The sequence below is a fragment of the Zoogloea dura genome (assembly GCF_012927165.1).
GTDB classification, from domain to species: Bacteria; Pseudomonadota; Gammaproteobacteria; order Burkholderiales; family Rhodocyclaceae; genus Zoogloea; species Zoogloea dura.
Map to the genome: position 1 here is coordinate 114,242 of NZ_JABBGA010000006.1, position 55,696 is coordinate 169,937.

The 55,696-nt window shown below is 65.2% G+C and carries 52 protein-coding genes and 1 other RNA gene (2 of these 53 cut by a window edge); 16 read left to right on the forward strand and 37 right to left on the reverse strand.

The genetic code is table 11. From position 1 onward, the window contains the following. Positions 1-1,213 carry the final stretch of a CHAT domain-containing protein gene (locus HHL15_RS09725; RefSeq protein WP_169145569.1) on the forward strand. Its footprint begins 1,736 nt before the window's first position, so the window shows 1,213 of its 2,949 coding nt (coding positions 1,737-2,949); the start codon falls outside the window, past its left edge; the stop codon is at positions 1,211-1,213. Here HHL15_RS09725 and HHL15_RS09730 read toward each other — a convergent pair. The 18 genes from HHL15_RS09730 to HHL15_RS09815 form a co-directional block, all read right to left on the reverse strand. After that, positions 1,198-2,079 (reverse strand): alpha/beta fold hydrolase, encoded by an 882-nt coding sequence (locus tag HHL15_RS09730; protein ID WP_169145570.1) that lies wholly within the window; start codon positions 2,077-2,079, stop codon positions 1,198-1,200. The two genes, HHL15_RS09725 and HHL15_RS09730, sit on opposite strands and share 16 nt — an antisense overlap. Before the next feature lie 9 nt (positions 2,080-2,088). Continuing rightward, positions 2,089-2,763, reverse strand: a complete 675-nt coding sequence (locus HHL15_RS09735) for a dienelactone hydrolase family protein (protein ID WP_169145571.1) — start codon at positions 2,761-2,763, stop codon at positions 2,089-2,091. 132 nt (positions 2,764-2,895) lie between these two features. Continuing rightward, positions 2,896-3,333 (reverse strand): PaaI family thioesterase, encoded by a 438-nt coding sequence (locus HHL15_RS09740; RefSeq protein ID WP_169145572.1) that lies wholly within the window; start codon positions 3,331-3,333, stop codon positions 2,896-2,898. Positions 3,334-3,366: 33 nt separating this feature from the next. Continuing rightward, complete coding sequence (locus HHL15_RS09745; protein ID WP_169145573.1) at positions 3,367-3,786, reverse strand: PaaI family thioesterase; 420 nt, start codon at positions 3,784-3,786, stop codon at positions 3,367-3,369. Further along, the gene (locus tag HHL15_RS09750) at positions 3,786-4,532 is read right to left on the reverse strand and encodes an ABC transporter ATP-binding protein (RefSeq protein WP_169145574.1); all 747 of its coding nucleotides are present in this window, start codon (positions 4,530-4,532) and stop codon (positions 3,786-3,788) included. The genes HHL15_RS09745 and HHL15_RS09750 overlap by 1 nt, the downstream gene beginning before the upstream one ends. Beyond that, positions 4,529-6,322 (reverse strand): branched-chain amino acid ABC transporter ATP-binding protein/permease, encoded by a 1,794-nt coding sequence (locus HHL15_RS09755; RefSeq protein ID WP_169145575.1) that lies wholly within the window; start codon positions 6,320-6,322, stop codon positions 4,529-4,531. Before HHL15_RS09755 ends, HHL15_RS09750 begins: the two co-directional genes overlap by 4 nt. Then, positions 6,319-7,368, reverse strand: coding sequence for a branched-chain amino acid ABC transporter permease (locus HHL15_RS09760; RefSeq protein ID WP_169145576.1), 1,050 nt, complete (start codon positions 7,366-7,368; stop codon positions 6,319-6,321). The genes HHL15_RS09755 and HHL15_RS09760 overlap by 4 nt, the downstream gene beginning before the upstream one ends. Before the next feature lie 22 nt (positions 7,369-7,390). Then, positions 7,391-8,392 carry an FAD-binding oxidoreductase gene (locus tag HHL15_RS09765; RefSeq protein WP_169145577.1) on the reverse strand — a complete coding sequence of 334 codons (1,002 nt, stop codon included), beginning with the start codon at positions 8,390-8,392 and terminating at the stop codon, positions 7,391-7,393. A gap of 158 nt (positions 8,393-8,550) precedes the next feature. Beyond that, entirely contained in the window at positions 8,551-10,353 is a 1,803-nt protein-coding gene (locus HHL15_RS09770) for a feruloyl-CoA synthase (protein WP_169145578.1), read from the reverse strand. 11 nt (positions 10,354-10,364) lie between these two features. Beyond that, the gene (locus tag HHL15_RS09775) at positions 10,365-11,510 is read right to left on the reverse strand and encodes an ABC transporter substrate-binding protein (protein WP_169145579.1); all 1,146 of its coding nucleotides are present in this window, start codon (positions 11,508-11,510) and stop codon (positions 10,365-10,367) included. Positions 11,511-11,645: 135 nt separating this feature from the next. Further along, positions 11,646-12,650 (reverse strand): NAD(P)H-dependent flavin oxidoreductase, encoded by a 1,005-nt coding sequence (locus tag HHL15_RS09780; protein WP_169145580.1) that lies wholly within the window; start codon positions 12,648-12,650, stop codon positions 11,646-11,648. Between the two features lie 76 nt (positions 12,651-12,726). Then, positions 12,727-13,521 carry a 3-(cis-5,6-dihydroxycyclohexa-1,3-dien-1-yl)propanoate dehydrogenase gene (hcaB, locus tag HHL15_RS09785; protein ID WP_169145581.1) on the reverse strand — a complete coding sequence of 265 codons (795 nt, stop codon included), beginning with the start codon at positions 13,519-13,521 and terminating at the stop codon, positions 12,727-12,729. Between the two features lie 9 nt (positions 13,522-13,530). Beyond that, on the reverse strand, positions 13,531-14,067 hold the full coding sequence (locus HHL15_RS09790; RefSeq protein ID WP_169145582.1) for a 3-phenylpropionate/cinnamic acid dioxygenase subunit beta: 537 nt from the start codon (positions 14,065-14,067) through the stop codon (positions 13,531-13,533). Beyond that, positions 14,064-15,437 (reverse strand): SRPBCC family protein, encoded by a 1,374-nt coding sequence (locus HHL15_RS09795; RefSeq protein ID WP_169145583.1) that lies wholly within the window; start codon positions 15,435-15,437, stop codon positions 14,064-14,066. The genes HHL15_RS09790 and HHL15_RS09795 overlap by 4 nt, the downstream gene beginning before the upstream one ends. Positions 15,438-15,463: 26 nt before the next feature. Continuing rightward, the gene (locus HHL15_RS09800; RefSeq protein WP_169145584.1) at positions 15,464-15,808 is read right to left on the reverse strand and encodes a non-heme iron oxygenase ferredoxin subunit; all 345 of its coding nucleotides are present in this window, start codon (positions 15,806-15,808) and stop codon (positions 15,464-15,466) included. Positions 15,809-15,817: 9 nt separating this feature from the next. After that, on the reverse strand, positions 15,818-16,654 hold the full coding sequence (locus HHL15_RS09805) for a DODA-type extradiol aromatic ring-opening family dioxygenase (protein ID WP_169145585.1): 837 nt from the start codon (positions 16,652-16,654) through the stop codon (positions 15,818-15,820). Positions 16,655-16,671: 17 nt separating this feature from the next. After that, positions 16,672-16,971: a hypothetical protein gene (locus HHL15_RS09810; RefSeq protein ID WP_206198696.1), complete on the reverse strand. Its 300-nt coding sequence runs from the start codon at positions 16,969-16,971 to the stop codon at positions 16,672-16,674. Between the two features lie 13 nt (positions 16,972-16,984). Next, positions 16,985-17,806, reverse strand: coding sequence for an alpha/beta fold hydrolase (locus HHL15_RS09815; RefSeq protein WP_169145586.1), 822 nt, complete (start codon positions 17,804-17,806; stop codon positions 16,985-16,987). 314 nt (positions 17,807-18,120) lie between these two features. Here HHL15_RS09815 and HHL15_RS09820 point away from each other — a divergent pair, with 314 nt between their 5' ends. Together HHL15_RS09820 and HHL15_RS09825 are read left to right on the forward strand one after the other, a co-directional pair. Beyond that, positions 18,121-18,726, forward strand: coding sequence for a TetR/AcrR family transcriptional regulator (locus HHL15_RS09820; RefSeq protein WP_169145587.1), 606 nt, complete (start codon positions 18,121-18,123; stop codon positions 18,724-18,726). 113 nt (positions 18,727-18,839) lie between these two features. Further along, positions 18,840-21,134: an ATP-binding protein gene (locus HHL15_RS09825; RefSeq protein ID WP_169145588.1), complete on the forward strand. Its 2,295-nt coding sequence runs from the start codon at positions 18,840-18,842 to the stop codon at positions 21,132-21,134. Between the two features lie 100 nt (positions 21,135-21,234). On the opposite strand, the gene HHL15_RS09830 is transcribed toward HHL15_RS09825, so the two are convergent. After that, positions 21,235-22,437 (reverse strand): ammonium transporter, encoded by a 1,203-nt coding sequence (locus HHL15_RS09830; RefSeq protein ID WP_169145589.1) that lies wholly within the window; start codon positions 22,435-22,437, stop codon positions 21,235-21,237. Between the two features lie 461 nt (positions 22,438-22,898). Here HHL15_RS09830 and HHL15_RS09835 point away from each other — a divergent pair, with 461 nt between their 5' ends. The 3 genes from HHL15_RS09835 to HHL15_RS09845 all read left to right on the forward strand — a co-directional run bounded on the left by HHL15_RS09835 (position 22,899) and on the right by HHL15_RS09845 (position 25,699). After that, positions 22,899-23,306 (forward strand): pilin, encoded by a 408-nt coding sequence (locus tag HHL15_RS09835; RefSeq protein ID WP_169145590.1) that lies wholly within the window; start codon positions 22,899-22,901, stop codon positions 23,304-23,306. Between the two features lie 107 nt (positions 23,307-23,413). Further along, positions 23,414-24,034, forward strand: a complete 621-nt coding sequence (gene ampD / locus HHL15_RS09840; RefSeq protein WP_169145693.1) for a 1,6-anhydro-N-acetylmuramyl-L-alanine amidase AmpD — start codon at positions 23,414-23,416, stop codon at positions 24,032-24,034. Between the two features lie 27 nt (positions 24,035-24,061). Further along, complete coding sequence (locus tag HHL15_RS09845; protein WP_169145591.1) at positions 24,062-25,699, forward strand: sulfatase-like hydrolase/transferase; 1,638 nt, start codon at positions 24,062-24,064, stop codon at positions 25,697-25,699. Here the strand turns inward: HHL15_RS09845 and HHL15_RS09850 are convergent. After that, positions 25,630-26,271, reverse strand: coding sequence for a class I SAM-dependent methyltransferase (locus HHL15_RS09850; RefSeq protein WP_169145592.1), 642 nt, complete (start codon positions 26,269-26,271; stop codon positions 25,630-25,632). The genes HHL15_RS09845 and HHL15_RS09850 overlap by 70 nt on opposite strands. A gap of 675 nt (positions 26,272-26,946) precedes the next feature. On the opposite strand from HHL15_RS09850, the gene HHL15_RS09855 reads away from it, so the two are divergent. Further along, positions 26,947-27,654 (forward strand): lytic transglycosylase domain-containing protein, encoded by a 708-nt coding sequence (locus tag HHL15_RS09855; RefSeq protein WP_169145593.1) that lies wholly within the window; start codon positions 26,947-26,949, stop codon positions 27,652-27,654. 70 nt (positions 27,655-27,724) lie between these two features. On the opposite strand, the gene HHL15_RS09860 is transcribed toward HHL15_RS09855, so the two are convergent. Both HHL15_RS09860 and HHL15_RS09865 read right to left on the reverse strand, forming a co-directional pair. Further along, a complete protein-coding gene (locus HHL15_RS09860) occupies positions 27,725-28,888 on the reverse strand; it encodes a pyridoxal phosphate-dependent aminotransferase (protein WP_169145594.1) in 1,164 nt (387 codons plus the stop codon). A 97-nt stretch (positions 28,889-28,985) separates the two neighbouring features. Then, the gene (locus HHL15_RS09865) at positions 28,986-30,842 is read right to left on the reverse strand and encodes a phosphoenolpyruvate carboxykinase (GTP) (protein WP_169145595.1); all 1,857 of its coding nucleotides are present in this window, start codon (positions 30,840-30,842) and stop codon (positions 28,986-28,988) included. Between the two features lie 285 nt (positions 30,843-31,127). Between HHL15_RS09865 and HHL15_RS09870 the strand changes: the two genes are divergently transcribed. The 3 genes from HHL15_RS09870 to pbpG all read left to right on the forward strand — a co-directional run bounded on the left by HHL15_RS09870 (position 31,128) and on the right by pbpG (position 35,949). Further along, positions 31,128-33,395, forward strand: a complete 2,268-nt coding sequence (locus HHL15_RS09870; RefSeq protein ID WP_169145596.1) for an NADP-dependent malic enzyme — start codon at positions 31,128-31,130, stop codon at positions 33,393-33,395. A gap of 65 nt (positions 33,396-33,460) precedes the next feature. Further along, positions 33,461-34,612: a patatin-like phospholipase family protein gene (locus tag HHL15_RS09875; protein ID WP_169145597.1), complete on the forward strand. Its 1,152-nt coding sequence runs from the start codon at positions 33,461-33,463 to the stop codon at positions 34,610-34,612. A 239-nt stretch (positions 34,613-34,851) separates the two neighbouring features. Beyond that, the gene (pbpG, locus tag HHL15_RS09880; protein ID WP_169145598.1) at positions 34,852-35,949 is read left to right on the forward strand and encodes a D-alanyl-D-alanine endopeptidase; all 1,098 of its coding nucleotides are present in this window, start codon (positions 34,852-34,854) and stop codon (positions 35,947-35,949) included. Positions 35,950-36,018: 69 nt separating this feature from the next. Here the strand turns inward: pbpG and HHL15_RS09885 are convergent, their stop codons facing one another. From HHL15_RS09885 to pmbA, 7 genes are all read right to left on the reverse strand, one after another. Further along, positions 36,019-36,744 carry an IclR family transcriptional regulator gene (locus HHL15_RS09885; RefSeq protein WP_169145599.1) on the reverse strand — a complete coding sequence of 242 codons (726 nt, stop codon included), beginning with the start codon at positions 36,742-36,744 and terminating at the stop codon, positions 36,019-36,021. A gap of 181 nt (positions 36,745-36,925) precedes the next feature. Next, positions 36,926-37,867, reverse strand: coding sequence for a nucleoside recognition family protein (locus tag HHL15_RS09890; protein ID WP_169145600.1), 942 nt, complete (start codon positions 37,865-37,867; stop codon positions 36,926-36,928). Between the two features lie 91 nt (positions 37,868-37,958). Continuing rightward, positions 37,959-38,696: an LrgB family protein gene (locus HHL15_RS09895; RefSeq protein ID WP_169145601.1), complete on the reverse strand. Its 738-nt coding sequence runs from the start codon at positions 38,694-38,696 to the stop codon at positions 37,959-37,961. Continuing rightward, positions 38,693-39,046, reverse strand: coding sequence for a CidA/LrgA family protein (locus tag HHL15_RS09900; protein WP_169145602.1), 354 nt, complete (start codon positions 39,044-39,046; stop codon positions 38,693-38,695). Before HHL15_RS09900 ends, HHL15_RS09895 begins: the two co-directional genes overlap by 4 nt. Before the next feature lie 116 nt (positions 39,047-39,162). Next, entirely contained in the window at positions 39,163-40,266 is a 1,104-nt protein-coding gene (locus HHL15_RS09905) for a TRAP transporter substrate-binding protein (protein WP_169145603.1), read from the reverse strand. Between the two features lie 108 nt (positions 40,267-40,374). Next, positions 40,375-41,472, reverse strand: coding sequence for a TRAP transporter substrate-binding protein (locus HHL15_RS09910; protein WP_169145604.1), 1,098 nt, complete (start codon positions 41,470-41,472; stop codon positions 40,375-40,377). 71 nt (positions 41,473-41,543) lie between these two features. Then, complete coding sequence (pmbA, locus tag HHL15_RS09915; protein WP_169145605.1) at positions 41,544-42,884, reverse strand: metalloprotease PmbA; 1,341 nt, start codon at positions 42,882-42,884, stop codon at positions 41,544-41,546. Between the two features lie 68 nt (positions 42,885-42,952). On the opposite strand from pmbA, the gene yjgA reads away from it, so the two are divergent. After that, positions 42,953-43,510 (forward strand): ribosome biogenesis factor YjgA, encoded by a 558-nt coding sequence (gene yjgA, locus HHL15_RS09920; RefSeq protein WP_169145606.1) that lies wholly within the window; start codon positions 42,953-42,955, stop codon positions 43,508-43,510. Beyond that, complete coding sequence (gene mog, locus HHL15_RS09925; protein ID WP_169145607.1) at positions 43,507-44,097, forward strand: molybdopterin adenylyltransferase; 591 nt, start codon at positions 43,507-43,509, stop codon at positions 44,095-44,097. The genes yjgA and mog overlap by 4 nt, the downstream gene beginning before the upstream one ends. A gap of 63 nt (positions 44,098-44,160) precedes the next feature. On the opposite strand, the gene HHL15_RS26460 is transcribed toward mog, so the two are convergent. From HHL15_RS26460 to HHL15_RS09960, 8 genes are all read right to left on the reverse strand, one after another. Beyond that, the gene (locus tag HHL15_RS26460) at positions 44,161-44,781 is read right to left on the reverse strand and encodes an MFS transporter (RefSeq protein WP_328825016.1); all 621 of its coding nucleotides are present in this window, start codon (positions 44,779-44,781) and stop codon (positions 44,161-44,163) included. A gap of 330 nt (positions 44,782-45,111) precedes the next feature. Then, a complete protein-coding gene (locus HHL15_RS26465) occupies positions 45,112-45,270 on the reverse strand; it encodes a hypothetical protein (RefSeq protein ID WP_235943325.1) in 159 nt (52 codons plus the stop codon). A gap of 145 nt (positions 45,271-45,415) precedes the next feature. Continuing rightward, positions 45,416-45,779: a transfer-messenger RNA gene (gene ssrA, locus HHL15_RS09935) on the reverse strand. A gap of 61 nt (positions 45,780-45,840) precedes the next feature. Beyond that, the gene (locus tag HHL15_RS09940) at positions 45,841-46,497 is read right to left on the reverse strand and encodes an HAD-IA family hydrolase (protein ID WP_169145608.1); all 657 of its coding nucleotides are present in this window, start codon (positions 46,495-46,497) and stop codon (positions 45,841-45,843) included. Next, positions 46,490-47,212: a bifunctional 2-polyprenyl-6-hydroxyphenol methylase/3-demethylubiquinol 3-O-methyltransferase UbiG gene (ubiG, locus tag HHL15_RS09945; RefSeq protein WP_169145609.1), complete on the reverse strand. Its 723-nt coding sequence runs from the start codon at positions 47,210-47,212 to the stop codon at positions 46,490-46,492. Before ubiG ends, HHL15_RS09940 begins: the two co-directional genes overlap by 8 nt. Before the next feature lie 112 nt (positions 47,213-47,324). Continuing rightward, positions 47,325-48,059, reverse strand: coding sequence for an OmpA family protein (locus HHL15_RS09950; protein ID WP_169145610.1), 735 nt, complete (start codon positions 48,057-48,059; stop codon positions 47,325-47,327). Between the two features lie 89 nt (positions 48,060-48,148). Next, positions 48,149-49,468: a TRZ/ATZ family hydrolase gene (locus HHL15_RS09955; RefSeq protein WP_169145611.1), complete on the reverse strand. Its 1,320-nt coding sequence runs from the start codon at positions 49,466-49,468 to the stop codon at positions 48,149-48,151. An 83-nt stretch (positions 49,469-49,551) separates the two neighbouring features. Then, entirely contained in the window at positions 49,552-50,280 is a 729-nt protein-coding gene (locus HHL15_RS09960) for an OmpA family protein (RefSeq protein WP_169145612.1), read from the reverse strand. Between the two features lie 215 nt (positions 50,281-50,495). Between HHL15_RS09960 and gyrA the strand changes: the two genes are divergently transcribed. The 4 genes in view from gyrA to hisC are tightly spaced (at most 41 nt apart) and all read left to right on the forward strand, a layout consistent with a single transcriptional unit that may run on beyond the window. Next, the gene (gene gyrA, locus HHL15_RS09965; RefSeq protein WP_169145613.1) at positions 50,496-53,087 is read left to right on the forward strand and encodes a DNA gyrase subunit A; all 2,592 of its coding nucleotides are present in this window, start codon (positions 50,496-50,498) and stop codon (positions 53,085-53,087) included. A gap of 27 nt (positions 53,088-53,114) precedes the next feature. Beyond that, the gene (gene serC / locus HHL15_RS09970; RefSeq protein WP_169145614.1) at positions 53,115-54,197 is read left to right on the forward strand and encodes a 3-phosphoserine/phosphohydroxythreonine transaminase; all 1,083 of its coding nucleotides are present in this window, start codon (positions 53,115-53,117) and stop codon (positions 54,195-54,197) included. 41 nt (positions 54,198-54,238) lie between these two features. After that, positions 54,239-55,318, forward strand: coding sequence for a prephenate dehydratase (gene pheA / locus HHL15_RS09975; protein WP_169145694.1), 1,080 nt, complete (start codon positions 54,239-54,241; stop codon positions 55,316-55,318). 14 nt (positions 55,319-55,332) lie between these two features. Further along, positions 55,333-55,696 carry the 5' end (the start) of a histidinol-phosphate transaminase gene (hisC, locus tag HHL15_RS09980; RefSeq protein WP_169145615.1) on the forward strand. The gene runs 734 nt beyond the window's last position, so only the first 364 of its 1,098 coding nucleotides appear in the window; the start codon lies at positions 55,333-55,335; its stop codon lies off the right edge, out of view.

Sequence of the window (55,696 nt, forward strand, 5' to 3'; positions counted from 1 at the left end):
CCCGCTGGAAGAGGCCGGGGCCACCCTCGAGGGCCTGGGCCAGCTCGACCCGGCTGATCTGAACACTTTGTACCGCATCGTTTTCGAGCCCGTGGAAAGCCTGCTTCCGGCCGGCCGGCGCCTGCTGGTGGTGGGCGACGGCCCCCTCCACATCCTGCCCCTGGAAATGCTGGTGAGCCGCTGGGGGCCGGACGAGCAGCGCGCCTTCGCGGCGGCCCGGGCGACGCGCGGGGCGGGGGCGCCGTGGCTGGGCGAGTACGCCGGCCTGCCCTACCTGGGCCAGCGTCATGCCTTCGCCTACCTGCCCAGCCTGTCCTCGCTGGTGTCGGTGCGCCTCTACCGCAAGCCGGATGTCCGCTACGACCGCGAGCTGGTGTCCTTCGCCGACCCGGTCTTCGAGCGCGGCACTGTGGAGGCCGCCGGCGGAGGCCCGCTCCAGTCCCGGGCAGCGGCTGGCGGCACGGTGCTGGACATCCCCAGGTTGCCCGAGACTGCCGACGAGGCGCGCGAGATCGCCGCCATCCTGGGCGGGCGCAGCGATCTCTACCTGCGGGAGAAGGCCCAGGAGCGGACGGCCAAGACATTGGCGCTGGGGAACACCCGTTACCTGCACTTCGCCACCCATGGGCTGCTGGGCGGAGAATTTGCCCTGGTCAGCCAGGCGCTGTCACGGGAGACGGCCGCCGGCACCGTGCGCAACCTGCAGATCGTCGCCGCGCCCCCTCGCCCGGCCCAGGAAGACAAGCCGGCCCCCGATGCCGATCCGGATCTGCCACTGGCAGGAGGCGCCAGCGAGGGGCAACCCGCCCTGGTGCTGTCCCTGACCGGCGATCTGCGCGGTGAGGATGGCCTGCTGACCATGGGAGAGGTGGTCGAAAGCATGGACCTGAATGCCCAGCTGGTGGTGCTGTCCGCCTGCAACACCGCGGGCGGCAATGGTGGGGCGGCCTCCGGCGAGGGCTTCGCAGGCCTGACGCGGGCCTTCATGTATGCGGGCGCGCGGGGGCTGCTGGTGAGCCACTGGAGCGTGGAGAGCCGGTCGACCCAGCAACTGGTGACCGATCTGTTCCGCCGCAGCCGGGCCGGTGCCGACAGCCTGACGGCCCTCGGCGGTGCCCGGGACAGCCTGTTGCGCAGCCGCTTCGAGGCGGGCAGGACGATTTCCCGGGCTCACCCCTACTTCTGGGCGCCCTTCGTTTACGTGGGGGACTGATCCAGCAGGAAGGCTTCCAGCAGGGCGGCCAGCCGTTCGGGGCAGTCGTGCTGGAGGTTGTGCCCGGCGTCCTCCAGGGTGTGCACCCGGGCCGTGCGGAAGCTGGCCAGGCGGCGCTGGTATTCGGCCTGGTCGTCGTGGAAACGCTCATGGATGAAGCCGTCGTCGGCGGCGACGATCAGCACCGGGGCGACGATCCGGTTCCACATGGCCATCACGTCCTCGATCCGGTAAAGATGGGGAGAGGCCTGACGGTGCCAGGGATCGAAGGCCATCTTCACGCCGCCGTCCGGGGTGGGCTGGCTGAGGGCGCGGGCCAGGAACGCGGCCTTGTCGGCGGGCAGGCGCGGGTTGCCGGCCTGCAGGCGACGGGCCAGGGCGTCGTGGTCCGGGTAGCTGCGCAGGTGCGGCGGATGGTCGATGCCGTCCATCCACTTGGCGAGCTGGGCAGGTGCATCCACGGCCGGGTCCTGCACCAGGCCGAGGAAGTCCAGGATGGCCAGGCGCTCCACCCGCTCGGGGCGGATCGCTGCATACACCGAGGCAATGTTGCCGCCCATGCTGTGGCCCACCAGGCGGGCCGGGGCATCGGGCGAATAGTGGCGCACCAGCGCGTCCAGATCCGCGTAATAGTCGGGGAACCAGTAGGGGCGGTTGAGCCATTCGCTGCCACCGTAGCCGCGCCAGTCGGGGGCGACGATGTGCCAGGGGTGCTGCAGGGCTTCCACCATGAACTGGAAGGTGGGCGAGGCGTCCATCCAGCCATGCAGGCAGAACACCAGGGGGGCATCCCGCGGGCCCCAGTGACGGACGTGGTAGTCGAGGCCGCGGATTTTCAGGGTTTCTGAGGTGCCGGTATCGCGCATGCGGGGCTCTTACAGGTGGCGTTCCAGGAAGGCCAGTGTCCGGCTCCAGGACTGTTCGGCCAGGGTGGCGTCGTAAACCTGCGGCCGGGTGGCGTTGAAGAAGCCGTGATCGGCCACGTAGTGGTGGATCTCCGGGTGTTGGCCGGTAGTGCGCATGGCGTGTTCCAGCGCATCGGCGGCGGCCGGCGTACACCAGGTGTCCCGCGTGGCGAAGTGACCCATGAAAGGCATGCGGATCTGCGCCGGGTCGGCGAACTCCTGCGGGGGGATGCCGTAGTAGCAGACCGCCGCGGAGACCTCGGGCAGATGCACGGCGCTGGCCACGGTGAGGGCGCCGCCCATGCAGAAGCCCATCACCGCCACCGGGCCCTTGCCGTGCTGTTTGAGGTAGGCCACCGCACCGCGGATGTCCTGGAAGGTGGCTCCGGGGAAGTCGAGGCCGGTCATCAGGTGGTTGGCCTCGTCCGGATCCTGGGTGATGCGGCCGCGGAACAGGTCGGGCGCCAGGGCGTTGTAGCCGGCCGCGGCGAAGCGGTCGGCGACGCTGCGGATCTGGGGGTTGAGCCCCCACCATTCCTGGATCACCACCACCCCGGGGCGGTCGTCGCCGGCGTGGGCGTAATAGCCCTGGCAGGGGCTGCCGTCGGGTCGGGAGAATTCGATCAGGTCGTTGGCTGTGGTCATGCGGGGCTCCTGGAGGCGGGGGAGGTGGGCCTGTAAGGGCGGCTTCAGCCGCCCGCGGGTGCCTGACCGGAAGTCCGCGGGCGGCTGAAGCCGCCCTTACACGAACCCTGCAGACACCTACAGCCTTTTATCTTACTTGTACTCGCTGGGTTTGCTGAGCACGGCGGCGGTCATGCGCGAGATGCACACCAGCTTGCCTTCCTCGTTGGTGATGCGGATCTCCCAAACCTGTGTGGTGCGTCCCAGGTGCAGGGGGCGCGCTTCGCCATAGACCCAGCCGCCGGTGACGGCGCGGACGTGGTTGGCGTTGATCTCCTGGCCGACGCAGTGATATTTGGCCGGGTCCACCACGTGGGCGGCGGACCAGGAGGCCAGGGTTTCGGCGAAGGCCACCGACACGCCGCCGTGCAGGGCGCCGGCGGGCTGGCGGGTGCGCGGGTCCACCGGCATGCGGCCGCGCAGGTAGTCCTCGCCGATCTCGATCAGTTCCATGCCGAGATGGCCGTTGGCGCAGGTGGCGCCACGGGCATTGACCTCGTCGAGGGTGAAGGGGGCGAACCAGATACTCATTGGGGGGGCTCCGTTTTATCTTTTATGGGGTGGTCACAGGATCATCTGGGTGCAACGGTACAGCACCAGCTCGCGGCCTGTCGCCTCGTCACGCACCACCGCGTCCCACACCTGGGTCGTGCGGCCCAGATGCTGGGCGGTGGCCAGGCAGCTGATGGTGCCTTCGACCAGGGTGCCCAGGTGGTTGCTCTTGAGTTCGATGGTGGCAAAGGAGCGGGCGCCCTCCGGTAAGTGCGACATGGTGGCGTGCCCGGTGGTGGTGTCGGCCAGGGCGATCAGGCTGGCCGCGTGGAGGCGCCCGTTGGGGGCCAGGTGTACGGGCCGGATCACCATGCGGCTGGTGGCCCGGCCCTGCTCGAGGGTCAGGAACTCCACGCCGAGGTGGCCCGGCAGGCAGCTTGCCGCGTCCTGGTTGAGGCGGGCGACGGTGAAGTCGGGGCGCAGGATGCTCATCAGTGCTTGGCTCCCAGGTAGGCCTCGATCACCTTCGGGTTCTTCGCCAGGTCGGCCGCCGGGCCTTCCAGGGTCACGTCGCCCACCTCCAGCACGTAGCCGTAGTCCGACACCTGCAGGGCGGCGCGGGAGTTCTGCTCGATCAGCAGGGTTGCCACGCCGGAGTCGCGCAGGTGGGAGATGACGTGGAAGACCTCGGCCATGACCCGCGGGGCGAGGCCGAGGGAGGGCTCGTCCAGCATCAGCACCTTGGGGTCGCTCATCAGGGCGCGGCCGATCGCCACCATCTGCCGTTCGCCGCCGGACATGGTGCCGGCCAGCTGGTGGCGGCGCTCCTTGAGGCGCGGGAAGATGCTGTAGATGCGCTCCAGTCCGTCCCGGTAAGACCAGCCGGCCTTGCGCCGGCGGTAGGCGCCGAGCACCAGGTTGTCCTCCACGCTCATGGTGGTGAACAGCTCGCGCTTTTCGGGCACCAGGGCCAGGCCCTTGCCGAGGCGCAGCTCGATGGCGTGGTGGGACACGTCATGGTCTTCGTACAGCACCGCGCCCTCGGCCTGGCCGTTGGTGGGCAGGGCGCCCATGATGGCGTTGAGCAGGGACGACTTGCCGGCCCCGTTGGGGCCGATCACGGTGACGATCTGGCCGGCGCACAGGCGCAGGTTGGTGGCCCGCAGGGCCTCCACCTTGCCGTAGCGCACGCTCAGGTTGCGGGTCTCGAGGACTGCTTTGGTGTTGTCGGCGCTCATTCGATGCCTCCCAGGTAGGCGGCCAGCACGGCCTCGTTGTTCTGGATCTCGGTGGGCAGGCCTTCGGCGATCTTGCTACCGAACTCCATCACCACCAACCGATCGGTCAGGCCCATCACGAAGTCCATGTCGTGCTCCACCAGCAGCACCGACATGCCTTCGTCCTTGAGCTGGCGGATCAGGTCGGCCAGGGCTTCCTTCTCTTTCAGGCGCAGGCCGGCGGCCGGCTCGTCGAGGAGCAGCAGCACCGGGTCGGTGCACAGGGCGCGGGCGATCTCGAGGATGCGTTGCTGGCCGAGGGCCAGGCTGCCGGCCGGGGTATGCATGTAGTCGCCCAGGCCGACACGGCGGATCTGCTCGGCGGCCAGGAACAGCAGCTGGGCTTCTTCATGGCGGTCCATGCGCAGGGCTGCCGACAGGGGGCTGCTGCGGCCGCGCAGGTGGGCGCCCATGGCCACGTTCTCCAGTACCGACAATTGCGGGACCAGATGCACGTGCTGGAAGCTGCGGCCGATGCCCATCTTGACGATGCGCCGGGCACCGAGCTGGTCGATGCGCTCCCCGAGGAAGCGGATCTCGCCACTGCTGGCGGGCAGCACGCCGGTGACCAGGTTGAACATGGTGGACTTGCCGGCACCGTTGGGGCCGATCAGGCCGACGATTTCACCGGCATGGATCTCGAAGGTCATGTCCTTGACCGCTACCAGGCCGCCGAACTGCTTGCGCGCTTCGCTGATCTCGAGGATCAGGGAGCCTCCGGCGGGCTTGGCGCGGCGGCTCATGTCGCCGTAGCCGTCCGGGGCGATGGCGGGGGCCACCACTTCGGGTTCGGGCGGGTTGATGCGCGCCCACACTGCGGCGATCCGCGGCCACAGGCCATCCGGCGCCCACAGCAGGAGCAGCACGATGAGCACGCCGAAGACCACGATCTCGAAGTTGCCGGTGCTGCCCAGCAGCAGGGGCAGCAGGTCCTGCAGCTGGCTCTTCAGGCCGGTCATCATCACCGCCCCGAGGATCGCCCCCCAGACGTGGCCGACGCCGCCGACCACCGCCATGAAGAGATACTCGATGCCCATGTGCAGGCCGAAGGGGGTGGCGCTCACCGAGCGTTGCAGGTGGGCATAGAGCCAGCCGGACAGGCTTGCCATCAGGGCCGCCAGCACGAAGATCAGGATCTTGTACTGGGCGGTGTTGATGCCCATCGCCTCGGGCATCGTCTTGCCCTTGGCGAGGGCCCGGATGGCGCGGCCGGGACGGGAGTTGAGCAGGTTGAGGACCAGCCACAGGCAGCCGCCCAGGCACAGCCAGATCATCCCGTACATCACCCGTGGCGCCGACAGGTCGATGCCGAACAGGGACAACGGCGGAATGCCGGACAGGCCGTCGTACTTGCCCAGGAACTCGAGGGTGCCGAACAGGTAGAACAGCGACAGGCCCCAGGCGATGGTGGCCAGCGGCAGGAAGTGGCCTGACAGGCGCACCGTGACACTGCCGATCAGCCCCGCCGCCAGGGCCGACACCACCAGGCCGGCGAGCAGGCCGAGCCAGGGCGACAGCCCCAGGGAGATGCTCAGGTAGCCGGTGGTGTAGGCCCCCAGCCCGACGAAGGCCGCCTGCCCGAAAGAGGTCAGCCCGCCGATGCCGGTGAGCAGCACCAGCCCGAGGGTGACGATGGAGTACAGGCCGATGTAGTTGCCGATGGTGATCCAGTAGCCTGGTACCGGCAGGAAGGGGAACAGGAAGAACCAGCCGAACATCAGCCACTGCAGCTTCTTGGTGGATATTTTCATTCTTCGTCTCCATGGCCCGAGACCAGCGAACGCCAGGCGAGGACGGGGATGATCAGGGTGAACACGATCACTTCCTTGTAGGCACTGGCCCAGAAGGAGGAGTAGCTCTCCAGCAGGCCGACCAGCACGGCGCCGGCCGCCGCCAGCGGGTAGCTGGCCAGGCCGCCGACGATGGCCGCGACGAAGCCCTTCAGGGCCACTACGAAGCCGGTGTCGTAGCCCACCGTGTTGAGCGGTGCGATGAGGGTGCCGGCCAGGGTGCCGAGGGCAGCCGCCAGGCCGAAGGCCATACGCCCCGCCTGGGTGGTGCCGATGCCCACCAGCTGCGCGCCCTTGCGGTTCACCGCGGTGGCGCGCAGGGCCTTGCCGTACAGGCTGCGATCGAAGAACAGGTAGAGCAGGGCGATCAGGCAGGCCGATACACCCAGCACCACCACGCTCTGGCCGGACACCAGCAGGGCGCCGATCTCGGCGCTCCAGTCAGTGAAGGCCTGGGTGGTGGAACCTTCCGGCCCGAAGATGAAGAGGCCCATGCCCAGCATTGCAAAGTGCACCCCCACCGCGACGATCAGCAGCACCAGCACCGAGGCCTCGGCCATGGGCTGGAATGCAACGCGGTAGAGCATGATGCCCAGCGGCACGGTGATGCCCAGGGTGAACAGGATCTGCACCACCATGGGCATGCCCTGCCATTCCAGGCCTCGGGCCAGCACCCACACCAGGGAGGGGTAAGCCAGGTTCTCGATGCCGCTCCACATCAGGTGGCGGCCGGGCAGGGGCTTGTAGCGGCGCTGGCGCAGGGCCGAGCCGATTTCCACCAGGAAGGTGAGCACGCCCACCGCCATCAGCATCCAGACCAGCCTGGGAAACTGGCCGCTCTGCAGGGCGGCCACGGTGAGCGCGCCGAAGCCGATGAATTCGCCCTGGGGCAGGAAGATGATGCGGGTGACTGAAAAGACCAGCACCAGGGCCATGGCCAGCAGGGCATAGACCGCCCCGTTGGTGATGCCGTCCTGGGCCAGTACTGCGAATATACCGAAATCCATGAGTGTCTCCTCCGGCCGGGTTCTAGTTATTGACGACGAAGGCGTCGGCGAAGAAATGCTCCGCCGGCAGGCCCGCGCTGGCCGTGAAGCTGCTGCGCGCCGCGTCGATCATCAGGGGGTTGCCGCAGGCATACACCTCGTGGCGGGACAGGTCGGGGATGTCGGCCAGCACCGCGGCATGCACGAAGCCGTCGCGGCCGGTCCACTCCGGGCCGGCCTCGGACAGCACCGGCACCAGGCGGATGCCCGGGTACTGCGCCTCCCAGGCCGCGACGCTGTCCACCGCGTAGAGGTCGGACCACTGGCGGCCGCCCCAGTACAGCACGGCGCCGCGGCGGGCCATCTCGGCGCCGTGGGTCTTGAGCAGGGCGGCGATGGGGGCATAGCCGGTGCCCGAGGCGAGCAGCACGATGGGCGCGTCGCCCGGCTGCAGCACGAAGTCGCCGTAAGGCCCCTCGATGCGCAGCATGGCGCCGGCCTTCAGCTTGTCGTAGGCGTGGGTGGAGAAGCGGCCACCCTCCATGCGACGCACATGCCATTCGATGACGCCTGCTTCGTCCGGATTGTTGGCCATGCTGTAGCTGCGTTTCGCGCCGTCCTTGAGGAGCACGCTGGCGTACTGCCCAGCCTTGAAGGCGAAGCCGGCGGTCGGCGGCACCTGCAGGCGGATCATCACCACGTCGTGGGACGGGCGGGTCACCTCGAGCACCTTGGCGCCGGTGGTGACCACCCGCTGGCCGGGCGCCTGCGGCACCTTGGGGGCGTCGAGGAGCAGGTCGGTGGTGGGCACGGCCTGGCAGGTGCGACACTGGCCGGCCGGCACATCGGTGCCGTCGGGGCGGGTTGCCGCGTGCTGCACGCCGCCTTCGAGGAGGCTCAGGTGGCAGGTGTTGCAGGTGCCGGTGCGGCAGCTGTGGGGCAGCCAGTAACCGGCGGCCAGGGCCGCGTCCAGCACGGTCTGGCCCGGCGCGCATTCGAAGCTGCCGCCATTGGGGGCGAGCTTGATGAGGAGAGGTGCGCTCATGGTGTCGGCCCGCCCTGGCAGGGGCGAGGGGCCCGGGTGCCGCGGTGGTCGCCGGCGGCGATGGCGGTTTTCAGTTTCTTGGTCATGACTACCCCGTTGGGAAATTCAGGCTGAGCGGGCCCCGGCCGGTGTCGGCCAGGGCACGGCTTTCCTTTGATTTATTTGAGAAAGACGACGCGATCGAGCTTGGGCGAGTTGTGCAGGCTGAGCACGTCCTCGGCCCGCCGGGCGAGCACCGCCCGCTGGTTGATGTAGCCCTTGTCGGTGATCTCGCCGGCATCCAGGTTGGGGGGCTCATCCAGCAGCATGGCCCGCGTGGGGCTCTGGGAGGAGCCGCCGCCGCCTTCGGCCTTGAGCTTGCGCAGGCCCTCGCGGATATGTGCGTGGAGCACGTCCTGCGGGATGTCCTTGACCGCCGGGCTGGGGAAGACCAGCAGGCCGACCTCGTCCCGGTCGTGGCCGGTGACCACCACGTCCTGGGCGAAAGGCGCCAGGGCAGTGACCGCCCGCACCCGCAGGGTGCCCACCGAGACCCAGGTGCCGGTGGTGAGCTTGAAGTCCTCGGCGACCCGGCCGTTGAAGGCGATGCCTTTTTCCGGGTGCTCCGGGTCGATCAGGTAGCCGGCGTCGCCGATCTTGTAGTAGCCATCCTCGTCGAAGGCCTCGGCGGTCTTCTCGGGGTTGTTGAGGTAGCCGGCGAAGACCTGGGGGCCTTTGACACGCATCTCCAGCTTGTCGCCATTGGGCAGGAACTTGATGGCGGTGCCGGCCACCGGTGCGCCGATGCTGCCGGGGCCGTCCAGGCGCCAGTGCACATTGGTGATCAGCGGAGAGGTTTCGGTGGCGCCCCAGGCGGAGGTGAACCAGACCTTCTCGCCGAGCACCTTCTGGGCGGCCCGCTCGAGGCGCTCCCAGGTGGACTGGGGCAGGGCCGCGGCGGCGTAGAAAACGGCGCGCAGGCGGCCGAAGAAGTCGCGGGCGAAGGACTCGTCCTCTTCCAGGAAGGCGATCAGGGCGTCAAAGCCCTTGGGCACGTTGAAGTACAGGTTGGGCTGCACTTCGCGCAGGTTGCGCACCGATTTTTCCATCTGGCCGGGGACCGGGCGGCCCTCGTCGATGTAGAAGCTGCCGCCGTTGCACAGCACCATGTTGAAGTTGTGGTTGGCGCCGAAGGTGTGGCTCCAGGGCAGCCAGGACACCAGCACCGGCTTCTCCTCCTTGAGGAAAGGCCAGCTCTGCTGGATCTGCTTCTGGTTGGCGCAGAGCATGCGGTGGGTGTTGATGGCGATCTTCGGCCGCCCGGTGGAGCCCGAGGTGAGCAGGTACTTGGCGTGGGTCTCCGGGGTGATCGTGGCGAAGGCTTCCATCACTGCGGGGGTTTCCCGGGTGCGCATCACTTCGGCCAGGGGCAGGCTGCCTTCCACCTGGTAGGAGTTGGTGCTGAGGATCACCGGGCAGGCCACCGCGCTGGCCCGGATGGCCGAGGCATACACGGCTCCGTCGCTGGCATAGACGGCGCCGGGGGCCAGCTCCTGCAGGATGGTGGCGACCTTGGAGAAGTCCTTGGCCAGCCGCGAGTAGGCGCTGGACACGGTGGCGAAGGGCCGCCCGATATGCATGGTGGCCAGGGTCAGCAAGGCCTGGTCGAGGCTGTTGTCGGACAGGCAGACCACCGGTGAGGCGGGGCCGATGCCGAGGTCGAGGAGGCCCTGGGCCAGCTTGCCGACCTGCTCGCGGACCTGCGCATAGGTCATCCGGATCCACTCGCCGCTTTCGGCATCGCGTTCGGCCAGGAAGAGGGCGTTGGGGGTGCGCTCGGCCCAGTATTCCAGCCAGTCGCCGATGCAGCGGGTGACGTCGCCGAGGGGCTCGGAGCAGGCCAGGATGAAGCCGCCCTTGGAGAGGTCGATGCGGGTCACCCTGGGGGGCGCCAGCATGCCGGGGTTGTCGAAGAAGCTCATGATGGTCTCCCTTACTTCAGCAGCTTCCAGCTGTCTTTTTCGATGGTGATCAGCACGCGGGCGCCATCGCCCAGGCCTGAGTGGTCGGTGGCCGACATGGTGTTGATGCCGTGGGTCAGCGGCAAGTCCTTCGTTTTCTCGAGGGCGTCGCGCAGGGCGGCGCGGAACTCGGGGGTGCCCGGCGCGGCCTTCTTGCCGACCGTGGCGACGGCCTTGTCGAGGAGCAGGTAGGCATCCTGGGCATAAGCGCCGAAGGGGTTGCGGGAAGCGGCGCCGTGCTTGCCTTCATAAGCCTTCAGGTAGTTGAGGGCAACCTTCTTGCTCGGGTTGCTGTCGGGCAGCTGCTCGGCCACCAGGACCAGGCCGGTGGGCAGGACCAGGCCTTCGTCGGTGTTGCCGGCGACCCGCAGGAAGTCGTTGTTGGCGGCGCCGTGGGTCTGGTAGAACTGGCCCTTGAAGCCGCGTTCGCGCAGGGCGCGCATGGGCAGCGCGGCCGGGGTGCCGCTGGCGGCGATGAACACCGCGTCGGGCTTCTGGGCGGTCAGTTTGAGGGCCTGGGCGGTGACGGACTGGTCGGTACGGGCATAGCGCTCCACGGCCACCAGCTTGATGCCGTTCTGTTCGGCGCGCTTTTCCACGTCCTTCAGCCAGGCTTCGCCGTAGGCGTCGCTGAAGCCGATGAAGGCGATGGTCTTGGTGTCACGCTTCTTCATCTCGTCGAACAGCACCGAGGACATCACGCTGATGCTGTGGGGCAGGGGGAAGACCCACTGGATGGCCTTGGGCGCAAAGGGGGCCAGGGCGATCTGCGGGATCTTCGCCTCGCTGGCCACTTCGGCCACCGCCAGGGAGGTCGGCACGGTGGTGGAGGCGATGATGGCGTCCACCTTGTCGGCGTCGGCAAAGCGGCGGGCGTTCTTGCCGGCCTGGGTGGGGTCGGAGGCGTCGTCGAGCACCACGTAGTTCACCGGCAGCCCACCCAGGGTCTTGGGCAGCAGCTCGATGGTGTTCTTCTGGGAAATGCCCAGGGATGCGGCGGGGCCGGTGGAGCTGACGCTGACGCCGATGGTGACGGTCTGGGCCTGGGCGTGTCCGATGCCGGCAAAGGCGAGCAGGCAGGCGGCGGACAGGCTGTTGAGGAGCTGGCGGCGGTTCATGTTTGTGTCTCCGATATAGGTGTTGTGGGGTGATGCGGTGAAACGGCTTGGGCTGTGCAACGGGTTTCCACAGGCGCGACAGCCCCCGCCGGTGCCCACCGGACCCAGGCTGTCAGTACGAAAGCGGACGCGGATTCAGGTGGCCGGGTAGCGGACGTGCAGGCGGGCGGCGTCTTCCAGTTCGCGGCCCAGGCAGTCGGCGTATTCCCGGTAGAGCTGGCGAACCACCTCGGCGGTGTCGGCGATACGCTCGATGCCCCCCACCCCGTGGCCGGCCGACCAGACGGTCTTCCAGGCCTTGGGGGCGGCGACGATGTCGCCGGAGAAGTCGATTTTCTTCTCTTCGCGGAGCTGCTCGGTGGTGAAGCCGGCCTTGTCGAGGGTGGGCTTGAGCCAGTTGGCGAGCACGCCCGAGACCGCCTTGGTGGCGACCAGGTCTTCGATGCCGCTGCTCACCACGAGCTCGCGGTATTCGGCCTCGGCCTGGCTTTCGGTGGTGGCGATGAAGCGGGTGCCGGCCAGCACGAAGTCGGCGCCCAGCAGCTGGGCGGCGCGGATGTCGGTGCCGGTGGTGATGGCGCCGGCCAGGCCGACGGGGCCGGACCAGAACTTGCGCACTTCGGCGAGCAGGGCGAAGGGGTGGTAGTGGCCGGTGTGGCCACCCGCCCCCTGGGTGACCAACACCAGCACGTCGGCGCCGGCGTCGGCGGCCTTGCGGGCGAGGCTGGGGTTGATCACGTCGGCCATCACGATGCCGCCATAGCCATGCACCACGTCGAGCACCCGGCGCGGACTGCCCAGGGCGGTGGACACGATCTTGGGCTGGAATTCCTGCACCAGCGCCAGCTCTGCCTCGAAGCGGTCGTAGCTGCTGTGGACGATCAGGTTGATGGACCAGGGTGCGCCGGGCTTGCTGGCCTGGATGGCGTCGCGGGTCCGGGCCATCCAGTCGCGGAGGATGTCCACGTTGCGGGCGTTGGCGGCCGGGTAGGAGCCGATGATGCCGGCCTTCGCGCAGGCGATGACCAGGTCCGGTCCTGAAACCAGGAACATCGGCGCAGCCATCAGCGGCAGGGTGCCGTGGGCGACGATGTCGAGAAAGTCCTGCTGCGGCGCAGTCAGGCTTCGCGTGAAGCTCATGTTTCCTCCTTGGGGCTTTTTGGTGCGTCTTTTTTTATGTTTTTATGTGTTGTGGCGCAGGTGGGGCGGGGTGGCGTCAGCGCATGGGGCGGATCTCCCATCCACCGTCGCTCTGGATCACCGTTGCGGTGGTGGCCCGGCTGTTGTCGCGGGAGGCCAGCAGCACGTAGTGGCCGGCGTGGTCTTCCGGCTGGGCGATCATCCTGAGCGGCATGGAGTTGGCGACGTTTTCCTGGAAATTCGGGATTTCCGACAGGCGCCGCTCGCCCTTGCCCAGACTCTCCGGCCCGCGCAGCGGTGTGACGGTGCCGCCGGGGGCGACGCCGTTCACCCGCACGTCGGGGGCGAACTCGTAGGCGAGCTGCTTGATCAGGCCCAGGCCGGCGTGCTTGGAGGCGACGTAGAGCGGGCCGCCGCCGCCGGCGTAGAAGGCCGAGTTGGAGAGCGTGAAGATCATGCTGCCCTTGCTCTCGCGCAGGGCGGCCGCGGCGGCGCGGGCGGCCAGCACGTAGCCTTTGACGTTGACCCCGAAGATCTCGTCGAAGCTGTGATCCAGCTCTTCGAGGCTCATCTTTTCGAGGCGGGTGAAGAAGTCCCACACCCCGGCGTTGCCGACCAGGGTGTCGAGCTTGCCGAAGCGATCCAGGGTGGTGTCCACCGCGGCTTGGTTGTCCCAGCCGGAGCGTACGTCGCCGATGCTGACGACCACCTGGTCGCCGAACTCGGCAACCAGGCTGTCGGCCTGCTCGTGGCTGCGTACCATGACGCCGATACCGCTACAGCCTTCCGCGAGGAAGCGCTTGACGACGGCGCGTCCGATGCCGGACCCGCCTCCCGTCACCAAGGCCACGTAGCCATTGAGCCAGCCCATGGTCGCCCCTTACAGGAAGGTGTTGAGGTTCTTGGCCATCAGCACCGACTGGGTGATGATGATCTTGCGGCGGGCCAGCTTGAAGCTGTCGCCATCGCTGCGCAGCACGTCCTCGCGCCGACCCACCAGCAGGTCGTTGTCCTTTTCGACACGGCTGCGGTAGTTGACGAAGGTGCTGTGCACGATGAACTCGCCGGCCTGCTCGCCCTGGTACACCTCGATGCCCGACACCACGTGGGCGTGGCGGGTGGCCGGATCTTCGGCCCAGGCGGTGGGCTGCTTGAAGCGGGTCACGCGGCGGGTCAGGTCGCGCAGGTCGTCGTTGTAGAGGGCGCCCCGGTCCAGCGCGTGGCTGCCGTTCTTGTCGGCGCGGCGGCGGTTCTCCATGGTCGGCATCCAGTAATGGATGTCTTCGGCCATCAGGGCCAGCCAGTCGTCCCAGCGCTCGTTGTCGAGCAGGCGGGCTTCACGGAACAGGAATTGCTCGACCCGGCGCTGGGTTTCAGCGTCCACCGGGATCTCGGGCAGCGTGGTCTTGGCGTTCATACACCCTCCTTCATCTTCGGCACGTCGCGTTGGGGAACGGTCTTCCAGCTGTCGGCCTTCATCAGGTCGAGCCAGCGCTGGTAAAAGGCGCGCTGGTTGGCCTCGTTGATCTGGCCCTGGAAGACGTTGCCGGGCAGGTCGGTGCCTTCGACCCGGGTGTCCTGGCCGAGGCCGAGGTAGAGGTCCTGCTGGCGGGTGACGAAGCCGGCATTGCTGCGGGTGGAGTATTCCCAGTTCTCGCCGTCGTCCATTTCAAAGACGCCGGAGGGGCTGAAGGTCATCATGGTGCCCTTGCGCCACATGTCCTTGATTTCCTGGGGGGCCTTCTTGTTGACGAAGGTCCAGGTGTGCAGCTCGATCTGGCCCGGGCCGCGCGGGTGCCAGGTGCGGAAGGTGTTCTGGCCGGGCAGGAAGGAGGTGTTGGGGAACAGGGTGCAGGAGGAGATCGCGCCGATCATCTTCGAGCGCACCTCGCCAAGGCGCTCGGCGACCTTGGGCTGCAGCACGTACAGGTACTTGAGCAGCTCCTTCTCGCCGAGGGTGGCGCAGTTGCCGACGATGTCCTGGTTGAACTCCCAGCCGTGGCCGTTGAAGTTGACGTGGTAGGACTGTTCGGGGGTCTTGTGCACTTCGGCCACCGGGCCGCCGACCATGGCCTTGGCGCCGGAGTCGTGGGTCCAGAGCGCGTGCAGGATGTCGCCGACGAAGTTTTCGGAGGCGTACTTCCAGTTGCACTGGATCACCGACTTGACGCAGCCGCCGATGAACTCGGTGCCGCCTTCGTCCATGTCGAAGATCGCGTCCAGGTAGTAGCGCATGTCGCCCAGGTAGTCGGCGAGGCTGGGCGCATCCGGATCGAGGGTGGCGAAGATCAGGCCGCGGTAGCTGTCGATATGGGCCACCGGGTGCAGGCCGTGCTCGGACTTGTCCAGGCCGGCCGCTTCATAGGTTTCGGAGGCAGTCATGCCCTTCAGGCCGCCGTCGATGCCAAAGGCCCAGCCGTGGTAGTTGCACACGAACTGGCGGGCGTTGCCCAGGTCGGCGAAGCAGACCTTGTTGCCACGGTGCGGGCAGGTGTTGAGGAAGCCCTTGATGCTGCCATCCTTCTGCCGGACGATCAGCACGTTGTCCTCGCCCATGTAGGTGGTGACGTAGTCGCCGGCCTTGGGGATCTGGGATTCGTGGGCCACGAACAGCCAGCAGCGGGCGAAGATGCGCTCGATCTCCTGTTCGTAGATGTCCTTGTCCCAGAACACGTCGCGGGACATGCGCCCCTTTTCCAGGCTCAGCAGCTCGTCCAGGTTCTCGATCGACTGGGCGATGGGCCGGCGCTTGAGGCGGATCGGCTGGTCACCGTTGGCATTGCACATGATGTGTTGTCTCCGTTGTTATTGACTTAGATTGCGTCTGCGGCGGCGTCCGATTCCTGGTCCAGGTCCACCAGCACGTCCTCGCCTTCCTCGATGACCTTGTAGGTCCGGATGGCGTGTTCGCACGGGAAGCTCATGGGCTGGCCGGTGGGAATGTGGAAGGTGCCGTCGTGTACCGGGCAGGCGATGCATTCGTCGTCGACGATCTCGCCTTCGGACAGGGAGGCGGTGGCATGACTACAGCCGTCCTGGGTGGCATAGAAGGTGCCGTCCAGGTTGTAGACCGCCAGGGCGCAGCCGTTCACGTCCACCTTGCGGACCTTGCCGGCTTCCAGATCGCCCTTCTTGAAGAGAAGAATCGGTTGTGACATGGGCTTTCCTCAGGCAAACAGTTGGACGAAGCCCAGGCCGGTGACCCATTCGCGGACCGGGGCGTAATCGATGATTTCCCCGCGGGCACCAGGCATGGCGCCCATGGCGACGGCCCACTGACGGATCTCCATGCCACCGTTGCCGCCGTTCTCGAGGATGTAGTCGTCGGACAGGCCCTGGATGGCGGTGAGGTTGCCGGTACAGGCGTAGTCCATGATTTCCTGGTCGAAGGCTTCGTTGACCTTGCCCATCTCGGGAGTGCCTACCCAGTGGCTGATGCCGCCGCTGCCGATCACCACGACTCGCTCGTCGTCGGGCATGGCCTCGACCGCGGCCTTGATCGCGCCGCCCAGTTCGATGGCCCGCTTCATCTTGATGAAGGGATCGACACCGGCCGCGATATACACCGGGATGGTGCCGATCGACTGGCCGCGGGCGCGGACAGGGTCGACGATCAGGCGGTCGGGGATGGCCACCGCGTGGTCCACCGTGAAGGCGCGTGCCACGGCCCAGTCGAAGCCGTTGGCGTGGCCATGGTCGGCGATGAAGCCGGCCAGTTTTTCGCTGGCCGGGATGATCTGCCGCTTGAGGCCGGGCAGCACGTCCAGCGGGCCATCCACATCGCCGGTGCCGATGATGTACTGGGGCAGGCACCCGGTGCCGAAGTTGAAATAGTGGTCGGCGCCGATGATCACCACGCTGCTGGCATTGAGTGCGGCCAGCCGCTCGGCACAGCTGTCGAAGGCCCCCCACATGCGCTTGCGGATGTCTTCCGCCGGGGCTTCCGGTGCGACGAACATCACCGGGTCATGCGGCACGAGAAAGCCGCCTACGATTTTTCCCACGAGGAACTCCTGAGTTCTTATTGCTTGAGGCCGGCCGAGAAGACCTGGCCTTCGGCGGCGGCGGCACCACGCAGGGCCTTCATGTAGGCAGCGGGGTGGCGGTTGGGGGCGTTCTCGGTCCAGAAGCCGAGGGTCAGCATCGGATTGACACCGTGCTTCTGCATGCCGGCCACGTCGAAGTCGGTGACCATCGTCCGCTCCTCGTCGCTGAGGGCGTAACGGGCCAGCAGGCCGGCCGGGTCTTCCTTGAAGCGCTGCTTCACGCTCCGGTCGACGCACAGCTGGTGCATCAGCTTTTCCAGGACATTGCGGCTCATCGCGATCTCCGGGTCAGGCGCAGAAGTCGCGCACCAGTTGCAGGAAGCGGGCGCGGTGCTCGGTCTGGACCCAGTGGCCGCACTGGCCGAAGAGGTGCAGCTCGGCGCGGGGGATCGCCTTGGCCAGCAGGAAGCCGCATTCCGGCGGCACGACGCCGTCTTCGCGGCCGTGCAGGACGAGGGTAGGGGCTTCGATCTTCGCCACGGAGGCTTCGGGGAAGCCCTTGACGATGGTCGGGCCGTCGCTGTTGGGCTTGGGGATCAGCTTGCGCAGGGCGTCCTGGGCACCGGGGCGGGCGCTGGCTTCAAAGCGGGTGCGGATCATCTCCTCGGTGATGATGTCCTGGTTGAACGGGAACAGACGCATGGTCTTTTCCATGTTTTCCAGGGAAGGCTCGTATTCCCAGGCGGAGCGCAGGCCGGGGGTCTGCACGAATTCGCCGGCGGGGGTGCCGAGCAGCACCAGCTTGTCCACCCGCTGCGGCGCGAACAAGGCCAGGCCGATGGAGAGGGCGCCGCCGAAGGAGTTGCCGACGAAAGAGGCCTTCTCGATCTCCAGCGCATCCATGATGCCGGTGAGGTGGCGTACCCACAGCTTGATGTCGTACTTGCTGTCGGACTTGAATTCGGTATAGCCGAAGCCGGCGATGTCCGGGGCGACGACCCGGAAGTGGGGGGCGAGGTCGGGGATGACCTTGCCCCAGTTGGTCCAGGCCGAAACGCCGGGGCCGGATCCGTGCAGCAGGAACAGCGGCTTGCCGCTGCCTTCTTCCAGATAGTTGGTTTGGTGCTCTGCAGCGAGCAGGTTCCTGCCAATGCCGGGGTGTGCGCTCATGTCTCCTCCTTGTTTGACTTTGTTCAATACAGATGTGTATGTGTATGGTACATAAAAATCTCGAGAGTGCAATCTTTTTTGATCTGGATCAACTGATTTTGCGGTGCAGCAATATTGTTTTTTGTTTTAAAACATATAGTTGATTGTTGTACGTGTTTTCCGAAACAGGAAGTGGGGGCGGGTGTCCGGATTTGCATACACTACTGTACTGTACGGGTTTGATTTTGGTGGTTTTGTGAATTTTCGTCAGGCTGCGGCGGCGCACGGCCGCCGGGTGGCTGATATACTTCCGGCTCGCTTTATTGCACCTGCCCATGTCCGAATCAGCCTCCCCTCCGACCCCCGCTTCCGGTTCTGCCGGCAAGGTTCAACTCACGCCTGCCGACTGGATCAAGGCTGCCACCGAGGTGCTGGTGGACAAGAGCATCGACGCGGTGCGCGTAGACGTGCTCGCCAAGGGGCTCAAGGTGACTCGGGGGAGCTTCTACTGGCACTTCCAGGACCGCGACGATCTGCTCCGGCAGCTGCTCAAGTCCTGGCGCGACGCTGCCACCGAACAGATCATCAATCGCTTCGAGGGCAGCGGTGCCAACCCCGAGGCCCTGGTGCGGGAGCTCGCTTCCTTGCCTTTCCGCGGGCAGTCGGCGGTCAGTTCAGCCTCCATCGAGCTGGCCATCCGTGCCTGGGCGCGGCGGGATGAAATGGCCCGCCAGGTGGTTGACGAGGTGGACGCGAAACGTCTGTCCTATGTCTCGCAGTGCTTTGTCGCCCTGGGTTTTGGCTTCCAGGAGGCCGGCATGCGGGCCTTCCTGCTGTACAGCTACATGATCAGCGAGTCCCTGATGCGGGCTCAGGGCACCGAAACCCAGCGCCAGCAGCGCCGTGAGTTCATCGAGAAGATGCTGCTGGAGCACGCCTGAGCCCATCGGGTGCCAGCCCGGACCTGCCCTGCCGGGCATGCGCGAATCGCCCAGTTTGGGTAATATCGTGAGTCAGTAAAACGGACTCGCCCTTGGCGGGGGCGGAGGCGCGCATGGGTAGGCTGTTCAATCGGGTCGCCGGTCACGTCCTGAGCGTGCATGTGGTGCTGGCACTGGCGATCCTGGCGCTGGTCACCGTGCTCGCCTGGATCGGTGCGGTACTCCATACCGGGCGCGTGGTCCAGGAGGCTTACGGGCAGCAGCTCTCGCTGGCCAGCAAGCAGCTGGACAGCCTGGACGAGAGCATCGACGACACCCTGGATTCCCTGGCCGGCATTCCTGCGGTGCTGGGGGCCGAGGAAGTGGTTCGGCGCACCCTGCGGCGCTTCAGTCAGACGGCTTCGGCATCTCCACCCACCCGCGAGACGCGCAAGCGCCTGTGGGAGGCGGAGCCCGATCTTCAGCACCTGGGGCGGCGCTTCCAGGATGTGGCCCAGCAGTTGAGGGCCGATGTCATCTGGGTCATGAATACGCGCGGTGAGTGCATTGCGGCCAGCAACGCAGGCGCCGCGCTCAGCTTTGTCGGCGGGGATTACTCGGATCGCCTTTACGTGCGCAATGCGCTTGAAGGGCGGCCGGGTCATCAGTACCTGGTGGGACGCCTGTCCCAGGTGCCGGGCTTGTACTTTTCCTACCCGGTCTGGGATGAGGGCCGGGTCATCGGTGTTGTTGCGGTCAAGCGCGAACTCACCCGCTTCGAGCGATGGACCCGGCATGTGGATGCCTTCATCTCGGATACCCGCGGTATCGTCGTGCTTGCCCGGGACAAGGCCATCGAGCAGAGAAGCCTGCCCGACAGTGACGTGGGCCAGATGCCGGAGGCCGAGCGGCAGGCGACCTACCTGCGCACCGAGTTCAAGCCACTACGCATCGGTCGTCACGCCAATCCCGAGTTTTCCCGTCTCGCCTACCTGGATGACCGGCACGACGAGCCTTTCCTGCTGCTGAGCGCGCCATCGTCGCGGGGCTTTACGCTGCACCTGCTCCAGCCCGTGCCGGAAATTCATCGCCTCGAGGCCCAGCGGCCCTCCCTGTTCATGCTGCTGGCGGTGGCCGGCAATTTCCTGGTGGTGGCGATCATTGCCGTCGGGCTCTACTTCAAGTCCCTGAACCGGGCGCGCCGTCAGGCCGAGCGGCTCAACCGGGAGCTGGAGGGGCTGGTGGACAAGCGGACCGAAGATCTGCGCCAGGCCAAGGAGGCGGCCGAGTCTGCCAATCGCGCGAAAAGCAGCTTTCTGGCCAATATGAGCCATGAGATACGCACACCCATGAACGCGATCATCGGCTTGTCCGGCATCCTGCGCCGGCGTGAGGGAGATCCCGATTCGGCCGACAAGCTGGAGAAGATCGAGTTGGCCGGTCAACACCTGCTCAGCGTGATCAATGACATCCTCGACCTGTCCAAGATCGAAGCCGGACGCCTGGTGCTGAGCGAGCAAAGGGTCGATCCCGGCGCGATCCTGGCCGACATGCTCAGCCTTTCGGGGGAGGAGGCGCGGAGCAAGGGGATAGACCTGTACTGCGAGCCGGTGCCGCCACTCGGCGCCTTGCTGGGGGATGCCACCCGCTTGCGTCAGGCCTTGCTCAACCTCGTCAACAATGCCGTGAAGTTCACCGACAGCGGATGGGTGGCAGTGAGGGTAAGGCTTCAGGAGGAGGACGAGGAGGGCGTCCTGTTGCGCTTCGAGGTTCAGGACACCGGGATCGGGGTTGCTCCCGACGTGCTGGCCAGTCTTTTTCAGCCCTTTCATCAGGCGGACGCCTCCACCTCCCGGCGCTTTGGCGGAACGGGTCTGGGGCTGGCCATCACGCGGCGTCTCGCCGAGTTGATGGGCGGCGAGGCGGGCGGTGCGCGGGCGCCGGAACAGGGGAGTTGCTTCTGGTTTTCAGCCCGCCTGCGCAAGGCGGGCGAGGTGCCCGAGGCGGAGCCTCCTGTGGAGGAGGACGGGAGCGAGCGCTTGCGGCGTTCATTCAGTGGCGGGCGCGTGCTTCTTGTTGAGGATGATCCGGTCAATCGCCTGGTTGCCGAGGACTACCTGAGCGCAGCCGGCCTGCAGGTTGACGTGGCGCAGGATGGCCTGGAGGCACTGGAGCGCATTCGGGAGGCAGCAGGGGGGCCGTACCTGGCGATCCTGATGGATGTGCAGATGCCCCGGATGGACGGCCTCGAGGCCACCCGCGCGATACGGCAGCTCCCGGGTGGCAAGCTCCTGCCGATCATCGCCATGACCGCCAACGCCTTCAGCGAGGACCGGCAGCGCTGCAGCGACGCAGGTATGGATGGCTTCGTGCCCAAGCCGGTGGACCCGGCAGCCCTTTATGCAGCCCTGGGCCGCTGCCTGGGCTAGAGGGCGCGAAGGCGCCGCGGCTGATAAGAAAACGGCCCATCGTGGATGATGGGCCGCAGTTTTTCGGGCTTGCTTCACCCCGCTCCCGGAGGCGTGCTCCTTACCAGTGAGTCTCCCGATCCGGGGTTGCCGTGATGCGGTGGATCGTCAGGTCGGCCCCGTCGTATTCCTCTTCCGCATCCAGGCGGATGCCCATGGTGTTCTTGAGCAGGCCATAGACCACAAAGCCGCCGGCCAGGCCAACCAGAGCGCCGCCCAGCGTGCCGATGAGTTGGGATGCCAGGCTCACGCCGCCCATCCCGCCCAGGGCCTGGGTGCCGAAGATGCCGGCCGCGATCCCGCCCCAGGCGCCGCACAGGCCGTGCAGCGGCCACACGCCGAGCACGTCGTCGATCTTCCAGCGGTTCTGGGTGACGGTGAACAACTGCACGAACAGGCCGCCGGCAATCAACCCGGTGAGCAGCGCACCGATGGGGTGCATCAGGTCAGAGCCGGCGCACACCGCCACCAGGCCGGCCAGCGGGCCGTTGTGAATGAAGCCTGGGTCGTTCTTGCCCATCACCATGGCCGCCAGGGTGCCGCCCACCATGGCCATCAGGGAATTGAGTGCGACCAGACCGCTGACCTTGTCGAGGGTCTGGGCCGACATCACGTTGAAGCCGAACCAGCCCACCGTGAGGATCCACGCGCCGAGGGCCAGGAAAGGAATGTTCGACGGCGGGTGGGCCGACACGGTGCCGTCCTTGGTGTAGCGGCCGCGCCGGGCGCCCAGCAGCAGCACCGCCGGCAGCGCGATCCAGCCGCCCACCGAATGCACCACCACCGACCCTGCGAAGTCATGGAACTTGGCCCCGAAGGCCGCTTCCAGCATGGGCTGGATGCCGAAGTTGTCGTTCCAGGCGATGCCCTCGAAGAAGGGATAGACAAAGCCCACCAGCAGGAAGGTGGCCACGCTCTGGGGGTGGAACTTGGCCCGCTCGGCAATGCCCCCCGAGATGATGGCCGGAATCGCTGCGGCAAAGGTCAGCAGGAAGAAGAACTTGACCATCTCGTAGCCGCTCTTCTGGGACAGCACCTCCGCACCCGAGAAGAAGTGGGCGCCGTAGGCCACGGTGTAGCCGATGAAGAAGTAGGCAATGGCCGACACGCAGAAATCCGTGAGGATCTTGACCAGGGCATTCACCTGGTTCTTCTTGCGCACCGTACCCAGCTCGAGGAAGGCGAAACCTGCGTGCATCGCAAGCACCATGATGGCGCCCAGCAGCACAAACACTACGTTACTGGCGTGACTCGATTGCTCCATTTTGGGCTCCAGAAAAGATCGGAGGCACCAAGCAGGTGCTGTGCCAGGTGGCGCTGACATGAAAATCCTTTTGAATCAGCGATTTTGGTGCATGACTGCGCTCCGAGACGCACCTTGTTAAGGCATTTCTCATGAAAATGCACTTAAATGGTGCAATTTGTGCGCACCTCCGTGCGCCAGATTGGTGAGCTGAGGGCGCGATCTCACCGGGGTGCCCCTGTGTCCGGTGGGTGAGGGGAATGACTGACGCATTAGGGCAGTAGGGGTGACGAAAAGCGTCACATCGTGGCGGCGGGAGGGGACTCGTCAAGCGCAAAGATTTTTTGTTTTTTGTTTTATCTGTTTGATTATAAATGATTTTATTTTTTATCCGGAATTCAGGCACGCCGGTTGCCTATGTATCCTCGTCCGGGTTCAGAACCCGCTCGAAATTCAAGTCAAACTCACTGGAGGTGCTCATCATGAAAAAGCAAGGCGGTTTTACCCTGATCGAACTGATGATCGTCGTCGCCATCATCGGCATCCTGGCCGCGATCGCTGTGCCGCAGTACCAGACTTACACGAAGAAGGCGAAGTTCACTGAAGTGGTCAATGCGGCGGAGGGCTTCAAGTCTCAGGTTGAGATCTGTATTCAGACCGAAAATCTGGGAGCTAACGCGACTGGTTGTACCAACGGTGCCAAGGGCATTGCAGCTGCACCGACTGCTTATGGCAAGCTCGCCAGCGTTGCAGTTGCGGACGGAAAGATTACTGCAACGGGGACTGCGGATGTCGATAGTGCCACCTTCATCATGGAGCCTACCATCGCAGCTTCTGGTATTACTTGGGATATCAGCACCGGTACCTGCAAGACCAAGGGTCTGTGCTGATCTCTGGTTAGAGTTCTGAAGATTCGAAAGCCCGGTGTCATGCACCGGGCTTTTTTTATTTGAACTTGTAGTGGTTTGATGTGTATTTGCTCGAAGCATTGCGCCAAATGACGGTTGTTCGATCTCATTCCTCTCCAAATTGTGATCCGCGTCCAGCTGGAGAGCCATGCTCCCTAGTTGTCATCCATGCCATCAGCCTCCCTCCAAACCGCTTGGGCGGGGCAGGCGTTGAGCAGTTGTTCACCAATACGCTTAACCCCAACGAGCACCCCTATTTCGCAACGATCGCTCATCTCCGTGTTTCCGCGCACTTCTTCATCCGTCGCACGGGTGAGACGATCTGCTTTGTTGCGCCCGAGTTGAGGGCCTGGCATGCCGGCGTCTCATCCTGGCGGGGCCATGAGCGCTGCAACGACTTCTCTATCGGTATCGAGCTCGAAGGCTGCGATACCTTGCCCTTCGAGCCGGTGCAGTACGAGGTGCTGGCTGCGCTGCTCGCCGACCTGTGCGAGCGCTTCCCCATCGAAGGCATCACCGGGCACTCGGACATCGCTCCAGGGCGCAAGACGGACCCCGGGCCGATGTTTGCCTGGGGGCGGCTGAAGCGCATTCTTGAAGCCCGTCACGGCGCCCGGCTGGCCGGCCTGATCGAGCCCGAGGCGGAAGTGCCCGAGGACGAGCCGCAGCGCATGGCCTGGCCGTTTCCCCTGGGCGAACGCCCGGAATAGGCACGGGCTGTTCAGAGGTTTTCCTTCATGAGGGTATTCGAATCCACCCTGGTGCGCGGGCAGTCCGCTTGGTCGCAGTGGCGGCTGCGGGCCCTCGTCTTTGTCGCCGCGCTCGTCCCCATGCTGATCTGGCTGCTGGTGGATGCCCGTCTCGCCCGCCCGTGGCAAGCGGCCGGGTGGGCCGGGTTGTGCGCACTGCTGGCGGCCGCTGCGCCGGGGCGCTGGCTGAAGTGGGGAGGCTACCTCCAGATCCTGATGTTGCCGCTGACCTTGGGCTGGCTGGCGGCCGTGGCGGTCACCGGCATGGGGCCCTCCACGGCAAGCCTGGGGTCGGTGACCAACGGGGCCTATCGGGAGGTCATGACCGCTTCCAGGGTGGTCATGATGAATCACGACTTCCGGATCGTTGCCAGTGCTGTCGCGCTTGCCGTCATGGCCATGGGCTGGGCCTTATGGCGGGCGGGGCCGGTCGTGCAACAGCGTGGCGTAAGCATGATCTTCCTGCTGGCACTGGTGCCGGGGTCGGCGGCCGTGCTTGATGTGGGGGGCTTTCGGGAGTACGCGAAGCTCGCAGGAAGCGAGGCCCGGGTTGGCGTGGTGTGGCTCTCTCACCTGGAGATGCTGAAGGAGGCAGGCCGTGTCCTGCTCAATCAGTCGGCCATGGGGGGGAGGGCGGAGTCGATTGCCACCCGTTCTGCAGGGCAGGCGGTCAAGACCTTCGATTTCTTCCCCGGCGTGGGGGTGTTCATCGTTGGCGAGTCCCTGCGTGCCGATGCCCTCATGAAGCCAGGCCGCGGCCCCTGGTCGGAGCGCCTGGCCCAGCGTCTTGATGAGGGTCTGGGCTTGAGGTTGCCGGATGCCTGCGCGGGAGGTAACGGGACCTTTGTCTCCTATCCCAGGCTGGTGACGGCAGTGGATGTGGCAGACGAGGCAGGGGCTGCAAGGGGGCCGACCCTGCTTGCCATAGCCAAGGCTGCCGGCGCGCGAACCGCCTACCTCAACAATCACGAGATCTGGGTCGTTCCGGAAGCGGGTCATGACTTCACCCAGAAGATCTCGTCGATGGACGTCAATACCTTTGACGAGGTGGCCATCGAGGCGATGGGCGACTTTCTCAAGCGGACTGATGCGCCTTCGAAGGCCGTGCTGATTCACTTGTACGGTCAGCACTTCTTCTATGAGCAGCGCTATCCGGCTGCCTTGTTTCCTGGCGAACCCAAGGGCCTGGAGAGTGACGCCCTGAGTGAGCTGCGCTATCAAAGAGCGGCGGAGTACGGGGCGAAGGTGCTCCTGCAGGCGGCCCAGGAACTCGACCGGCTAAGCGTTCCAGCGTTTCTTGTTTTTACCAGTGACCATGGTGAGCACCTGCCTTCCGATGGAACCGGAAAACGGTTTCATGCGGGGCCGACCAGCGCTCTGGGCGATTCAGTGGTGCCTGTCCTGGTGTTGTGGAACAAGGCGTTTCGCGACTCCGGGCGCCAGCATCTTCTCGATCGCTTTGGGCGTGAGAGGGGGTTGATTGCCCATCAGGATGCCGCTCGTGCCTGGCTTGCGCTGTCGGGGCGTCCGGGAGGGCTGGAGCCGAGTCCGCATCCTCAGACCTGGGGGGCGCTCGATCGTGGGCAGCGTACGGGGCCGGTCAGCTGTTCTGAGCTGAAGCCTTGATCCGAAGGCCTTTTCTCCAGCGTCCACACGGTCGCGGGGGGGAGGTTGCAGAGGATGGTGGGCCCTTTGGTCCAGACCAGGTTCCTGGATGGGCTTGCAAACGGGGTCTTGCCGAAGTAGCTGTACTGGATCAGCTGAAACTCACGATAGCGATGGCTGATGCGCTTGATGCTGTCACAAAGACGCTGGCAGTCCTGTGCAGGCAAGGAAGCGAACGGTAGTGATGAGACCAGGGTGAGCCGCTTGTGCTGCGGCAAGGTGAGTTCCTCGAGCTTGCTTGCGCATAGCGTCAATACTGGCAGCTCCGGGAAGCGCCTCAGAAGGCTGCGTGCCAGTTCCGGGGATTTCTCGAGCGCTACGAGGTAGTGCAACTGTTCCCTGACCGTCAGCAGTGCCTGTGTGATGGCTCCGGTCCCTGCTCCAAGCTCGATGACCACGCCAGGAGGGCCTTTGGCCAGTAGCGCCTTTGTGATGGCTGTGCCGAGGCTGCGTCCGGCAGGCGCGATGGCGCCAATCTGTCTCGGGTTCCGGAGGAGCGTGCGCCAGAAGGGGAGGAGGTGTGTCATCGACATGGAGTGGGGGCGTGCAAAGGTCCGGGATCGGGAAAGTAGGGCATCTCTTCATGGCTTGTCCATCCCGGCGGGCGACGATGTGGGGCTGTGCGCTGAAATGGTAAGCGCATGTAGTGTCATCTGGCGCCGTGACACAACGTCGAAGGCAGGCGTCCGGCAAGCCCGCCTGGCGATGCGCCACTGCCTGCTGCGTGGGTTGTGAACCCCGCGCAAACGTTGGTTTCATGCCATTGGAATCAATGGGTGTCGACAGGCTTTGAGGTGTTGTGGGAATGCCGTTGGCAAGTGCTCCTGTCGGGTTGTCGTCCCCCAGGTTTGACAAAATTGAATCGAATCAATACAATGCGTTCCGTGTGCAATGCAGCACGCAGAAACTTTGTTACATTCCCGTATCGAAGCCGTCGCATGGCCGGGCCTCTTCCCTTCCGGCTACTGACCGAATCAAGGTCTGGTTTCGATGCATTTTTGGCACGCTGTCTGGTTGCGTCAGCGTGTTTGGATCAACCCCTGGCGACCTGGTTTTCGAATGCCTTCGGCCGTTTTTCAGGCCGATGAGTGGAACCCGGCCCTCGCGTTTTGAGGGCCTTCGGGTGAAATAGACGAGTGCTCCAGCCTCCTTTTTCGAGGAGAGTGTTCGTTCGCGTTCGAGGGCCGTGGCCACAGAAAGGAGAGCCCATGTTCGCAACTCGTATCGCGAAGTACGCACGTCACGCGGCTTCATTCATGCTTCACTTCGCCCACGGCGGTTTGCTGGTCGCGGGTCTCATTGTTACTTTGTTCGTGGCTTCCCGTATTGCCAATCACGGCGTGCAAGGCCTGTCGCTGGGCAGTTTTACCGGTGATGCTGCCGCAGTGGCGGCGGTCGACGAAATCGATCCGGATCTGATGCAGGTGGTGGAGGCTGCCCCTGCGTCTGCCAAGCTGAGCCCGGATCTGCAGCGCGTCAAGATGTACATCGCCAAGCGTTACCAGGTGTCTGCAGTGGCTGTCGAGCCGCTGATCGCCTCGGCCCAGCAGACCGGCCGCAGTGTGGGGGTGGATCCCCTTTTGCTGGTGGCGGTGATGGCGATCGAGTCCCGCTTCAATCCCTTTGCGGAAAGCCCCATGGGTGCGCAAGGCCTGATGCAGGTCATCCCCAAGTGGCACCCGGACAAGGTGGACGTCAAGTCGGACCGCAGCGCCATGTTCGATCCGGAGACCAACATCCGCGTGGGAGCCTTGGTGCTCAAGGAGTACATCCAGAGCACGGGCTCGATCGAGCGCGCCTTGCAGCAGTACAACGGGTCGAGCGACCCGGCTGCGCCCTATGCCAGCAAGGTGATGGCCGTGAAGGCTGCGCTGGCCCAGGCTGCCAGGAGTGGAGGCCGGTTCGTCGGCGCCTGACACGCGCGACCTGCCGAGGGAAGAAAGAAACCCGCCTGCGAGAGCAGTGCGGGTTTTTTTATGCGTGCTTCTACAGGTGCTTCAGGACTCGGGCGATCCGTTCCGCCGCCTCCACCAGCCGCCCCTCGTCGGTGGTGTAAGCGATGCGCAGGTGTTTCTCGGGAGCGTTGTTGCCGAAGTCGAGGCCGGGGGTGGTGGCGACGCCGGCTTCTTCGATGAGGCGTTGGGCGAGGGTTTCGCTGCTGTCGGCCAGGTCGCTGACGTCGGCGTACAGGTAGAAGGCGCCCTGGGGTTCGGTGGCGAAGCGGAAGCCGATCTCGCGCAGGGCGGGCAGCAGGGCGTTGCGGCGCTCGGCGAAGGCGTGGCGGCGGGTTTCGAGGATCTCCAGGGTGGCAGGCTCGAAGGCGGCCAGGGCGGCATGCTGTGCCGGGGTGGAGGGGGAGATGAAGAAGTGCTGGGCGAGCTTTTCGATGTCGCGCACATAGGCCTCGGGGACGACCATCCAGCCCAGGCGCCAGCCGGTCATGCCGAAGTACTTGCTGAAGCTGTTCACCACGAAGACGTCGTCCAGGCGGCTGAGGGCGGTGCGGGCTTCCACGCCGTAGCACAGGCCCTGGTAGATCTCGTCCACGATCAGCACCCCGCCACGGGCGCTCACGGCCTGTTGCAGGGCTTCGATCTCGTCGAGTTCGAGCAGGGTGCCGGTGGGGTTGGCGGGGGAGGCGACCATCAGGCCGCGGGTGCGGGGTGTCCAGGCCTGCGCCAGGTGGGCGGGCGTGGGCTGGAAGCGGGTGGTGGCATCCACCGGCAGGGCTACCGGGCGGCCTTCAAAGCTGCGCACCAGGTGGCGGTTGGAGGGGTAGCCGGGGTCGGGTAGCAGCCATTCGTCGCCGGGGTCGGTGAGTACGCCGAGGGCCAGCATGAGGCCGCCGGAAGCGCCCGGGGTGACGATGATGCGCTCCGGGGCAATGTCGGTGCCGAAGCGGTCGTGGTAGAAGCGGGAGATGGCTTCGCGCAGGTCGGTGAGCCCCAGGGCGGGGGTGTAATGGACGTGGCCGCCTTCGAGGAAGCGCCGGGCGGCGTCCACCATGGGCTGCGGCGTCGGGAAGTCAGGCTCGCCCACTTCCAGGTGGATGATGTCGCGCCCCGCTGCGGACAGCTGGTGGGCGCGCTTGAGGATCTCCATCACGTGGAAGGGCTGGATGTCGGCCATGCGGCGGGCGATGCGGGTCATCGGTGATAGGTCCATCAGGTCCGTTCAAAATGCAGAAAGCGCCGATTGCTCGGCGCTTTCCTGGTGGGGCGTGGAGCAGCCGTCGGCTGCAGCGACCTTACACCGACAGGGACAGCTCGAACAGTTCGCGCTTGAGCATGAACTGCTTGGGCAGGCGGTCCTGCAGCTTGTCGAACCACTCCTTGTGGCCGGCCAGCTCGGTCTTCCAGGCTTCGGCGTCGATCTTGATGAGCATGTCGAACTCTTCCTTGGTGACGTCGGAGCCGGTCCAGTCGATGTCCTCGTACTGGGGCATCCAGCCGAGGGCGTTCTCGGTGGCGTGGACGCGGCCGCGGACGCGGTCCACAACCCACTTCAGGACGCGCATGTTCTCGCCGAAGCCGGGCCACATGAATTCGCCCTTCTCGTTCATGCGGAACCAGTTGACGCAGAAGATGCCCGGGGCCTGGTCGACGGTGTGACCCATCTTCAGCCAGTGGTTGAAGTAGTCACCCATGTGGTAGCCGCAGAAGGGCAGCATGGCGAACGGGTCGCGACGCACCACGCCCTGGGCGCCGAAGGCCGCAGCGGTGGTCTCGGAGCCGAGGGTGGCGGCCATGTACACACCGAAGTTCCAGTTGAAGGCCTGGTACACCAGCGGCACGGTGGTGGCGCGGCGGCCGCCGAAGATGAAGGCGGAGATGGGCACGCCGGCCGGGTCTTCCCAATTCGGGTCGATGGACGGGCACTGGCTGGCCGGGGCGGTGAAGCGGGAGTTCGGGTGAGCAGCCTTGCGGCCGGTCTCCTTGGCGAGCTCCGGGGTCCAGTCCTTGCCTTGCCAGTCGATCAGGTGCGCCGGGGCTTCCTTGGTCATGCCTTCCCACCACACGTCACCGTCGTCGGTCAGGGCGACGTTGGTGAAGATGATGTTTTCCTTGAGGGTGGCCAGGGCGTTGTAGTTGGTCTTCTCGGAGGTGCCGGGAGCCACGCCGAAGAAGCCGGCTTCCGGGTTGATCGCGTAGAAGCGGGTGGTGCCGTCGGCGTCCTTGCGGGGCTTGATCCAGGCGATGTCGTCACCGACGGTGGAGATCTTCCAGCCGTCGAAGGACTTGGGCGGGATCAGCATGGCGAAGTTGGTCTTGCCGCAGGCGGACGGGAAGGCGGCGGCGACGTAGGTCTTTTCGCCGGTGGGGCTTTCCACGCCGAGGATCAGCATGTGTTCGGCCAGCCAGCCTTCGTCGCGGGCCATGTTGGAGGCGATGCGCAGGGCGAAGCATTTCTTGCCGAGCAGGGCGTTGCCGCCGTAGCCGGAGCCGTAGGACCAGATCTCGCGGGTCTCGGGGTAGTGAACGATGTACTTGGTGGTCGGGTTGCAGGGCCAGGCGGAGTCCTTCTCGCCATGGCCGAGGGGGGCGCCCACGGTGTGCACGCAGGGCACGAACTCGCCGTCGGTGCCCAGCACGTCATACACGGCCTTGCCCATGCGGGTCATGGTGCGCATGTTGGTGACCACGTAGGGGCTGTCGGAGATCTCCACGCCGATGTGGGCGATGGGGGAGCCGAGGGGGCCCATGGAGAACGGGATCACGTACATCGTGCGGCCGTGCATGCAGCCCTTGAACAGTTCGTTCAGGGTCTTGCGCATCTTGGCCGGGTCTTCCCAGTTGTTGGTGGGGCCGGCGTCGTCCTTGTTGGCCGAGCAGATGTAGGTGCGGTCTTCGACGCGCGCCACATCGGAGGGGTCGGAACAGGCGAGGTAGGAGTTCTTGCGCTTTTCCGGGTTCAGCTTGATCAGCATGCCGGCTTCGACCATTTCGGCGCACAGGCGGTCGTATTCCTCCTGGGTTCCGTCGCACCAGACCACACGGTCGGGCTCGGCGAGGGCGGCGATCTCGGCGACCCACTGCTTCAGCTTCTGATTCTTGACGTATTCGGGCGCGGCTGCGATGGCGGCGTCGGCAATGCTTTGAGACATCTGACGATTCTCCAGGACGTTACGGATGCGTTGTTTCATGTTGCCGGCTTCGGGAGTCCTGCCGGCTGGGCAATCGCGTCTTTGGGCCTCCAGGGCGCGGCGCGTATTATTGGGCGTCAATCGGGGCAAACCCCGAAGGAGCTAGCCTGTAATTATGCCACGGCTCGGACTTCTCCGTCATCCCGGCGTCGCTGCTGCATGCTGTGGAAGTCACGAATTGTGGTAACCCGCGTTTGGTCCGATCATGCTCGGACACCAACGCTTAAAACGGAGAGGGACGCACTCATGGATGAACAGATCCGCCAGGCCGCACTTGAATACCACCGTCTGCCCAAGCCGGGCAAGATTGCTGTCACGCCGACCAAGGCGCTGACCAACCAGCAGGATCTTTCGCTGGCCTACTCGCCCGGCGTGGCGGCCGCCTGCGACGCGATCGTCGAGGACCCGGGCGAGGCCGCCAACCTGACCTCCCGCAGCAACCTGATCGGTGTGATCACCAATGGTACGGCGGTGCTCGGCCTGGGCAACATCGGCCCGCTGGCGGCCAAGCCCGTCATGGAAGGCAAGGCCGTGCTTTTCAAGAAGTTCGCCGGCATCGACGTCTTCGACCTTGAAGTCGACGAGCCCGACGCGGACAAGCTGATCGACATGATCGCCGCTCTCGAGCCGACCTTCGGCGGCATCAACCTTGAGGACATCAAGGCGCCGGAGTGCTTCTACATCGAGAGCAAGCTGCGCGAGCGGATGAAGATCCCGGTCTTCCACGACGACCAGCACGGCACCGCCATCGTGGTCGGCGCGGCCATCCTCAATGGCCTGCATCTGCTGGGCAAGGATCTGTCCAAGGTCAAGCTGGTCACCTCGGGTGCCGGCGCCGCAGCGCTGGCCTGCCTGGATCTGCTGGTGATGCTGGGCGTGCCGGTCGAGAACATCTGGGTGACGGACCTCGAGGGCGTGGTCTACGAAGGCCGCACCGTGCTGATGGATCCGATCAAGGCCCGCTACGCCAAGAAAACCGATGCCCGCAAGCTGGGCGAGATCATCGAGGGCGCCGACGTTTTCCTCGGCCTCTCGGCGGGTGGCGTGCTGAAGGGCGAGATGGTGGCGAAGATGGCGCCCCGGCCGTTGATCATGGCCCTGGCCAACCCGACCCCGGAAATCCTGCCGGAAGAAGTCAAGAAGGTGCGCGATGATGCGCTGATGGCCACCGGGCGTTCGGACTACCCGAACCAGGTGAACAACGTGCTGTGTTTCCCCTTCATCTTCCGCGGTGCGCTTGACGTGGGGGCCACCACCATCACCGACCAGATGAAGCTGGCCGCGGTGAAGGCCATCGCCGAACTGGCCCGCGCCGAGGCGTCCGACATCGTTGCCGCAGCCTACGGCGAGCGACTGTCCGGCTTTGGCCCCGAATACATCATTCCCAAGCCCTTCGATCCGCGCCTGATCGTCAAGATCGCTCCGGAAGTGGCCCGGGCGGCCATGGAGTCTGGCGTGGCGACGCGGCCGATCACCGATTTCGAGGCTTACCGCCAGCAGCTCAACAACTTCGTGTGGCAGTCCGGCCTGGTCATGAAGCCGGTCTTCCAGGCCGCCAAGCGCGCGCCCAAGCGCATCATCTTCTCGGAAGGTGAAGCGGAGCGCGTGCTGCGCGCGGTGCAGACGGTGGTGGACGAAGGTCTGTGCCGGCCGATCCTGATCGGCCGCCCCGAGGTCATGCTGGCCAACATCGAGCGTTTCGGCCTGCGCCTGCGGCCGGAGCTGGACTTCGAGATGGTCAATCCCGATTCTGATCCGCGTTACGAGCAGCTGTGGTCCCACTATCACTCCCTGATGGAACGCAAGGGCGTGTCGGTGGAATATGCCCGCCGCGAGGTGCGCCGCCGCGCGACCCTGCTGGGTTCGCTGCTGCTCAAGTTCGGCTACGGTGACGGCATGATCTGCGGCACCTACGGCATGCACGGCCTGCACCTGCGCTTTATCGAGACGGTGCTGGGACGCCAGAAGAGCGTGCGCAACTTCTACACCATGAACGTGTTGTCGCTGCCCGAGCGCACCCTGTTCCTGTGTGACACCTACGTCAATTACGACCCGACGCCTGAGCAGGTGGTCGAGATGACCCGGCTGGCCGCCGATGAGGTGCGCCGCTTCGGCATCCAGCCGCGGATCGCGTTGCTGTCCCATTCGAGCTTCGGCACTGACAACTCGCCGACCGCCGAGAAGATGCGCAAGGCCCTGGTGATGCTGCACTCCGAGCATCCGGACCTGGACGTGGAGGGCGAAATGCACGGCGATGCGGCGCTCGATGCCGACATCCGCAAGCAGATCTTCCCCAACGCCAAGATGCGCGAGGACGCCAACCTGCTGATCTTCCCGACCCTGGACGCGGCCAACATCGCCTTCAACCTGCTCAAGACCGCTGCCGGCGAAGGCATGACCATCGGCCCGATCCTGCTCGGTTCGGCCAAGCCGGTGCACATCCTCACCCCCACCGCCACCGTGCGGCGGATCATCAACATGACGGCCCTGACGGTGGTTGAGGCCGGCCGTTGATGTAAGTCTGCGCTTCCCGGCCCGGCAGCCGTTAAACTCCGTGAGATTGATCACGGAGAGGCTGCATGGGCGAGGGGAGGGCTGCGCTTGTTCTGACCGGGGGAGGGGCGCGTGCCGCCTACCAGGTTGGTGTGATGGTTGCCGTCCGCGAGGTATGGGGGCGGCGCCCGGAAAACCCCTTTCCCATTATCTGCGGGACCTCGGCCGGAGCGGTCAATGCGGTCGCGCTGGCCGTGTTCTCCGCCAACTTCGACCAGGCGGTGCGCAAGCTCGCTTACATCTGGCGCAACTTCCGTGTCGATCATGTCTACAGGGCGGATACACCCGCCATCATGCAGTCGGTGTTGCGCTGGGGCTCGGCCCTGCTGCTGGGCTGGCTGATCCATCAATCCCCCCGTTCCTTGCTCGACAATGCGCCGCTGCGCCTGTTGCTCGAGGAGCAGCTGGATTTCAGCGCCATCGGCCGCTCCATCTCGGCGGGCAGCCTGCATGCCGTGTCGGTCACCGCGTCTGGGTACACATCGGGCGAGAGTCTGGCTTTCTTTCAGGGGGCGGAAGAGCTCCAGCCCTGGCGGCGGGCCCAGCGTGTCGGTCTGCGCGCCGAACTGCAGGTCGAGCATCTGCTGGCGTCCAGTGCCATTCCCTTCGTCTTCCCCGCCGTGCGCATCAACCGCGAGTATTTTGGCGACGGCTCCATGCGCCAGCTGGCGCCGATCAGTCCGGCCATCCACCTAGGGGCCGAGCGGATCCTGGTCATCGCCGGCGGGCGGCGTTCGGAGGAGGCCCGGCAGCGCACCGATGCCTATCCCTCGCCCGCCCAGGTGGCGGGCCACGCAATGTCCAGCATCTTTCTGGATGGTCTGGCCATGGATCTCGAGAGGATGGAGCGGATCAACGCCACCGTGGGAGCCCTGAGCCCCGAACAGCGGCGGGCGAGCGGCATCGGTCTGCGCGCCATCGAGACGCTGGTGATTGCGCCGTCCCAGAGACTGGATTATCTTGCCGCCCGGCATCGTGCTGCGCTGCCGCGGGCGCTCCGCCTGGTACTGAGAGGGGTCGGGGCGACGCGCAAGAACGGGTCGGTGCTGCTGTCCTACCTCTTGTTCGAGCGGGGTTATACCCGTGCTCTGATGGAGCTGGGTTACAGGGATGCGATGGCCCGTCGGGATGAATTGGCCCGCTTTCTGCGGGTTGAGCCGGCCCGGCCGGCCGCATGAGGATCCATCAGGCTGCGCTGCAGCAAAAAATCATTCACAAAAAACTTCAAATATTTAAAATAAGCCTTTATTTTGAATAGAAGTCTGCCGATACACAAAGCAGCCTCCCCGAACGGACCGGGGCCCAACCCGCAAGTGCCTGGCAGCCTGGCGCGCCGCCTCGCGGAATATGGCCCCCCGATGAATTTGTCAATCTGGAAGCCCTGAGGCTTCCGGCTCACGATCCAGTTTGAAGAACCATGAAAATCCGCCGAACCGTCATTGCCATCTTGAGCCTGTTTGCATTTGCCAGCGCCATTCCCGGCGTTGCGAGTGCCGCGTCGCACAAGGCCGAGTCAAAGAAGGAGCAGGCCTCCAAGCGCGTGAAGTCCGAGAAACCGGCTCGGGCCACCAAAGCCACCAAAGCCTCCGCCGGCCGTGAAACCACGGCGGGCAAACAGCAGGCCCGTGGACGCAAGGAGGTAAGCCTGGTGCGCGGGGAGGCAAAGGGGCGCAAGCTGAACTACCGGGAAGTGCAGACGCCTCACCGTGCCGCCGCGGATGTGGATGGAGATGGCAATCCGCTGCTGCATTCCGCGGCCTTCATGATCGCCGATCAGGCTACCGGCAATGTGATCCTCGAAAAGAACTCCGATGCCGTGCTGCCCATCGCTTCCATCACCAAGCTGATGACGGCCATGGTGGTGCTGGATGCCCGTCTCAGCCTGACCGACACCATCACGGTCACCAGCGATGACGTGGACACCCTGCGCAACAGCAGCTCCCATGTGCCGGTGGGGACCGAACTGGCCCGTGAGGACATGCTCCGCCTGGCGCTGATGAGCTCCGAGAACCGCGCCTCGTCGGCGTTGGCCCGCAACTACCCGGGCGGCTACCAGGCCTTCGTGGCGGCGATGAATCGCAAGGCGGTGTCCCTGGGCCTGCGGGACACCCGCTTCTCCGACGCGACCGGTCTCAATTCCGCCAACGTGTCCAGCGCCCGCGACCTGGTCAAGATGGTCTCCGCGGCGTCCCGCTATCCCTTGATTCGCGAGTTTTCCACCACGGCGAACTACGTCGTGCACCTCAACGGCCGGCCTCGTCAGTTCAACAACACCAATGCATTGGTGAGTAGCCCCGACTGGCAGATCGGCGTGTCCAAGACCGGCTTCATCAACGAGTCGGGCAAGTGCCTGGTGATGCAGGCCTGGTTGCTCAACAAGCCGATGATCATCGTGCTGCTGGACTCTTTCGGGCGCTTCACCCGGGTGGCGGATGCCCAGCGGGTCAAGCGCTGGCTCGAGAGCGCAGCGGTTCAACAGAAGCTGGCCCTGCACGGCCGTGGGCCGGCGACCTGAGCGGACCGGTCTTGAATGCAAAAGGGCGCCTACGGGCGCCCTTGTCGTTTGCTTGTCTGCTGCGCGACCCTAGCGCGGGGGGATATAGCCCAGGTCGCGGGAGATCTCGTCGGCAGTCTGGTGGATGAGCGGCGCCCAGTCGGGGTCGAAGCGCTCTGCGGGGGTCGATAGGGAGAGGCCGGCTATCAGTTCTCCGCTGTCGTCGCGAATGCCGGCGGCGATGCAGCGCACGCCGTTTTCCACCTCGTCCAGGTCGTAGGCCACGCCGTGGCGGCGCACCTTGTCGAGTTCTTTCTCGAGGGCCTGGAGGGTGGTGATGGAGGTGCTTGTGGTGCCGGGCAGGCCGGTGCGGCGGGCGTAGTCGCGGACCTTCTGGGCGCCATCTTCAACCAGGAACAGCTTGCCGGTGGCAGTGGTGTGCAAGGGCGCGCGGGCGCCGACGATGTGCACCACCCGCACTGAGGAGCGTCCGCTGGAGGTGCGCTCCACGTAGACGATCTCATCGCCGGCCCGGATGCCGAGATTGACGCTCTCGCCGGTGGTGGCATGCAGCTTGAGCATGGCCGGCATCGCGGTATCGCGCAGGGAGATCCGGGATTTGACCAGGCTGCCCAGTTCAAGCAGGCGGATGCCGAGGCGATAGACTCCGGAGTCGTTGCGCTCAACAAAGCCGCTGCTTGTCATGGCGCCGAGGATCCGGTGGGCGGTGGAGGGGTGCAAACCGGTTTCGGCGGCGAGTTGCTTGAGGGGAACGGGGTCCGCATGCCGGGCGAGGACGTCCAGCAGCGTCATCATGCGTTCGATGACCTGAATCGGATTTTTTGCGGGTTCTTGCGTGGACAACGGTGTATCTGCCTTCGATCAGGAGCTTCGATGGTAGCGCAGGGAAGGGCATTTCGCCTAATGAAATGCCGCACCACTGCGACGAAATGCCGGCTTCCCTTGCATGGGCCACCCGCTTGCCCGGCAGGGCGCTTCAGCCGGCCACCGCATGTCCCAGCATGCGCACCGCGATGCCTGCGCAGGCGCCAAGGGTGGCGGGCTTCCAGACGTCGGCGACACGGCGCCCGGCCGAGATGAGCACCGCCACGCCGGGAATGTCCAGGGGGTGGATCAACAGGCCGGCGCTGACGCCATTGAGGGTGGCGGCATTGGCTGTGCCGGCCCGGATCATCTCGTCCATGATGCCCATCATCGCTGTACCGCCGGCCAGGTACTTGGTCAGGGTCGGGAGGATCAGGGCGGGATCGGCGCCGATGGCCAGCAGGAGCGGCGACAGGAGCGTGGTCAGGGCATCGAGGACGCCGACACGGCGCAGGGCCAGCACTACGGTGAGCGACAGCACCAGCATGGGGATGGCCCCCACGGCGATCTTGAAGGCTTCCGCGCCGGCCCGGTTGATGACGTCCAGCACACCCTTGGCGTTGTCGGCCACCGGGTGCTGGAGTGTTTCGTTGAGCGTGTGTTCCACGGCTGACAGCTTGCGTCCAAAGACGTAATAGGTGGCCGCCGAGGCCACCAGGCCGCCGACCAGCGACCAGCCCAGCACAATGCCGAAGTGCAGGCCCATGGCAGCCATGGGCATGGACACATTGGCCTGGGCCATGGCCATGACCATGGCCAGGGTGGCGGCCAGGTGGCGGCTGGAGGCGCCGCGCTGGTCCATCATGGCAAGGGTGGCCACCGGTGCGGCGAAGCTCACGAAGTTGATCTGCAGTGCAGCGAAGACACCCAGGCCGGTCAGGCCGGCGGGGCGCAGCAGCGGGGCGAGGCGCGCCACTGCCCAGTCCAGCACGCCCCTGGCTTCGAGCAGCCGCATCAGCGACAACATGACCACCATGACGGGCAGCAGCACGAAGAAGGACAGTTCGACCGCGGAGCGACCGGCCCGCAGGATGACGTCGATCAGCAAGTCCATGGGTGCGGTGCAGCAAAAATGGCAACGGCCCTGATTATCAGGGCCGTCCCAGGGGGCGACAAGCTGAGGGGAACCCTAGTTCACGCTACGTTCAGGGGCGTACCAGCGGAGCCAGCAGCGGCAGCAGCCAGGGCAGGGTAAGCGCTGTGAACAGGCCGTTGAGGCCCATGGCGAGCGCGGCGAAGGCTCCGGTCTGCTCACTGATCTGAAAGGCGCGGGCCGTGCCGATGCCGTGGGAGGCAAGCCCCATGGCAAAGCCCACGCTGGCCTCGTCCTTCACGCCCAGGCGGCGGAGCAGGCCGGCGGCAAAGATGGCGCCGAAGATGCCGGTCAGGATGACGAACACGGCGGTCAGCGAGGCCAGGCCACCGAGGCGTTCGGCGACGCCCATGGCGATGGGTGTGGTTACGGACTTGGGAGCGAGGGATGCCACCGTGGGCGCACTGGCGCCAAGCAGCGCGCCGATGGCGTAGGCCGACAGGCCGGCTGTGAGAGAGCCCACGACCAGGGCCACCAGCAGTGGGCCGCCCATGGCGACGAGGCGTTTCAGCTGGCTGTGCAAGGGGATGGCGAGGGCCACGGTGGTGGGGCCCAGCAGGAAGTGCACGAACTGGGCGCCGTCGAAATAGCGTTGATACGGTGTGCCGGTGAGGCTCAGCAAGGCGACCAGGATGGTCACGGAGACCAGCACCGGATTGACGGCCGGATGGCCGCCGGCCTTGCGGTGCAAGGCGATGGCGAGCAGGTAGGCGGCCAGGGTGAGGGTCAGCCAGAGCAGGGGCTGCGCCGAGAGGTAGACCCAGATCTCGGTCATGCTTTCGGTGTTCATCGGGAGGCCTCGCGCCCTTGCCGTGTAAGGACATGCAGGGTCAGCCCGGTTGCGGCGAGGCCCAGCACGGTGCTGACGACGAGGGCGATGGCAATCGGCCAGGCCTCGTCGGCGAGGCGGCCCACGTGCAGCATCACGCCCGTGCCGGCCGGCACGAACATCAGGGACAGGTGTTGCAGCAGGGTTCCCGATGTGTGGCGCAGGTCGTCGCCGGGGCCGCCGCGGGCGACCAGCCAGATCAGCAGCAGGGCCATGCCGAGCACCGGCCCCGGCACCGGGAGGTGCAGGGCAACCCGCAAGGTTTCGCCAGCCAACTGGAAGGCAAGCAGCAGGGCGAAGGCTTGGATCATCGGTTTCTCTCCTTGTGTGCGCAGGGTTTGTGGTTCGAGGATGGGCGGCATGCCGGCGCAATACAATGAAAAAGGCCGCGCTAAGCGCGGCCTCGCCTGCCGGGGGCGGGCAGTGCTTACTTCTTGGCCTTGGCGCTGGCGCTGCGGGTCGCCTGCATGAAGTTGTCGTAACGGTTTTCGGCGACGGCAAACCATTGCAGCTGTTCGTCCCGGAATTTCTTCCAGGCTTCGTAGATCTTCTTGAACTTCGGATTGGCTGCGGCGGTTTCCTCGTAGAGCTCGTTGGCTGCCTTGAAGGCAGCAGCCATGACCTCGTTGGGGAAGGGGCGCAGCTGCGTACCGGAGCCGACCAGCTGCTTCAGCGCGGTGGGGTTCTTGGCATCGTAGCGGGCCTGCATTTCGGCGTGGGCGTAGAGGCAGGCGTCTTCCAGGATGGTCTGGTATTCCTTGGGTAGCGCAGCCCAGTTCTTCTGGTTCACGTACAGGGAGATCTGCGGGCCGCCTTCCCAGAAGCCCGGATAGTAGTAGTACTTGGCGACCTTGTTGAAGCCCAGCTTCTGGTCATCGTAGGGGCCGATCCATTCGGCTGCATCGATGGTGCCTTTTTCGAGGGCGGGGTAGATGTCGCCCCCCGGGATCTGCTGGGGGACCACGCCAAGACGGGCGAGAACCTGGCCGGCGAAGCCGCCGCAGCGGAACTTGAGACCCTTGAGGTCTTCGACGGTCTTGATCTCCTTGCGGAACCAGCCGCCCATCTGGGCGCCCGTGTTGCCACAGGGAATGTTGTAGATGTTGTAGTCCTTGAAGAACTCGCGGAACAGCTCAAGGCCGCCGCCTTCCATCATCCAGGCAGTTTGCTGGCGGCTGTTGAGGCCGAAGGGGATGGCCGTATCGATGGCGAACGTGGGGTCCTTGCCAACGAAGTAGTAGGAGCAGGTGTGGCCGGCTTCGACGGTGCCGTCCTTGACGGCGTCGAGCACGCCCGGGCCGGGGACGATTTCACCGGCTGCAAAGACCTGGATCTGGAACTTGCCGCCAGTGGCTGCAGCCACCCGTTTGGCGACTACGTCGGCACCGCCGTAGATGGTGTCGAGGGACTTGGGAAAGCTGGATGCCAGGCGCCATTTGATGGTGGGCAGCTCCGCAGCGAGGGCGGGGGCGGCAACAGCTCCAGCAGCAACGCCTACGCCGGCTTTTTTGATGAATGAACGTCGTTCCACTTTGTCTCCTCCAGGAATCGCTATACAAGGTGCAAAAGATTATTCATGACCCCCCCCGGGCCGCACAGTGAGGAAAACCCTATGCGGCGGGGGCGGGGGAGGGTGGATTTACTTACGGCCCTTGCCCGTGCGCGCGGCCTGCATGAAGTTGTCGAAGCGGTTCTCGGCGACCGCAAACCACTGCACCTGGTCGTCGCGGAATTTCTTCCAAGCGTCGTAGATCTTCTTGAACTTCGGGTTCTTGGCCGCGGTTTCCTCGTACAACTCCATGGCGATCTTGTAACCCGCAGCCATCACGTCGTGGGGGAAGGGGCGCAACTGGGTGCCGCTGCCGATCAGCTGCTTGAGCGCGGGCGGGTTCTTCACGTCGTAGGCGGCCTGCATTTCGGCGTGGGCGTAGAGGCAGGCATCTTCCAGGATGGTCTGGTATTCCTTGGGCAGGGAGGCCCAGGCCTTGGCGTTGACGTAGATGGACAGCTGCGGACCACCCTCCCACCAGCCCGGGTAGTAGTAGTACTTGGCTACCCGGTTGAAGCCCAGCTTCTGGTCATCGTAGGGGCCGATCCACTCGGTCGCGTCGATGGTGCCCTTCTCCAGTGCCGGGTAGATGTCGGCCGGCGGGATCTGCTGGGGCACGACGCCCATTTTGGCGAGGACCTGGCCGGCGAAGCCACCGACACGGAACTTGAGGCCCTTGAGGTCTTCGACGGTTTTGATCTCCTTGCGGAACCAGCCGCCCATCTGGGTGCCGGTGTTGCCACAGGGGATGTTGACGATGTTGTAGTCCTTGAAGAACTCGCGCATCAGCTCGAGCCCGCCGCCATCAAACATCCAGGCGCTTTGCTGGCGGCTGTTGAGGCCGAAGGGCAGGGCGGTGTCGAAGGCCAGGGCGGGGTCCTTGCCGATGTACCAGTAGGATGCGGCGTGACCCATCTCGACAGTGCCGTCCTTGACTGCATCAAGGACGCCCGGGGTGGGCACGATCTCACCCGCGGCGAAGAGGGAGATCTGGAACTTGCCGCCGGTGGCTGCAGCCACCCGCTTGGCGACGGTTTCGGTGGCGCCGAAGATCGCGTCGAGGGTCTTGGGGAAGCCGGACGCCAGGCGCCACTTGATGGTCGGCAGCTCGGCCGCCAGGGCCGGGGCGGTGGCTGCGCCGGCTGCAACGCCGACAGCAGCCTGCTTCAGGAAGGAACGCCGTTCCATGATGTTTCCTCTTCTTTCTCTTTCTGGACGGTGGGATGAACCCGGGGGATATGACTGAATGTGTGGCCGGATCAGGCGCCAGCCACGGTCATGCGCTCGACGAGGATGGAGCCGCAGTGCTTGGAGCCGCGCACCAGGACGTCGGAGCCGATCTCGCGGATGCCCATCAGCATGTCCTTGAGATTGCCGGCGATGGTGATCTCGTGCACCGGGTACTGGATCTTGCCGTTCTCGACCCAGAAGCCCGCCGCGCCGCGGGAATAGTCGCCGGTGACGTAATTGACGCCGTGGCCGAGCAGCTCGGTGACCAGCAGGCCCCGGTCCATCTGCTTGACCAGGCCTTCGAGGTCGTACTGGCCGGGCTTGACCAGCAGATTGTGGCTGCCGCCGGCATTGCCGGTGGTCTGCATGCCGAGCTTGCGGGCCGAGTAGGTGCTGAGGAAGTAGCCCTGCAGCACGCCGTCGATGATGACTTCCCGGTCGTGCGTGGCCACGCCGTCGTCGTCGAAGGGGCTGCTGGCAAAAGCCTTGGCCAGGTGCGGCCGCTCGGAGATCTGGATGTGGGACGGGAAGACCTGCTTGCCCAGGCTGTCGAGCAGGAAGCTGGACTTGCGGTACAGGGCGCCGCCGCTCACCGCGTGCACGAAGGCGCCGATCAGGCCGGCGGCGAGAGGTGCTTCGAACAGCACCGGCACCTCGCAGGTGGAAATCTGGCGCGCGTCGAGGCGGGCCAGGGCCCGGCGTGCGGCAAAGGTACCGATTTCGTCTGCATCGGCCAGATCGGCCGGATCGCGCTTGGTGGTGTACCAGTCGTCGCGCTGCATGTCGTCGCCCTCGCCGGCAATCACCGAGCAGGACAGGTAGTGGCGCGAGCTGGCGTAACCACCCATGAAGCCCAGGCTGTTGGCCGAAATGAAGTGGGCTTCCTGCATCGATACGCTGGCCCCGTCGGAATTGCGGATCTCGGGGCTGACCGCAAAGGCGGCCCGCTCGCAGCGCCGAGCCAGCTCGATGGCGTCTTCGGTGGAGATCTTCCAGGGGTGGTAGAGGTCGAAGTCCGGAAACTCGCGGGCCAGAAGGGCCTCGTCGGGCAGGCCCGACGCCGGATCGGGGGCCGTGAAGCGGGCGATCGAGATGGCGGCATCGACGGTGGCCTTCAGCGAGTCCCGGGAGAAGTCCGAGGTGCTGGCATAGCCACGCTTCTGGCCGTCGTAGATGGTGACGCCGATGCCCTTGTCCCGGTTGTATTCGATAGTGTCCACCTCGTCGCGGCGCACCGTGACGGACTGCCCGAAGCCTTCGGATACGTCCACCTCGCAGGCGCTGGCGCCGCGCTTTCTGGCGAACTTGAGAATGTCATCGGCGAGGGTCTTGAGATTGTCCTGACTGAAGCTGAAACGGTTGTCGGCCATGGCGTGAGCGGTGGGAGCTGAGGCTAAAGGCTATAATCTTACCCTTACCGAGCATTTCCCGCGCCCAGATGGCCCATCACAAATACCACCACGACGAAGAAGAAGACCTCGGCCCCAGCAAGTCCGAGATGAAACGGGCCAGCAAGGCCCTCCAGGACCTGGGGGCCGAACTGGCCGAGCTTGGCAAGGAACGGCTTGCCAAGGTGCCCATCGACGAAGATCTGCGCGACGCGGTCAAGGACTACCAGCGTTTTCCGTCCCATGAAGCCAAGCGCCGCCAGCTCCAGTACATCGGCAGGCTGATGCGCAATGTCGATCCCGAGCCGATTCGTGCGGCGCTGGATGCCTTCAAGGGCGTCTCCGCGGTTGAAACGGCCAAAATGCACCGCCTCGAGCAACTGCGTGCCCGTCTGATCGAGGACGAGAAGACTCTACATGACATCGCTGAAGCCCACCCGGGTGCCGATCTGCAGCATCTCCGCGTGCTGCGCCGGAACGCGATCAAGGAGAAGGAAGCCAACAAGCCGCCGCGTGCCTTCCGTGAGCTATTCCGGGTTCTGCGCGAGCTGGAATACGGCACGGACGCCGCCGGGCAGTCCGATATGGATGAAGGAGACGATGAATGAGCGAAGTGGTGAAGATCGGCCTCGTGTCGATCAGCGACCGGGCCTCGGCGGGTGTTTACGAAGACAAGGGCATCCCGGCCCTGCAGGCGTGGCTGGCCAGGACCCTCACCACCCAGTGGCAGGCGGAAGTGCGGCTGATTGCCGACGACCAGCCGACCATCGAGGAGACCCTGATCGAGCTGTGCGATCAGGCCGGCTGCGCCCTCGTGCTCACCACCGGCGGCACCGGGCCGGCCCTGCGCGACGTCACCCCGGAGGCGACCCTCGCGGTCGCCCACAAGGTGATGCCGGGCTTCGGCGAGCAGATGCGCCAGATCAGCCTGGCCTTCGTGCCCACCGCCATCCTGTCCCGCCAGGTCGGGGTGGTCCGCGGCAACTCGCTGATCCTCAACCTGCCCGGGCAACCCAAGGCCATCGCCGAGACCCTCGAAGGGCTCAAGGATGCCGACGGCAAGCAGAAGGTGCCGGGGATATTCGCCGCGGTGCCCTATTGCATCGACCTGATCGGCGGGCCCTACATCGAAACCAATGAGGCGGTCGTCAAGGCATTCCGTCCCAAGTCGGCGCTCCGCCCCAAGCTCGCATAGATTCAGGCGGGTGCCGCTGGCAATCCTGGTGTCCGTGCGGGCCCTCCCGCGTCAGCTGGCAGATCAGGGTTTCCTGGCAGGCCGAGCAATGCCATGTCTCTGAAGGCGGCCCCCCGCATAGAACGTGAACGCGGCGCCGAGCTGGTCCCAGAGCAGCCCTGCCACGACGCTGGCGGTCAGCATGGCGAGACCGCTGACCAGGTTGAAGAAGCCGAACGCGGTGCCCCGGAGGTCTGCGGGGGCGGTGTCTGCCACCATGGTCGCCAGCAGACCCTGCGACATGCCCATGTGCGCGCCCCACAGGGCAACGCCGGTGAGTACCGTCGTCCAGTGGTCGTGCAGCGCCAGGACCAGATCGGCGGCAATCAGGACGATCAGGCCCAGGGCCAGGGGAGTCTTGTGGCTCATCCGGTCGGACAGCTTGTCGAACGGATAAGCGGACGCCGCATAGACCACATTCATGGCCACCATCATCAGCGGCGCCGGTGCAAGGGCGATCCCTCCCTGCTGGGCTCGCAGTACCAGGAAGGCTCCGCTGAAGCGGGCCAGCGTAAATGCCGCGCCCACGCCGACCACCCACCAGTGCGCCCCGCTCAGGCGCCCCAGGTTTTCCCGCCGGATCGGGTTGCTGCGCTTCTCTCCAGCGTGGCGCGCCGGCTCACGCATGCCGAACAGCAGCAGCACGGCTGTGAGCCGGCCGGGAACCACGGCCACCCAGAAACGGCCCGGAAGTTATTGGCCCACAGCAGCATCAGGCCGACAGCCAGCAGCGGCCCCAGAAATGCACCCACCCGTATCCAGGGACTGCCGAAGGCCGAAGGTCGCACCACGTAGTTCCGACGGAGCGATGTCTGCCGCCAGGGCATCCCGCGGTGCCCCCTTCACGCCCTTGCCAACCCGGTCCAGCAGGCGTGTCGTGAACACGAAGCCAGTGGTCGGTGCGATGGCAAAAAGCGGTTTGGTCAGGGCGCCCAGGGCGTAACCGAAGAGTGCAAGGCCCTTGCGCCTGCCCAGCTAGTCGCTCGGCGCGCCCGAGAACACCTTGACGATCAGCGCCGTCGATTCGGTCAGGCCCTCGATCAAGCCGACGGTGAATGCACTTGCGCCGAGCGCGCCGACCATGAATAGCGGCAGCAGGCTGTGGATCATCTCGGACGAGATGTCCATCAGCATGCTCACAAACCCTAGTAGCCAGACGCCGGAGGGGATCCGGCCGAGAGGTGCTGGCGTACTCGTCCTTGCCTTTGTGTCTGCCGGAGCTGGTATTCCGCACCCTGCAATGAAAACGCCAAGTGAAATCAATCACTTGGCGTTGAATTGGTGGAGCCGGGGGGAATCGAACCCCCGTCCGCAAGTCCTCTACAGTCAGTTCTACATACTTAGCCGACCTACTTGGATTTAACCCGGGGTTTAGCCAGTCGGCAGGCCGACCACGGGCGAGTCACCTTGAGTTTCGCGCCGGACCAAGTAACCCGATCCATTGCTAGTCCCTGTAAATGACGCTGCAATGGGTTTGACCCCATCTGACCCAGGAACGAATCAGTGCAGCGGCTCAAGCCTTAAGCGGCGAGAGCGAAACGCTCGTCGTTGGCGTTTGTAGTTTTCCAGTGGATTTACGAGGTAACTGGTCCTCGGTATGCCCTGATCTGCTTTGCAACCCACGTCGAAGCCAGGTCGGCCCCATGTTGTGCTGCTTTTGTTTTGTCCCGGTTTTGCCAGGACAGTTCCTGATGATAGCACGTATCAACTGTGTCTCAGCAGGGCAAGGATGTCCAGAGGGTGTTCGATGATGGTGTCGGCGTTCCAGGCCTGGATGGGCTCGGCGCTTCCGAGGTAGCCGTAGGCTGCCGCCACGGTAGTCATGCCGGCTGCGCGGCCTGCCTGGATGTCACGGATGTCGTCGCCCACGTACAGGCTCCGCTGCGGCGTGTGTCCGGTCAGGGCGCAGGCGTGAAGGAGCGGGTCGGGATGGGGTTTGGGCCGGCTGGCCGTGTCTCCACCGACAATGCAGGCGCAGCGTTCGGCCAGACCCAGTGCGGCGATGATGGGGCGTGCCAGGCGTTCCGCCTTGTTGGTGACGACGCCCCAGGTGATGCCCATGGCGTCCAGCTGCTCGAGCAGTTCTTCCATGCCTGCGAACAGGCGGGTCTCGATGCAGAGTGCTTCGCTGTACAGCGCCAGGAAGCGGGTGGCCAGGGGCGCGTAGGTCTCGTCTTCGGGCTGCAGTCCGAAGCCTGCGCCGAGCATGCCGCGCACGCCCTGCGATACGCGCGGGCGAAGCACTTCATAGGGGCTTGGAGGAAGCCCCTGTTCGGCCTTGAGGCGGTTCAGCGTGCCGGCCAGATCCGGGGCCGTGTCGGCGAGGGTGCCATCAAGGTCGAAGAAGATGGCTTCAGCCATGCCGGGTGGTGCGCATCAGGTAATTGACGTCCGTATCCTGGCCGAGTGCGTAGATTTCACTCAGGGGGTTGTAGGTCATGCCGATCAGTTCATTGACATCCAGGCCGGCGTTTCGCACGTGGCGGGCCAGTTCGGACGGCTTGATGAACTTGGCGTATTCATGGGTGCCTTTGGGTAGGAGCTTCAGAACGTATTCGGCGCCGACCACTGCCATCAGGTAGGACTTGAGGTTGCGGTTGAGGGTGGAAAAGAATACCTGCCCACCGGGCTTCACCAGCGCGGCGCAGGCCTGGATGGTGCTGGCCGGGTCCGGGACGTGTTCGAGCATCTCCATGCAGGTCACCACGTCGAAGCTGGCGGGGGCTTCGAGGGCCAGGGCTTCGGCGGCGATCAGCCGGTAATCGACGGTCTGGCCGCTTTCATATAGATGCAGGCGGGCGACGCCGAGCGCCTTCTCTGAGAGATCCACGCCGGTCACCTGGGCGCCCCGCGCGGACATGGACTCGGCGAGGATGCCTCCGCCGCAGCCAATGTCGACCACCTTCTTGCCATTCAGACCGACGGCTGCATCGATCCAGTCGAGACGAAGGGGGTTGATCCGGTGGAGCGGTTTGAATTCGGATTCGGGGTCCCACCAGCGATGGGCAAGGTCACTGAATTTCTGGAGTTCGGCGGGGTCGGCATTCATGGCGGAAACGGAAAGGGGCGGATTCATGATGGCAAGCCGAATTGTATTGCGAGAGCCTGGGCTTGGGGCGGGCCGGTAAAAAACAAAAAGCCCTGCAAGGCAGGGCTTTTTGAGGACAGGCGGAAAATCTGTCGGCGTATTACTTGGTGCCGATGACTTCGATTTCCACGCGACGGTCCGGCTGCAGGCACTCGACCAGCTTCTTGTTCTTGCCGGAGTCCTTGCCCAGGTTCTTGCACTTGTCACCGGTCACGGGCTGCTTTTCGCCCTTGCCTTCGGTGTAAACGCGGTTGGCTTCAACGCCCTTGCCGACCAGGTAGTCCTTGACGGCGGCAGCGCGCTTCTCGGACAGCTTCTGGTTGTAGGCGTCGCCACCGATGCGGTCGGTATGGCCAACGGCGAGGATGACTTCGAGCTTCACGCTCTTGGCCTTGGCCGCCAGGTCGTCGAGCTTGGTCTTGCCGGCGGGCAGCAGAACGGCCTTGTCGAATTCGAACAGGGCGTCAGCGGCCAGCTTGATCTTCTCGGCCATCGGGGCCGGAGCGGCTGCAACCGGAGCGGCCTTGGAGCCGGCGGCCGGGGCGGCTGCTACGGGCTTCACACACTTGTCCTGGGCGACGACGTCCTTGTCGCATTCGCAGCCAACCGGGAATTCGCCGGCCATGGTGGTGGAGGCGGCGGCGGGGGTCCAGTAGCCAGTGCGCCAGCACAGGTCGTTGCCGCTGCGGGCGACGACAGCGCGGGAGTCGATCACGTAAGGCACTTCGCCCTTCGTATCAACAACGACGTCTTTGGCGAAGCTGGCGGAGGCGGACAGGCCGAGAGCGGCAAGTGCGGCGGCCATCAGCAGTTGTTTTTTGGCTTGTTTGATCATCGTTTTCCTCGTCGCAAGGCAAAGGGGTAGAACCGGAAAATTCATCCTGGCCGCCTGAGATACTAATAAAGTCAGGCAGCATATCCAATTCATTGGCGGAGCTTATTCTGCCATAGGCGGGCGATGCTCAATAGTTCGGTGTTGGATATTTGCAACAGTTCGCCGTCCCTGAGGCGGGGTTGTCCGTTGATCCAGACATCGGATACCGCATGTCGTCCGAGCACGTATATCAGGTGAGATGCAGCCTCGTAGAGCGGGAGGGTGTCCGGGGCGTCGATGCGCATGGCGCACAGATCGGCGGCCTTGCCGGGCAGCAGCGATCCGATGGTGGCTTCGAGGCCGAGGGCGCGGGCGCCGTGCAGGGTGGCCATGCGCAGGGCTTCGTGGGCCGGGACGGCCGATGCGTCCTGGCTGGTCAGTTTGGCCAGCAGGCTGGCATGGTGCATTTCGCGCCACAGGTCGAGGCGGTTGTTGCTGGCTGCGCCATCGCTGCCCAGGCCTACCGCCAGGCCGGCGTCGAGCAGGGCCTTGATCGGGGCTGAGCCGCTGGCGAGCTTCATGTTCGAGACTGGGCAGTGGGCGATGGTGCAGCCTTGTCGTGCCAGCCGCTCGATGTCCCCCTTGTCGAGATGCACGGCGTGCACGCCGATCAGGTTGGGCCCCAGCAGGCCGAGTTCGTCAAGCCGCTGGATGGGCCGCTTGCCGTGTTCCCGCAGGCTGGCCTCGATTTCATCGCTTGTTTCATGAATGTGGATATGAATGGGGAGTTCGAGCTCTTCGGCGAGGGTGCCGATGCGTTCGAAGCTGCGGTCCGACACGGTGTAGGGGGCGTGAGGGGCGAGGGCGAAATGGATCAGCGGGTCGTCGCGCCAGGCTTCCCGGGTCGCCAACCCCTTTGCGAGGTAATCGTCTGCATCCGAGGCGTACTGGGATGGGAATTCGATCACCGTGATGCCAAGTACTGCACGCAGGCCCAGGCGGTCGAAGGCTTCCGCGGTGGCCTGGGGAAAGAAGTACATGTCGTTGCAGGTGGTGATGCCGCCACGCAGCATCTCTGCGCCGGCGAGCAGGCTGCCGTCCCGCACGAAGGCCGGGGAGGCGTGGCGGGCCTCGGCAGGCCAGATGGCTTCTTGCAGCCAGCGCATCAGGGGAAGGTCGTCGGCAAGGCCGCGCATCAGGCTCATGGCGGCATGGCAGTGCAGGTTGACCAGGCCTGGGGTGAGGATGTGGTCCGGCAGGCTGACCGTTTCGGTGGCGGCGAAGCGGTTGCGGGCCTGTTCGATGGGCAGTAAGGCCTCGATCCGGCCGTTGCGGATGGCGATCGCGTGGTGCTCCAGCGTGGTGTCCCGGGGTTCGACCGGGATGATGTAGCGTGCTTCGATCAGCAGGTCCACCGGAGTCGGCGTCATGGGGCAGGTCCGTGTCGATTGGTTGATCCAAATGAAAACCCCGCCGGTTGGCGGGGTTTCGGATGGTGCCGGCGGGGGCCAGATTACTTGGCGGGGCCCTTCACGTCCACGGTGACGCGGCGGTTGGGGGTCAGGCATTCGATCAGCTTCTTGCGGCCGAGCTTGTCGTCGCAGCTCTTGATCGGCTGGGTCTTGCCGGCGCCCATGGTGTCGATCAGGTCGGACTTCACGCCCTTGCTGATCAGGTAGGCCTGGACGGCGTCGGCGCGCTTTTCGGACAGCTTCTGGTTGTAGGCTTGGGTGCCGAGGCGGTCGGTGTGGCCGGTGACGATCACGGAGGTGACGTTGGCGCAGGTGCCGAGCTTGGCGAGCACGGCGCTGTCGAGGTTCTGCCGGGCGGCGGGGGTGAGGGTGGCCTTGTTGAAGGCGAAGGAGTTGTCGGCCGACAGGGTGGCGCTGAAATCACACTTGGCCGGCGCGGCGGGTGCGGCAACGGGCGTTACAACGGTTGCGGGGGCGGCAACAGGGGCAGGGGCCGAAGGTGCGCACTTGTCGGCTCCGACCACGTCCTTGTCGCATTCGCAGCCCACCGGGCGTTCGCCGGCCTTGGTCTCGCCGGCCGCGCCGGGGGTCCAGTAGCCGGTACGCCAGCACAGGTCGGCGCCGCTCTTGGTGACCACGTTGCGCTGGTCGGTCACGTAGGGGACTTCGCCCTTCGGGTCGACGACGATGTCCTTCGACTGAGCCATCGCGGAGAGGCTGGCGAGCATCAGGAGGGTCGTGGTGGCCAGGCGGAAGGTGCTTGCGGTCATGGGTTTTCTCCTCGGAACGGATGAGGCGCTTCTGGCGCCCGTCTGGTGTTGTAGGTGGCGGCCGGATTAGAGCATACGAGGGCTGGCGCTCACAATCGGCGTGCGAATGCCGATGCCCTGTTTCGGTGCACAGGAGGCGGGAGTGGGGCATCGGTGGCGTGCTAAACTCCGTGTTTTTCGTCTTTCCGACGAATAGTCGAATTCTCGCGGTAGCCATGATCCCGTTCGCCAAAGAAACCTTACCCATCAGCCTCGAAGACGAGATGCGTCACGCCTACCTGGATTACGCGATGAGCGTGATCGTGGGTCGGGCCCTGCCCGATGTGCGCGACGGCCTCAAGCCGGTGCACCGGCGCGTGCTGTTTGCCATGCACGAGCTGGGCAATGACTGGAACAAGGCTTACAAGAAGTCTGCCCGTATCGTCGGTGACGTGATCGGTAAGTATCACCCCCACGGCGATCAGTCGGTGTATGACACCATCGTGCGGATGGCGCAGCATTTTTCCTTGCGCTACATGCTGGTGGATGGTCAGGGCAACTTTGGTTCGGTCGACGGCGACAGCGCGGCGGCCATGCGTTACACCGAAGTCAGGATGGCCAAGATCGGTCACGAGCTGCTCGCCGACATCGAGAAGGAAACCGTTGATTTCGGGCCCAACTACGATGGCTCCGAAAAGGAGCCGCTGGTTCTGCCGGCGCGCATCCCCAATCTGCTGATCAATGGATCGGGTGGTATCGCGGTGGGCATGGCCACCAACATCCCGCCGCACAACCTCACCGAAGTGGTGGATGGCTGTCTGCGCATGCTGCAGGAGCCCGACGTGTCCATCGATGAGCTGATCAAGATCATCCCCGCGCCGGACTTCCCGACCGCCGGCCTGATCTACGGCCTGTCCGGCGTGCATGAAGGTTACCGTACCGGGCGTGGCCGGGTGGTGATGCGGGCGCGCACCCACTTCGAGGACATCGGCAAGGGCGACCGCCAGGCGATCATCGTCGACGAGATTCCTTACCAGGTTAACAAGAAGACCCTGATCGAGAAGATCGCCGAGCTGGTCAACGAAAAGAAGATCGAGGGCATCAGCGACATCCGCGACGAATCGGACAAGTCGGGCATGCGCATGGTCATCGAGCTCAAGCGCAACGAAGTGCCCGACGTGGTGCTGAACAACCTGTTCAAGCAGACCCAGCTGCAGGACACTTTCGGCATGAACATGGTGGCGCTGGTGGATGGCAAGCCGCGCCTGCTCAACCTCTACCAGATGATCGACTGCTTCCTCGCCCACCGGCGCGAGGTGGTCACCCGGCGCACCATCTTCGAGCTCCGCAAGGCGCGCGAACGGGGTCACATTCTGGAAGGCCTGGCGGTTGCTCTGTCCAACGTGGACGAGATCATTGCCCTGATCAAGGCCGCGCCGACGCCGCCCGAGGCCAAGAAGGCCCTGATGGGCCGCCAGTGGCGTTCTGCCCTGGTCGAGGAGATGCTTGCCCGTGCGGCAGCCGACAGTTTCCGTCCGGAAGCCCTGGCCCCCGAGTTCGGCCTGTCGGGCCAGGGCTACCGCCTCTCCGACGCCCAGGCCCAGGCCATTCTCGAACTGCGCCTGCAGCGCCTGACCGGCCTGGAGCAGGACAAGATCGTTGCCGAGTACAAGGAAGTGATGGACAACATCGCCGACCTGCTCGACATCCTGGCCCGCCCGGAGCGCATCACTGCGATCATTGCAGACGAGCTGAGCCTCATCAAGCAGCAGTTTGGCGATCCGCGGCGTGCCGAGGTGGTGATGAACACTGCCGACATCAACATCGAGGACCTGATCGCGCCGCAGGACATGGTGGTGACCTTGTCCCACACCGGCTATTTCAAGCGCCAGCCCCTGACCGACTACCGTGCCCAGAAGCGTGGCGGGCGTGGCAAGCAGGCGGCGGCAGTGAAGGACGACGACTTTGTCGACCAGCTTTTCGTGGCCAACACCCACGACCACATCCTGTGCTTCTCCAACCGTGGCCGTCTGTACTGGCTCAAGGTGTACGAGGTGCCGGAAGGCACCCGCAACAGCCGTGGCCGACCCATCGTCAACCTCTTCCCGCTGCTCGAAGGCGAGAAGATCACCGCCGTGCTGCCGGTCAAGGTGTTCGACGAAGGCCACTTCATCTTCATGGCCACGGCACAGGGCACGGTCAAGAAGACCCCGCTCACCGATTTCTCCAACCCGCGCAAGGCCGGCATCATTGCGGTGGGGCTGGATGAGGGCGACTACCTGGTGGGCGTCGCGATCACCGATGGTCAGCATGACGTCATGATGTTCTCCGACGCCGGCAAGGCGGTGCGCTTCAGCGAGAATGACGTGCGTCCGATGGGCCGTCAGGCCCGTGGCGTGCGCGGCATGATGCTGGAGGACGGCCAGACCGTGATCGCCATGCTGGTGGCCAGCAACGAAGAGCAGAGCGTGCTCACCGCCACCGAGAACGGCTATGGCAAGCGTACCCCGATCGGCGAGTACACCCGCCACGGCCGTGGCACCAAGGGCATGATCGCGATCCAGACCTCCGACCGCAATGGCAAGGTGGTGGCGGCGACGCTGGTGACCGAGAAGGACCAGATCATGCTGATCACCACCGGCGGCGTGCTGGTGCGCACCCGTGTCTCCGAGATCCGCGAGATGGGCCGGGCCACCCAGGGTGTAACCCTGATCTCGGTGGATGAAGGCAGCACCCTGTCCGGCGTCCAGAAGATCCTCGAGGGCGAGGAGGAGGACCAGGACACCGGTGAGGTGGAAGGCGGCGAAGGCGATCAGCCGGCGGCCTGAGCAGAACGAGCAACAAGGATTCGGACAATGCGGATATTCAACTTCTCGGCCGGTCCGGCCGTCCTGCCCACCACCGTGCTGGAGCAGGTTCGCGATGAACTCCTCGATTGGCGCGGCCGGGGCATGGGCATCATGGAAATGAGCCACCGGGGCAAGGATTTCTCCGGCGTCATCGCCGAGGCGGAGGCCGATCTGCGCGAACTGATGGGCATTCCGGCCAACTACAAGGTGCTGTTCCTGCAGGGCGGGGCCACCCAGCAGTTCGCCCAGATTCCCATGAACCTGCTGGCAGGGCGTTCGGCCGACTATATCGTCACCGGCGCCTGGTCCAAGAAGGCCTACAAGGAAGCCCAGCCCTTCGGCGCGGTGCGCCTGGCGGGCAGCACCGAGGCCGATGCATTCACCCGGCTGCCCCGTGCGGATGAGCTCAAGCTCGACCCGCAGGCGGCCTACCTGCACATCTGCACCAACGAGACCATCCACGGCGTCGAGATGTTCGATGTGCCGGAGGCGCCTGCCGGCGTGCCGCTGGTGGCGGACATGAGCTCCCACATCCTGTCGCGGCCGATGGATGTGTCGCGCTACGGCCTGATTTACGCCGGTGCGCAAAAGAACATCGGCCCCGCCGGCCTGGTCATCGTGATCGTGCGGGAAGACCTGCTCGGCAAGGCTTCGGCGATCACCCCGGGGGTCATGAACTACGCGGTGATGGCGGAGCATGGGTCCATGCTCAACACGCCGCCGACCTTCGGCATCTATCTTGCCGGCCTGATCTTCAAGGATCTCAAGGCGCAGGGGGGGCTGGCGGCCGTCGAGCAGAGCAATATCGCCAAGGCAAGCAAGCTCTACGACGCCATCGCCGCGAGCGGTGGCTTCTACCGCAATCCGGTGGAGCTCTCCGCCCGTTCGCGCATGAACGTTCCCTTCACCCTGGCCAATCCGGCCCTGGACGCCGACTTTCTGGCCGAGGCCGCCGAACTGCGCCTGTCCGGACTGAAGGGGCATAAGTCGGTGGGAGGCATGCGGGCGTCGATCTATAACGCCATGAGCCTCGAAGGTGTGGATGCGCTGGTGGCGCTGATGCAGGATTTCGCTGCCCGCAAGGGTTGAGTGGAGCGGTTTCGTTGTCAGGAGCGGGAATGAACGAAGGGATGCTGCAGGAGCTGGGCGTGGTGCGCGAGCAGATCGACGCCATTGATGCCCAGATGCTGGCGCTGCTCAACCAGCGCGCCAAGTGTGCCCAGCACGTGGGCGAGATCAAGGCCAGGTACGGTGATGCCGGGTACATCTACCGGCCGGAGCGGGAGGCCCAGGTGCTGCGGCGGATCCAGTCGCTCAACGAGGGGCCCTTGCCCAATGAGAGCGTGACCTTCTTCTTCCGCGAGGTCATGTCCGCCTGCCTGTCCCTCGAGACGCCGCTGGGCATCGCCTTCCTCGGCCCCCTCGGCACCTTCTCCGAGAGTGCCGCCGTCAAGCATTTCGGCCACGCCGCCCGCCTGGCACCCCAGGGCACCATCGACGACGTGTTCCGCGAGGTCGAGGCCGGTCATGCCCATTACGGCGTGGCGCCGGTGGAGAACTCCACCGAAGGCGCGGTGGGGCGCACCCTCGACCTGCTGCTCGGCTCCTCGCTGAAGATCTGTGGCGAGGTCGTGCTGCGCATTCACCAGCACCTGATGACCCGGGAGACCGAGCTGGGCAAGATCACCAAGGTCTATTCCCATGCCCAGTCGCTGGCCCAGTGCCACGAGTGGCTGAACCGCTCCCTGCCTGGTGTGCCGCGCATCTCGGTGGGCAGCAATGCCGAGGCTGCCCGCCTGGCCTCCATCGAGCCGGGCGCGGCTGCCATTGCCGGTGAGGCCGCCTCCGAACGTTACGACCTGCCGCGTCTGGTCGAGAGCATCGAGGATGAGCCCAACAACACCACCCGTTTCCTGGTGCTCGGCCGCCACGACGCCGGCCGGACCGGGGCAGACAAGACCTCGCTGATTCTGTCCGCAGCCAACCGCCCCGGTGCCGTGCACGAACTGCTGGCGCCCCTCGCCAAGGCGGGTGTGTCGATGAACCGCCTGGAGTCCCGTCCGGCCCGTGCGGCGCTGTGGGAGTACGTGTTCTACGTGGATATCGAAGGCCATCGGGACGATCCGGCCGTCAAGGCTGCCCTCGATGACCTGGCGGGCCGCGCGGCTTACCTCAAGGTCCTGGGGTCCTATCCCCAGGCCGTTTACTGATTCCGGAGTTTTCCATGCGTGTGTGTGATCTGGCGCCTGCCCACATCCGGGCGATTTCCCCCTATCAGCCTGGCAAGCCCATCTCCGAGCTGGCCCGGGAGATGGGGCTGGCCGAGGCGTCCATCGTCAAGCTGGCCTCCAACGAAAACCCGCTGGGCATCGGCGAGCGCACCCGCGCGGCGATCAATGCCTCGCTGGCCGACATCGCCCGTTATCCCGACGGCAACGGCTTCGAGCTGAAGGACGCCCTGTGCCGCCGCTATGGCGTGAAGATGAGCCAGATCGTGCTGGGCAATGGTTCCAACGACATCCTCGAAATGGCGGCCGGGGCCTTCCTCGGGCCGGACCGTGACGCCGTCTACGCCCAGCATGCCTTTG

Bases quoted from the DNA above. Each gene is read 5' to 3' on its own strand.
- HHL15_RS09730 (WP_169145570.1), bottom strand. From the start codon at position 2,079: ATGCGCGATACCGGCACCTCAGAAACCCTGAAAATCCGCGGCCTCGAC.
- HHL15_RS09735 (WP_169145571.1), bottom strand. From the start codon at position 2,763: ATGACCACAGCCAACGACCTGATCGAATTCTCCCGACCCGACGGCAGC.
- HHL15_RS09740 (WP_169145572.1), bottom strand. From the start codon at position 3,333: ATGAGTATCTGGTTCGCCCCCTTCACCCTCGACGAGGTCAATGCCCGT.
- HHL15_RS09745 (WP_169145573.1), bottom strand. From the start codon at position 3,786: ATGAGCATCCTGCGCCCCGACTTCACCGTCGCCCGCCTCAACCAGGAC.
- HHL15_RS09750 (WP_169145574.1), bottom strand. From the start codon at position 4,532: ATGAGCGCCGACAACACCAAAGCAGTCCTCGAGACCCGCAACCTGAGC.
- HHL15_RS09755 (WP_169145575.1), bottom strand. From the start codon at position 6,322: ATGAAAATATCCACCAAGAAGCTGCAGTGGCTGATGTTCGGCTGGTTC.
- HHL15_RS09760 (WP_169145576.1), bottom strand. From the start codon at position 7,368: ATGGATTTCGGTATATTCGCAGTACTGGCCCAGGACGGCATCACCAAC.
- HHL15_RS09765 (WP_169145577.1), bottom strand. From the start codon at position 8,392: ATGAGCGCACCTCTCCTCATCAAGCTCGCCCCCAATGGCGGCAGCTTC.
- HHL15_RS09770 (WP_169145578.1), bottom strand. From the start codon at position 10,353: ATGAGCTTCTTCGACAACCCCGGCATGCTGGCGCCCCCCAGGGTGACC.
- HHL15_RS09775 (WP_169145579.1), bottom strand. From the start codon at position 11,510: ATGAACCGCCGCCAGCTCCTCAACAGCCTGTCCGCCGCCTGCCTGCTC.
- HHL15_RS09780 (WP_169145580.1), bottom strand. From the start codon at position 12,650: ATGAGCTTCACGCGAAGCCTGACTGCGCCGCAGCAGGACTTTCTCGAC.
- hcaB (WP_169145581.1), bottom strand. From the start codon at position 13,521: ATGGGCTGGCTCAATGGCTACGTGGCCTTGGTGACGGGAGGCGGGTCC.
- HHL15_RS09790 (WP_169145582.1), bottom strand. From the start codon at position 14,067: ATGAACGCCAAGACCACGCTGCCCGAGATCCCGGTGGACGCTGAAACC.
- HHL15_RS09795 (WP_169145583.1), bottom strand. From the start codon at position 15,437: ATGTGCAATGCCAACGGTGACCAGCCGATCCGCCTCAAGCGCCGGCCC.
- HHL15_RS09800 (WP_169145584.1), bottom strand. From the start codon at position 15,808: ATGTCACAACCGATTCTTCTCTTCAAGAAGGGCGATCTGGAAGCCGGC.
- HHL15_RS09810 (WP_206198696.1), bottom strand. From the start codon at position 16,971: ATGAGCCGCAATGTCCTGGAAAAGCTGATGCACCAGCTGTGCGTCGAC.
- HHL15_RS09815 (WP_169145586.1), bottom strand. From the start codon at position 17,806: ATGAGCGCACACCCCGGCATTGGCAGGAACCTGCTCGCTGCAGAGCAC.
- HHL15_RS09820 (WP_169145587.1), top strand. From the start codon at position 18,121: ATGTCCGAATCAGCCTCCCCTCCGACCCCCGCTTCCGGTTCTGCCGGC.
- HHL15_RS09825 (WP_169145588.1), top strand. From the start codon at position 18,840: ATGGGTAGGCTGTTCAATCGGGTCGCCGGTCACGTCCTGAGCGTGCAT.
- HHL15_RS09830 (WP_169145589.1), bottom strand. From the start codon at position 22,437: ATGGAGCAATCGAGTCACGCCAGTAACGTAGTGTTTGTGCTGCTGGGC.
- HHL15_RS09835 (WP_169145590.1), top strand. From the start codon at position 22,899: ATGAAAAAGCAAGGCGGTTTTACCCTGATCGAACTGATGATCGTCGTC.
- ampD (WP_169145693.1), top strand. From the start codon at position 23,414: ATGACGGTTGTTCGATCTCATTCCTCTCCAAATTGTGATCCGCGTCCA.
- HHL15_RS09845 (WP_169145591.1), top strand. From the start codon at position 24,062: ATGAGGGTATTCGAATCCACCCTGGTGCGCGGGCAGTCCGCTTGGTCG.
- HHL15_RS09850 (WP_169145592.1), bottom strand. From the start codon at position 26,271: ATGTCGATGACACACCTCCTCCCCTTCTGGCGCACGCTCCTCCGGAAC.
- HHL15_RS09855 (WP_169145593.1), top strand. From the start codon at position 26,947: ATGTTCGCAACTCGTATCGCGAAGTACGCACGTCACGCGGCTTCATTC.
- HHL15_RS09860 (WP_169145594.1), bottom strand. From the start codon at position 28,888: ATGACCCGCATCGCCCGCCGCATGGCCGACATCCAGCCCTTCCACGTG.
- HHL15_RS09865 (WP_169145595.1), bottom strand. From the start codon at position 30,842: ATGTCTCAAAGCATTGCCGACGCCGCCATCGCAGCCGCGCCCGAATAC.
- HHL15_RS09870 (WP_169145596.1), top strand. From the start codon at position 31,128: ATGGATGAACAGATCCGCCAGGCCGCACTTGAATACCACCGTCTGCCC.
- HHL15_RS09875 (WP_169145597.1), top strand. From the start codon at position 33,461: ATGGGCGAGGGGAGGGCTGCGCTTGTTCTGACCGGGGGAGGGGCGCGT.
- pbpG (WP_169145598.1), top strand. From the start codon at position 34,852: ATGAAAATCCGCCGAACCGTCATTGCCATCTTGAGCCTGTTTGCATTT.
- HHL15_RS09885 (WP_169145599.1), bottom strand. From the start codon at position 36,744: ATGATGACGCTGCTGGACGTCCTCGCCCGGCATGCGGACCCCGTTCCC.
- HHL15_RS09890 (WP_169145600.1), bottom strand. From the start codon at position 37,867: ATGGACTTGCTGATCGACGTCATCCTGCGGGCCGGTCGCTCCGCGGTC.
- HHL15_RS09895 (WP_169145601.1), bottom strand. From the start codon at position 38,696: ATGAACACCGAAAGCATGACCGAGATCTGGGTCTACCTCTCGGCGCAG.
- HHL15_RS09900 (WP_169145602.1), bottom strand. From the start codon at position 39,046: ATGATCCAAGCCTTCGCCCTGCTGCTTGCCTTCCAGTTGGCTGGCGAA.
- HHL15_RS09910 (WP_169145604.1), bottom strand. From the start codon at position 41,472: ATGGAACGGCGTTCCTTCCTGAAGCAGGCTGCTGTCGGCGTTGCAGCC.
- pmbA (WP_169145605.1), bottom strand. From the start codon at position 42,884: ATGGCCGACAACCGTTTCAGCTTCAGTCAGGACAATCTCAAGACCCTC.
- yjgA (WP_169145606.1), top strand. From the start codon at position 42,953: ATGGCCCATCACAAATACCACCACGACGAAGAAGAAGACCTCGGCCCC.
- mog (WP_169145607.1), top strand. From the start codon at position 43,507: ATGAGCGAAGTGGTGAAGATCGGCCTCGTGTCGATCAGCGACCGGGCC.
- HHL15_RS26465 (WP_235943325.1), bottom strand. From the start codon at position 45,270: ATGCTGATGGACATCTCGTCCGAGATGATCCACAGCCTGCTGCCGCTA.
- HHL15_RS09940 (WP_169145608.1), bottom strand. From the start codon at position 46,497: ATGGCTGAAGCCATCTTCTTCGACCTTGATGGCACCCTCGCCGACACG.
- ubiG (WP_169145609.1), bottom strand. From the start codon at position 47,212: ATGAATCCGCCCCTTTCCGTTTCCGCCATGAATGCCGACCCCGCCGAA.
- HHL15_RS09950 (WP_169145610.1), bottom strand. From the start codon at position 48,059: ATGATCAAACAAGCCAAAAAACAACTGCTGATGGCCGCCGCACTTGCC.
- HHL15_RS09955 (WP_169145611.1), bottom strand. From the start codon at position 49,468: ATGACGCCGACTCCGGTGGACCTGCTGATCGAAGCACGCTACATCATC.
- HHL15_RS09960 (WP_169145612.1), bottom strand. From the start codon at position 50,280: ATGACCGCAAGCACCTTCCGCCTGGCCACCACGACCCTCCTGATGCTC.
- gyrA (WP_169145613.1), top strand. From the start codon at position 50,496: ATGATCCCGTTCGCCAAAGAAACCTTACCCATCAGCCTCGAAGACGAG.
- serC (WP_169145614.1), top strand. From the start codon at position 53,115: ATGCGGATATTCAACTTCTCGGCCGGTCCGGCCGTCCTGCCCACCACC.
- pheA (WP_169145694.1), top strand. From the start codon at position 54,239: ATGCTGCAGGAGCTGGGCGTGGTGCGCGAGCAGATCGACGCCATTGAT.